Source organism: Caballeronia ptereochthonis (assembly GCF_001545075.1).
In the GTDB taxonomy this organism is placed as follows: Bacteria; Pseudomonadota; Gammaproteobacteria; order Burkholderiales; family Burkholderiaceae; genus Caballeronia; species Caballeronia ptereochthonis.
On the sequence record NZ_FCOB02000043.1, the window covers coordinates 1 to 57,303 of the forward strand.

Below are 57,303 nucleotides of genomic sequence, written 5' to 3' on the forward strand. Positions count from 1 at the left end.
ACGCTGCTGCACGAGATGCAGAAGCGCGATGCGAAGAAGGGTCTGGCGTCGCTGTGCATCGGCGGCGGCATGGGTGTCGCACTTGCTGTGGAACGTCCGTAATCAACAAGCGCAACGCAGAGCAGGATCGGGAAGGGCCAGCGGGCGGGCAAGGAGATCGTCCCCCGCATAACGAAAATGGAGTGAGGAATGACGAAGCGCATAGCGTATGTAACCGGCGGGATGGGCGGCATCGGCACCAGCATCTGCCAGCGCCTGCTCAAGGATGGCTTTACGGTCGTCGCGGGTTGCGGCCCGAACTCCCCGCGCCGGGTGAAATGGCTCGAAGACCAGAAGGCGCTCGGCTTCGACTTCATTGCCTCTGAAGGCAACGTCGGCGACTGGGAGTCGACCAAGAACGCGTTCGACAAGGTCAAGGCCGAAGTCGGCGAGGTCGACGTGCTGGTGAACAACGCGGGCATCACGCGCGATGTCGTGTTCCGCAAGATGACGCACGAAGACTGGACCGCGGTCATCGACACGAACCTGACGAGCCTCTTCAACGTCACGAAGCAGGTCATCGACGGCATGGTCGAGCGCGGCTGGGGCCGCATCATCAACATTTCGTCGGTGAACGGCCAGAAGGGTCAGTTCGGCCAGACGAACTACTCGACGGCCAAGGCGGGCATTCACGGCTTCACGATGTCGCTCGCGCAGGAAGTGGCGACCAAGGGCGTGACGGTCAACACGGTGTCGCCGGGCTATATCGGCACGGACATGGTGAAGGCGATTCGCCCCGAAGTGCTGGAGAAGATCGTCGCGACCATTCCGGTGCGGCGTCTGGGCACGCCCGACGAGATCGGCTCGATCGTCGCGTGGCTGGCGTCCGAAGAATCGGGATTCTCGACTGGCGCTGACTTCTCGCTGAACGGCGGCTTGCACATGGGCTGACGGGCGGAGGCTTTCCGGGAGGCGCGCGCCTTCCGGGCGAGCCGCCACTCGCCGGATTTATCAACGATGCGGCGAACACGCAGCAGCGCTTTTTTGCGATAACGCAAGACTTGCTTGCTGCCATCGCAGTAAAGTTTTGCGTTTAAAGGCGTTAAATGACCACTACTACTACTACAAAGAAATCCGCCGAACGACTCATCAAAAAATATCCAAACCGTCGGCTGTACGACACGGAAACGAGCACCTACATCACGTTGTCCGACGTGAAGCAGCTCGTGCTCGATCAGGAAGACTTCAAGGTGCTCGACGCGAAGTCCAACGACGACCTCACGCGCAGCATCCTTCTGCAGATCATTCTCGAGGAAGAGAGCGGCGGCCTGCCGATGTTTTCGTCGGTGATGCTTTCGCAGATCATCCGCTTCTACGGTCACGCGATGCAGGGCATGATGGGCACGTATCTGGAGAAGAACATCCAGGCGTTCATCGATATCCAGCAGAAGCTCACCGAGCAGAGCAAGGGCATCTACGACGGCAACGCGCTGAATCCGGAAGTCTGGTCGCAGTTCATGAACATGCAGGCACCGATGATGCAGGGCATGATGACGAGCTACATCGAGCAGTCGAAGAACATGTTCGTGCAGATGCAGGAGCAGATGCAGTCGCAGGCGAAGTCGATGTTCAATACGTTTCCGTTTCCGACGCCCACGCCACCTTCGACGGAAAAGAAGTAATCCATTTCGGCGGCGCGTTCGGACGTCGGGGTGTGTGCCTCGGCGGGGCGGACGCGTGCTCGCTGCCTGGTTACGCCTTTCGCTGGACCTTGTCCGCATGGCGTGATGTAATCCCGCCGATACGAAATCAGCCATAGTGCGCGATCGCCTGCACCTGCCGATGGCATCGCGCCAAGGTGCATCTCTCGCTGCGTGCGCGCCCGCGCATGGCCACGGCAAGTTCCGCGTTGTCAAACGATGTAAAACCCGCTCCCCTGGAGGGCCGAAAGCGCTAGACTGTGACGATTGCAGTAGTCCCGAAATGGGACTAAAATGGATTGCTATGCGGATCGTTGCCAAGAAAACGCTGCTCACCTTCATTCAGAAGCACGGCCAAGCCGAACAGGCGCTGCTGGCGTGGTACTCGGAAGCGGCCAAGGCAGTCTGGAGTACGCCTCAGGACATCAGGAATCAATATGCCTCCGCGAGCTTCATTGGGCGTAACCGCGTCGTGTTCAACATCAGGGGCAATGAATTCCGGCTCATCGTGGCAGTGGCTTATCAAGTCGGTGTCGCGTACATCAAGTTCGTCGGAACGCGCGCCGAATACGACAAGGTCGATGCAGCCACCGTCGAAATGGAGTAGGAGAATGGAAATTCACCCGATTCGAACCGAAGCGGACTATAGCGCCGCACTCGCGGCAGTATCCGCGCTCGTCGATGCCGATCCGGCTTCCGACACGCCCGAAGGTGAAACGCTGGACATCCTGTCGATTCTGATCGAGCGATATGAAGCGGAACATTTCCCGCTCAAGGCACCGAGTCCGATCGAGGCTATCAAGTTCCGCATGGAGCAGGCGGGCCTTACGGTGCCGGACATGCAGCCGTACATCGGCAATACGAATCGCGTGTATGAGGTGCTCGCGGGCAAGCGCGCGCTGAGTCTCGCGATGATCCGCCGCCTGCATGAAGGTTTGCGCATTCCCGCGGACGTTCTGATCGGCGCCACGTGATCACCGCATCGTGCGTCGACCAAGGCCGCCGACGCGAAGTGACGGCGCTGGCACGCGCCAAACCGCGCTGTCAACGCTCCGGGGTAAAATAGTGGATTCGCCTTGTCCGTCTCGCAAGGCGCCCACAACACCGTCTCTCCCCGTGAAAAATTCCTTGGAATCAACCGCCACGACGACTCCCGCGCCCAAGATCGGCATGGTTTCGCTTGGCTGCCCGAAGGCGCTCGTCGACTCCGAGCAGATCATGACCCAATTGCGCGCCGAAGGTTACGAAATCTCCGGCACCTACGACGGCGCGGATCTCGTCGTCGTCAACACCTGCGGCTTCATCGACGAAGCCGTGCAGGAAAGCCTCGACGCCATCGGCGAGGCGCTCTCCGAAAACGGCAAGGTCATCGTCACCGGCTGCCTCGGCGCGAAGAAGAGCGCGAGCGGCACGGGTCTCATCGAGGAAGTGCATCCGAAAGTGCTCGCCGTGACCGGCCCGCACGCGACCAACGAAGTGATGAACGCGGTGCACGCGCACCTGCCGAAGCCGCACGACCCGTTCGTCGATCTCGTGCCGCCCGCGGGCATCAAGCTCACGCCGCGCCACTACGCCTACCTGAAGATTTCCGAAGGCTGCAACCATCGCTGCACGTTCTGCATCATTCCCTCGATGCGCGGCGATCTCGTCTCCCGCCCCGTCGCCGAAGTCATGCTCGAGGCCGAGAACCTCTTCAAGTCCGGCGTGAAGGAACTGCTCGTCATCTCGCAGGACACGAGCGCGTACGGCATCGACGTGAAGTACCGGACCGGTTTCTGGAACGGCAAGCCGCTCAAGACGCGCATGACCGATCTCGTCGGCGCGCTCGGCGAGCTCGCCGCGCAATACGGCGCATGGGTGCGCCTGCACTATGTCTATCCGTATCCGAGCGTCGACGAGGTCATCCCGATGATGGCCGAGGGGCCGCTCAAGGGCCACGTCCTGCCGTATCTCGACGTGCCGTTCCAGCACGCGCACCCCGAAGTGCTCAAGCGCATGAAACGCCCGGCCAACGCCGAGAAAGTGCTCGAGCGCGTCAAGGCGTGGCGCGAGATCTGTCCGGATCTGACGATCCGCAGCACGTTCATCGCGGGCTTTCCGGGCGAGACGGAAGCGCAGTTCGAAACGCTGCTCGAGTTCATCCGGGAAGCCGATCTGGACCGCGTCGGCTGCTTCGCGTATTCGCCGGTCGAAGGCGCCACGGCGAACGAGCTCGACGGCGCGCTGCCCGACGACGTGCGCGAGGAACGCCGCGCGCGCTTCATGGAGCTGGCCGAGGACCTGTCGGCCAGGCGCATGAAGAAGAAGGTCGGAAAGACGCTCAAGGTGCTCGTCGACGAAGTGAGCACGGACGGCGGCGTCGGCCGCACGGCGGCAGATGCGCCGGAAATCGACGGCGTCGTGTACATCGCGCCGGCGACCAAGGCATCGAAGCGCTACAAGGCCGGCGACTTCGTTTCGGTGAAGATCACCGGCGCGGACGGCCACGATCTCTGGGGCGAGGTATAACGCATGCTGCAGACACCGCACGTTCTCGCGCTCGGCGAGGCCATGATCGAGTTCAATCAGTCGACGCGCGATCAGCCGAACTATCTGCAAGGCTTCGGCGGCGACGTCTCCAACTTCCTGATCGCGGCTTCGCGCCAGGGCGCGTCGACGGGCTTCGTGTCCGCGGTCGGCAACGATCACTTCGGGCATTTGCTGCTCGATCTGTGGCGCGCGGAAAACGTCGATACGTCCACCGTGCGCGTGGATCACGACGCGCCCACGGGCGTCTATTTCGTCTCGCACGGCGAGAACGGGCATCGCTTCGATTACCTGCGCGCGGGCTCGGCGGCGAGCCGCTACGCGCCGTCGCATCTGCCGCTCGATGCGATCGCCGCGGCCAAGGCCGTGCATCTGTCCGGCATCAGTCTCGCGATCGGCGTGTCGGCGTGCGATGCCGCGCTCGCCGCGATCGATCACGCGCGCACGCACGGCGTGAAGGTCAGCTTCGACACGAACCTGCGCCTCAAGCTGTGGCCGCTCGCGCGCGCACGAGCGGTGATGCTCGAGGCCATCCGCGCGACGGACATCTGTCTGCCGAGTTGGGACGACGTCACGCTGCTCACGGGGCACGAGGACAAGGACGCCATCGTCGACGCGCTGCTCGCGCTCGGTCCGGAGGTCGTCGCGTTGAAGCTCGGTAAGGAAGGCGCGTATATCGCGACGCCCGACGAGCGGCGCCTCGTGCCGGGCCGCGTCGTCAGGGCGGTCGACGCCACCGGCGCGGGCGACTGCTTCGGCGGCGCGTTCATCGCGCGCATCGTCGCGGGCGACGATCCTTTTGCCGCCGCGCGCTACGCGAACGTCGCGGCGGCGCTGTCGACGCAAGGCTTCGGCGCGGTCGCGCCGATTCCGGACAAGGCCACGGTCGAGCGCGCGCTCGCGGAATGACGCGCCGGCCGATCGAACGAACACCCGACGGAACACACGAACGAACACAACCTGCGGAGACGACAACATGCAACGTGAAGTGGTGGTGGTAAGCGGCGTGCGCACGGCAATCGGCGATTTTGGCGGCTCGCTCAAGGATTTCGCCCCGAGCGATCTCGGCGCGCGCGTCGTGCGCGAGGCGCTCTCTCGCGCCGGCGTCGCGGGCGACGAAGTCGGTCATGTCGTGCTCGGCAACGTGATCCAGACCGAGCCGCGCGACATGTATCTCGCCCGTGTCGCGGCGCTCGACGGCGGCGTGACGCAGGCGGCGCCCGCGCTCACCGTGAACCGCCTGTGCGGCTCGGGCCTCCAGGCGATCGTGTCGGCGTCGCAATCCATTCTGCTCGGCGATGCGGACGTCGCCATCGGCGGCGGCGCGGAAAGCATGAGCCGCGCGCCCTACATCATGCCCGCGGCGCGCTTCGGCCAGCGCATGGGCGATGCGCGCATCGTCGACATGATGGTCGGCGCGCTGAACGATCCGTTCGACAGGATTCACATGGGTGTGACGGCCGAGAACGTCGCGCAGAAGTTCGGCATCACGCGCGAGATGCAGGATGCGCTCGCGCTCGAATCGCATCGGCGCGCGGCGAAGGCGATCGAGGCCGGCTACTTCAAGGAACAGATCCTGCCGATCACGCTCGCATCGAAGAAGGGCGACACCGTGTTCGAGCGCGACGAGCACGTGCGCATGATCGCGACCGCCGACGACTTCGCCAAGCTCAAGCCCGTCTTCGCGAAGGAGAACGGCACGGTGACGGCGGGCAACGCGTCGGGCATCAACGACGCGGCGGCGGCCGTCGTGCTGATGGAGCGCGGCGTCGCGGAGAAACGCGGCGCGAAGCCGCTCGCGCGCCTCGTCGCCTACGCGCATGCCGGCGTCGATCCGAAGATCATGGGCATCGGCCCGGTTCCCGCGACGCAGAAGGTGCTGGAGCGCGCGGGCCTGACCGTTGCCGATCTCGACGTGATCGAAGCGAACGAGGCGTTCGCCGCGCAAGCGTGTGCCGTTTCGCAGGAACTGAAGCTCGATCCCGCGAAGGTCAACCCGAACGGCTCGGGCATTTCGCTCGGCCATCCGATCGGCGCGACCGGCGCGCTCATCACCGTGAAGGCGCTGTACGAGCTGCAACGGATCGGCGGGCGCTACGCGCTCGTGACGATGTGTATCGGCGGCGGGCAGGGCATCGCGGCGATCTTCGAGCGCATCTGAAGCCCGTATTCGAAGGAACGAAGGATGATCCACAGCACGAAGGGGCCGCGTCTCGCCGCGGCCTTGACGATCTCGACCGCGCTGCTCGCGCTCGCCGCCTGCAACTCGCCGATGCCGGCTCAAACGTCCGGCGTGATCCCGGCCAGCGAGCGCGAACCGGCCGGGAAAGACGCGCACGGCGCGGACGCGGCGATCAGGGAACTCGCGCTGCCGCCGAAGAAACCGCTTACGCCGAACCCGGAGTACGCGCGTTTTCCGCGCTATGTCGGCACGCTCGGCGACAAGCAGATCGAGATGAAGCTCGGCGCGAAGACCGACGAGCCTTCCGGCGTGCACGGAGAATATCGCTTCGTCGGCAGCGCCAGCGTGATTCTCGTCGCGGGCGATCGCGACGGCGACACGCTCGAGATCGAGGAATCGAACGACGGCACGCACATCACGGGCAACTGGGTCGGCAAGTTCGCGGCGGACGGCAGCGTGTCGGGCGAACGCATGGACCCGGACGATTCGAACGCGCAGCCGTTCGATCTGCATCCCGCGGTCGCGGGCGCGAAGCTGCCCCCGCTGCCTGCAACACCCGCTACGCCCGCCACGGGCACCGCGAAGGCGCCGCCCGCGCCGTCGCTGGAACCGGCGCCGCCTCAGCCGCCGCGCAACGCCGTCGGCGGCACGAGCAACGTCATCATCGGCGAATAGCCTGTCTCGCTCTGTCTTGCTTTCACGCCGCCGGGCGATCCGGCGGCGGCCTTCCCTTACCTCGATTCACTTCGACGCCATGACTGATTCCAACGACAACGTCCCCGAACGCGACCTGCAAACCCGCATCGTGCAGCCGGAGGATCGCATCACGCCCGGCTTCGAGTCGTTCTCGGTGCCGGTCGCGCGGGCATCGACGGTCGTCTTCCCCGATCTCGCGACGATGCGCTCGCTCGTCTGGAGCGACGATTCGAGATGGCGCTACGGCCTGCACGGCACGCCGACCACGATCGCGCTCGCGCAGCGTCTCGCCGCGATCGAAGGCGGCGAGCACGCGCTGCTGCAGCCGTCCGGGCTCGCGGCGATTTCCAACGTCTATTTCGGCATCGTCAAGGCGGGCGATCACGTCCTCGTGCCCGACAACGCCTATTCGCCGAACCGCGAGCATGCGGACTGGCTCGCCGCCGATTTCGGGCTCGAGGTGACTTACTACGATCCGATGATCGGCGCGGGCATCGCCGATTCGATCCGTCCGAACACGAAGCTCATCTGGCTCGAAGCGCCCGGCTCGGTCACGATGGAAATTCAGGACGTCCCGGCGATCGTGGCCGTCGCGCGTGCGAAGGGCATCGTCACCGCGATCGACAATACGTATTCCGCGGGACTCGCGTTCAAGCCGTTCGAGCATGGCGTGGACATCTCGGTGCAGGCGCTCACGAAATATCAATCCGGCGGCAGCGACATTCTGATGGGCGCGACCATCACGCGCGACATCGAGCTTCACAGGAAGCTGAAGCGCGCGCGCATGCGGCTGGGCATCGGCGTCTCGGCGGACGACGCTTCGCTCGTGCTGCGCAGCCTGCCGTCGATGAAGCTGCGCTACGAGGCGCACGACCGCGCGGCGTCCGCGCTCGCGCAGTGGCTCAAGACGCGTCCCGAAGTGGCGGCGGTGCTGCACCCGGCCCTGGAGGATTGTCCGGGCCACGCGATCTACGAGCGCGATTTCGAGGGCGGCGCGGGCGGCTTGTTCTCGATCGTGTTCGACGGCCGCTACAGCGCCGCGCAGGTCGATGCGTTCGTCGAAGCACTCGAACTGTTCTCGATCGGCTGGAGCTGGGGCGGCGCGCATAGCCTCGCGATGCCCTACAACGTGCGCTCGATGCGCACCGCGTCGCAATGGCCGCACGAGGGCGTGCTCGTGCGCTTTTACATCGGCCTGGAAGCGGAGACGGACTTGCGCGCGGATCTGGAAGCCGCGCTGGTCAAGGCGCTGGGCTGATCCGCACGCACCTGAAAATACGGCGCCGTGAGGCGCCGTTGTCGTATCAGAACAGCCGCAGCAGCCCGTCGAGCCCGACGGAGTTGAGCGCGACGCTCGCCGATTGCCGTACGACCGGCTTCGCGCGAAACGCCACCGACAAGCCGGCTTCGGCCATCATCTTGAGATCGTTCGAGCCGTCGCCCATCGCGATCGCGCGCGCCGGGTCGATGCCGATCTTCGCGCACGTCTCGACGAGCGTGCGCGCCTTCACGTCCGCGTTCACGATTTCCCCGACGACCTTGCCCGTCAGCTTGCCGTCGACGATTTCGAGCGTGTTCGCGCGCGCGTAGTCGAGGCCGAGACGCGCCTTCAGGCGCTCGGTGAAGAACGTGAAGCCGCCCGACACGAGCAGCGTCTTCAGGCCTGCGGCGCGCGCGCCTTCGAGCATGCGCTCCGCGCCCGGCGAGAGCTTCAGGCGTTCCTCGTAGACGCGCTCCAGCGCGCCCGCGTCGAGCCCCTTCAAAAGCGCGACGCGGCGCGTGAGGCTCTCGTTGAAGTCCTTGATCTCGCCGCGCATCGACGCTTCGGTGATCGCCGCGACTTCGGCCTTCAGCCCGCAGAAATCCGCGATCTCGTCGATGCATTCGATCGTGATGAGCGTCGAGTCCATGTCCATCGCGACGAGGCCGAAATCGGCGAGCTTCGCTCGCGGCTCGACATACGCGTAGTCGAGCGCGTGCGCGCCGCAGTACGCGTCGATATCGGGGCGCTGCAGCGGATCGCAGTCGACGAGACGCAGGAGCGTGTCGTCGACGCGCTGCGTCTCGCGCGAGCGGGCGAGCGCGGCGAGCGGCCGCAGGTGCGAATCGGAGATCGGGGCGAGGCTTTGAATGACTAGGTTCATCGGGGCGGAAGCGTAGGAAGGCGCGAAACCGCTATTGTACCGAGCGCGACCATCGGCCTAGCGCTGCACGCGCGCCGGGTCGACGTCCCAGTAAGGCGGCTCGCCGAACTGCGCCGCCAGGAACTCGATGAACGCGAGTGTCTTCGGCGGCACGAAGGCGCGGCTTGGATAGACGGCCCAGATCGCGACCGTCTGCGCCAGCGGGTAATCGTCGAGCACCGTGACGAGCTCGCCGCTCGCGAGCAGCGGCGCGACGCTCCATGTCGATTTCAAGCCGATGCCGATGCCCGCGGCGAGCGCATCGCGGATCACTTCGCCGTTGTCCGTCACGAGCCGGCCCGAGACGCGCACGTCGATCACGCCGGTCGGCGTGACGAAGCTCCAGTCGCGCTGATCGGCGAGGATCACGCATTCGTGCTGCGCGAGATCGGCGGGATGGCGCGGCGTGCCGTGTTCGGCGAGATACGCGGGCGACGCGCACAGCACGCGCCGGTTGCTCGCCAGCTTCTTCGCGACGAGCGTCGAATCCTTCAGCGCGCCAATGCGGATGGCGAGGTCGATGCCCTCGTCGACGAGATCGACGATCTGGTCCGTCATGCGCAGATCGACGGTCACGCCGGGATACTCGCGCAGGAACGCGGGAATCAGCGGCGAGATGTGCTGGCGGCCGAGCGAGGAGGGCATCGTCACACGCAGCCGGCCGTGCGGATGCTCGCGCGCACGCCCGACCGAGGCGCGCGCGGCTTCGGCGGCGTCGAGCAGCTGGCGCGCGCGCGCCGCGAAGATCTCGCCTTCCTGCGTGACCGAGACGCGCCGCGTCGTGCGATGCAGAAGCCGCGCGCCGAGCATGCGCTCCAGCGCCGCGATGCGCGCGCTCGCCACCGCCGGCGACAATCCGAACTCGCGCGCCGCCGACGACAGATTCGCGAGCGCCGCCGCGCGCACGAAAAGCCCGACATCGAGCAGATCGAGGCGCTCTCGCGTCGTCCCTTCCGCCAAAGGATCGCTGGCCATTTGATGGATTTCCCGAAAAATGTTTCAGCGATTATGAGGGTTTTCGAAGGGCGCAGCGCGCAATAAGATGAGCCCACATCGTTCAATCTTTCGCATCGAGGCGCCACTCATGAAAGCCATCGGCCTGACACGCTATCTTCCGATCTCCGATCCCGAATCGCTCATCGACATCGAGCTCGACAAGCCCGCGCCCGCCGGCCGCGACCTGCGCGTGAAAATCGAGGCGATCGCCGTCAATCCCGTCGACACGAAGGTGCGCGCACCGAAGAGCAAGGTCGAGGAAACGCCGCGCGTGCTCGGCTGGGACGCGGCGGGCATCGTCGAAGCGGTCGGTCCCGAGGTCACGCTCTTCAAGGTCGGCGATCCGGTCTACTACGCCGGCGACATCACGCGCCAGGGCGCGAACAGCGAGTTTCATCTGATCGACGAGCGCATTGTCGGAGCTGCGCCGAAATCGCTCGATTTCACCTGCGCCGCGGCGCTGCCGCTCACGACCATCACCGCGTGGGAAGCGCTCTTCGACCGGCTGCGCGTGTCGGCCGAAGGCAAGGACGCGGGCAAGTCGGTGCTGATCATCGGCGGGGCGGGCGGCGTCGGCTCCATCGGCATTCAGCTCGCCAAGCGTGTGGCGAAGCTTCAGGTGATCGCGACGGCGTCGCGGCCCGAATCGGCCAGATGGGCGGAAGACCTCGGCGCGGATCACATCGTCAATCACTTCGACGACATTCCGCAGCAGATGAAGGCGATCGGCTTCCCGCAAGTCGATTACGTGCTGATCTTCAACGACACCGACAAGCATTTTCCGGCCGCCGCCGAAGTCATCAGGCCGCAGGGCGGCATCTGCACGATCGTCGAGAACGCCAGACCGTTGCCGGTCGAATTGCTGAAATCGAAGAGCGCGGCGTTTCACTGGGAGTTCATGTTCACCCGCCCGATGTTCAAGACGCCCGACATGATCGAGCAGCACAAGCTGCTTTCGGAAGTGGCGCGGCTGATCGACGCAGGCACCCTTCGCACCACGCTCGGCAAGAATCTGGGCAGGATCGACGCGGCGAATCTGCGCGAGGCGCATCGCCTGCTGGAAGAAGGGCGCACGGTCGGCAAGCTCGTCCTGACCGGCTTTTGATGTCGCTTTGACGAACGTCATCGATGCGCCTACGCACTGGGGTTTTCCACTAGGATGACTCGGCATGCAGGGCGCTAGACTGAATCCGCCCTAAAGCAATCCGCGCGCATTGCCGCGCCGGACTTCCTCAAGCGCTTGATACGGAGGTGGCGGCATGAATCGTCGTTCGATCGTTCGTCGCATCGTTTCCGTCGCCGCGCTCGCGATGTTCGCTGCGACCGCCCAGGCGACGCCAGGCATCAAGGTTCTCTCCGAAGCGCCCAATGACGGCCCCATCAAGTACACCGTGAAGATGGTGTCGAAGAGCTTCGGCAACGAGCAGGAAACGCGCACGATCCGCTCGGGCCAGACCGACGACTTCACCTGGCAGGGCAGCGCGCCGAACGGGGCGCAGGCCGTGCCGGACGCGTGTCCGCAGGCGGCGTCGGTGCCGAAGAGTGCGGACGGCGCAGCGGTGCGGCAGGTGCAGATCCGCTTCGCGCCGGTCGTCGCCGACAATGGCGCGGCGAACGTGCAGATCAGCTTCCGCGCCTATGCGCCCAAGGGCACGAGCAAGGTGACGGTGGGCGGCAAGAGTCTGCAGTGTCCCGTCGACAACCGCTTCAGCCAGATCGTCCGCTTCTCGATGCCGACTTCGACGGGCTCGAAGAAAACCCTCACGCTCGACGACGGCACGCAGCTGACCGTCACGGCGAGCCGCAAATAGCGTTTATCCCCGACGCGGCGGCGCATCGCCGCGTTTTTCCTTCCCTTTTGCTCGCAACTAACGGTCTTTTTCATCAACGCCTTCCTGCCCTGAACCGCGTGTCGCGTATCGCTCAATTTCGCGCACGATCAGTAAAGCTTACAGATCGCCGGTCCGCCTTTGAGCACATCCGTCCAGACGCTACGCGCGCCGGCACGCCGAAACCTCTTGGCACGCTTCATGCGTTTCGTGTCGATGCGCGCAACATATAACCTATTCGTGTGAAGCACGCCTCGGCGCTTGCGCCGGGCGTATCCATCGATTCGATCCGACTGCGAAGGTGCCGCGATGCCGCACATGATCTGGAAAGGCGCGATCAGCTTCGGGCTGGTCCACGTGCCCGTGCAACTCTATCCGGCGACGCAGTCGGAGAAGGTCGGCTTCAACCTGCTCGACAAGCGCTCGATGGACCCGATCGGCTACAAGCAGATCAACAAGAACACGGGCAAGGAAGTCACGCGCGACAACATCGTGCGCGGCTTCGAGTACGAGAAGGGCAAGTATGTCGTGATGACCGACGCCGAGATCCGCGCGGCCAATCCCGAATCGACCCAGACGGTCGACATTCTCGCCTTCGTCGATGCGCCCGACATCTCCTTCCTCTCGCTCGACACGCCTTATTACCTCGCGCCCGACCGCAAGGGCGAAAAGGTCTACGCGCTTTTGCGCGATGCGCTGAAGGAAACCGGCAAGGTCGGCATCGCGAGCGTGGTGCTGCACAACAAGCAGCATCTGGCGGCGCTGATTCCGGTCGGTCCGGCGCTCGCGCTCGACACCTTGCGCTGGGGCGACGAAGTGCGCGACTTCAGCGAGTTCAAGTTCCCCGACGAAGACACGAAGAAGGCCGGCGTCACGCCGAAGGAACTGGAGATGGCCAAGCGCCTCATCGACGACATGAGCGACACGTGGGACCCGTCCAAGTATCACGACACCTTCCGCGACGACATCATGGCGCTCGTCGAGAAGAAGGTGAAGGAAGGCAAGGTCGCCGAAGTGATGAAGATCGAGGAGGGCGGCGAGCACAAGCCATCGGCGGATATTCTGGACCTGTCCGAGCTGCTCAAGCGCAGTCTGAAGAAAGGCGGTGCGACCAAACGCGGCGGCAAGGCGGCGCAATCCGCCGACGACGATACGGGCGACGACACCGATGAGGAAGCCACGCGTCCGGCCCGCAAGACGGCGCGCCGCAAGCGCGCATGAACCCATGAGCGCATGAGTCACGAATCAGACGACGATGGCTGGCAAACTCGAAACCTATCAGCGCAAGCGCACCTTCGACAAGACGCCGGAGCCATCCGGCGCCGCCAGGCGCAGCGCGCGCACGAAGAAATCGGCGAATCACGCGTTGTCCTTCGTGATTCAGGAGCACGACGCGCGGCGCCTGCACTACGACTTCCGGCTCGAGCTCGACGGCACGCTCAAGTCATGGGCGGTGCCTAAAGGCCCGAGCCTCGATCCGTCGGTGAAGCGGCTCGCCGTGCATGTCGAGGATCATCCGCTCGATTACGGCTCGTTCGAAGGCGAGATTCCCGAGGGCAACTACGGGGCGGGCAGCGTCATCGTGTGGGATCGCGGAACGTGGGCGCCGCAGTCGGGCAGCATCGAGGACGCGGAGCGCGACTACGAGAAGGGCAAGCTCAAGTTCACGCTCGACGGCGAAAAGCTGCACGGCGGATGGACGCTCGTGAAGAGCCACATGCGCGGCAGCGGCGACAAGGAACAGTGGCTGCTCATCAAGGAGCGCGACGACGAAGCCCGGCCCGAAGCCGACTACGACATCCTGCTGAAGAAGCCGGGCAGCGTCCTGTCGGATTCGCTCGGCGCGCGGGACAAGAACGGCGCGGTGCTCGAGCGCGGCGAACGCAAGGCTGGCGCGAAGAGGACCCCGGCGCGCAAAACGACGGCGAAGAAGGCGAACGGCCACGCGCATCCGGATATCGTCGCGAATCGCAGCGCCGAATCCTTGCGCACGTTGTCGCACGAGCCGGCGATAGAAGGCGCGGTGAAGGCCAGGCTGCCCGCGACCTTCAAGCCGCAGCTCGCGACGCTCGTCGACACCGCCCCACCCGGAGACGATTGGGTCTACGAAATCAAGTTCGATGGCTATCGCGTGCTTGCGCGCATCGAGACCGTCAAGGGCAAGCGCGAGATTCGCATCTATACGCGCAACGGTAACGACTGGAGCGCGAAGTTTTCGAAGCAGGTGAAGGCGCTCGAGCGGCTCGACATCGAAAGCGGCTGGCTCGACGGTGAAGCCGTCGTGCTCGATCATCGCGGCCTGCCCGACTTCCAGGCGCTGCAAAACGCATTCGATGCGGGTCGGCCGCAGGACATCGTCGTGTATTTCTTCGACGTGCCGTATCTGAACGGCTACGACCTGCGCAACGTGCCGCTGCTGCAGCGCCGCGCGATCCTGAAGGCGCTCGTCGAACCCATCGAGGATCCGGTGCTGCGCTATTCGCAGGACTTCGCCTTTCACGCGGACGACCTCCTCAAGAGCGCTTGCGACATGGCGCTCGAAGGGATCATCGGCAAGCGCATCGACGGCACGTATGTGTCCGGGCGCAGCACTTCGTGGATCAAGCTGAAGTGCCGTCGCAGGCAGGAGTTCGTGATCGGCGGCTATTCGGAGCCGTCGGGGAGCCGCGGGCAGTTCGGCGCGCTTCTGCTCGGCGTGTACGACACGCACGGCAAGCTGCAATACGCGGGGCGCGTGGGCAGCGGCTTCGATCACGCGACGCTCGTCGCGGTGAAGAAGGAGCTCGACAAGCTGGAGACCGCGCGCATGCCGTTCGCGAGCGAACCGCAGGAGCGCAGCCGCACCCCCGTGCATTGGGTCAAGCCCGAACTCGTGGCCGAATGCAATTTCGCGGAATGGACCAAGGAGCGCATCGTGCGACAAGCATCGTTCGTCGGTCTGCGTGAGGACAAGCCCGCGCGGCAGATCGTGAAGGAAGAGCCGGCATCGGCGAAGAAGGTGGCGAAGAAGGCTGCGGCAAAGACCACAGCAAGAACCGCAGAAAAAACCGCAGCGAAAGCGACGTCGAAAGCCAGATCCACTGCTGAAATCGACGGCGTGAAGATCAGCCATCCGGATCGCGTGATCGACAAGTCCACGGGCCTGCGCAAGATCGATGTCGTCGAGTACTACGCGTCGGTCGCCGACTGGATGCTGCCGCATCTGAAGGACCGCCCGGTGTCGCTCGTGCGCGCGCCGGAGGACATCGGCGGCGAGCTGTTCTTCCAGAAGCACAGCGCCAGGCTCGCGATTCCGCACATCACGCAGCATCCCGACGTCGATCCGGGGCATCCGCCGCTGCTCACAGTCGAGTCGGCGCAGGCGCTCGTCGGCACGGCGCAGATGGGCACGATCGAGCTGCATACGTGGAACGCGCTCGCCTCGAACATCGAGAAGCCGGATCGCATGGTGTTCGATCTCGATCCCGGCGAGGGCGTTGGCTGGGATCGCATGATCGAGGCCGCGCGACTCACGAAAGACCTGCTCGCGGAGCTGGGGCTCACGCCGTTCTGCAAGACGAGCGGCGGCAAGGGCTTCCATGTGGTCGTGCCGCTCACGAAGCAGGCGGGCTGGGACGAGGTGAAGGACTTCTCGCAGGCGGTCGCGCAGCACATGGCGAGCACGCTGCCCAAGCTCTTCTCCGCGAAGATGGGCATGCAGAACCGCAAGGGCAAGATCTTCATCGACTATCTGCGCAACAACCGCGGCTCGAGCACGGTCGCGGCGTTCTCGCTGCGTGCGCGTCCGGGACTCGGCGCATCGATGCCGGTGGCGTGGGATGAGCTCGACGACGTGAAGAGCGGCGACCAATGGAACATCGGCAATGTGCGTGAACGTCTCGACGCGTTGAAGGGCGATCCGTGGGCCGTCTACGACAAGGCGCGCAAGCGGCTCACGGCCGACATGAAAAAGCGGCTCGGGATGAACGGCTCGCGCAAGTGAGTTGTCCCGGCGCAAGACGCGGACAGGACAGGGAGGACGCAATGAAACGAGCGAACGAGGCGCCCGAGAGCGTGCCGGAGCGCGGACGCGAGATGTCGGGCAAGGACCGCGAGACGCAACCGCACGACGATGCCGCCAACGCGCCACTGCCTCACGAAGCGGACCAGAACGTCGAATCGCAGCACGAGCACGAGGCGCGCGACGTCGGCAAGCAGGCGCACGAGGATCTCGAACGCGGTCTCGTCGATACGGACCATCCACTGCGGGGATTTCCGCCGGGGCAACAGGACGGCGAAGACCGTCGACGCGACGACCATGCACAGGTGAAGCGCGGCGCGGGACGCACGCGCAAGCCATAGAGCGTCGTTTGAACCGGACGGTGAAACCAGTCTCGAAGCACGGGCGCCAAGCGGGCCGAATGGCAGCGCGCAGGCCGGTTGCGTAAAATGGTCAAGTGATCACGAACGGTCCAGGCGGCAACGTTTGTCGTGCTTTTTCTACCGATGCGCGCAACGCGCGAGAGGCTCGAATCGGTAAGCCCTTCCGGCGCTCGCATCATTCGGCCGCCTCGCCTCGGAGCCAATACCACGAAACATGCAACTCGACCTTCTGTCCCGTCTGAAAAACGAAACCGCCGCATGCCATGAACGGCTCGAGCATGCGCTCGACCTGATGCGGGACGATCTGCAGCGCGACGAATACATCGCGCTGCTCGAACGCTTCTATGGCTATGTCGCGCCCTGGGAGGATGCGGTGGCCGCGTGCATGCCGGCGTCGCTCGCGGGCTTCTTCGACGAGCGCCGCAAGGCGCCGCTGCTCGCCGTCGATCTCGCCGCGCTGACGGGCGAGCGCAGGCCCGCCGCTTCCGTGCCGCAGGCGGACGCTCGCTATGACCTGCCGCGCATGCATAACATCGGCGATGCGTTCGGCTCGATGTACGTGATGGAAGGCAGCACGCTCGGCGGCCGCTTCATCGCGCCGCATGTCGCGCGGCGTCTCGATCTCGCGCCGGGATTGGGCAATGCTTATTTCGACGGCTATGGCCCGCGCACCGGCAGCATGTGGAACGCGTTCCGCAAGACCGCGGCGGCATCCGTGCCGGAGATTCAATACGACGATGCCGTCAAGGCCGCCATCGCGACCTTCGAGAGCCTGCAGGCGTGGCTGTGTCCCGAGGCGGCCGATCTCGAACCCGCGCGGGCTGCGCCGGGGGCGGCTTCATGAGCGGATCCGAAAGCGACCCCACCGGCGCGCGGATGTTCGCGGACGGCGCCCACGGACCGCCCGATGCCGAAGCGCGCCGGCTCACGCTCGGCTCGGGCATCGCCGGCAAGGACTGCGATGCCGAGCCGATCCACATTCCCGGCGGCATCCAGCCGCACGGTTTCTTGCTGGTGCTTTCCGACGACCTGCGCATCGCGCAGGCGAGCGAGAACCTGTCGTCGCTGACGGGCGCGAGCGTCGAAACGCTGCTCGGCAAACCGCTCGATGCGGTTCTCGGCGAGTCGGCCGCGCAACGCGTCGAGCACGCGGCCGTCACGTCCGCCCTGGAGGATTCGCCGCTTCATGTCGGCCCGATCGACGTGATGCCGGCGCCGTCGGGCAACGGTACGCGCGCGGCCAAGCCGATGCATCTCGACGTGACCATGCATCGTCACGACGGCACGCTGATCGTCGAGATGGAAGCGGCCGCGGCGTCAGGCGACGCGTTCGCATCGATGTATCCGCTCGTGCGCACCTTCGCGCGCGGACTTCAGGACGCGGACGGCGTCGAGGAACTCGCCGCACTCGCGGTGCGCGAGGTGCGCGCGATCACGGGCTTCGGTCGCGTCATGCTTTACCGCTTCGACGACGAAGGCCGCAGCCACGTCATCGCGGAAGACCGCGACGAAAGCTATCCGTCGTTCCTGCATCAGTTTTTCCCGGCCTCCGACATTCCGCGGCAGGCGCGCGCGCTGTATCTCAGGAACCGCATTCGCCTCGTCGCGGACGTGAACTACAAGCCCGCGCGGCTCGTGCCCGGCGTGAATCCCGTCACGGGGCGTCCCACCGACCTCACGTACGCGACGCTGCGCAGCTTCTCGCCCGTGCATCTGGAGTACATGCGCAACATGGGCACGCATGCGTCGATGTCGATATCGATCGTCGTGCGCGGCCAGTTGTGGGGGCTCATCTCGTGCCACGATCGCGACGCGCGCATCGTGCCGTTCGACGTGCGCGTGGTCGTCGAGCATCTCGGGCACCTGCTGTCCTTGCAGATCGAGGCGAAGGAGGAGCGCGCCGAAAGCGAATACCTCGCCGCGCTGCGCCGCACGATGGGCCGTCTCATCAGCGCGATGGGCGAGCACGAGAACTTCGTCGGCGGACTGCAGGCGGTTTCCAAGGACGTGTTGAGCTTCGCGCGTTCGGCGGGCGCGGCGATCGTCTTCGACGATCAGATCACGCTGCTCGGCGCGACACCCGACGAAAAGACCGTGCACGCGCTGACGCACTGGCTCGCGGAGAACACCTCCGGCGTGTGGGCCACCGATTCGCTCGGGCGTGAGTGGCCGCCGGCGAAGGCGCACGAGGACACGGCGTGCGGCGTGCTCGCGGTGCCGGTTTCGCAGATCTTTCGCAACTATCTGCTATGGTTCAGGCCCGAAGTGATGCAGACCATCAAGTGGGCGGGCGAACCGGTGAAGATCGAAGCCGCCGACGGGGCGAGCGCGCCGCGCACGAACTTTTCACCCTGGCTCGAAACGGTGCGCGGGCATTCCGCCTCGTGGCGTCAGGGCGAAATCGAAATCGCCGGCGAATTGCGCGGCGCGCTGCTGAACATCGTGCTGCGCCGCGCGGAAGAGCGCGCGGAACTCGCGACCGAACTCGCGCGCGCGAACAAGGAACTGGAAGCGTTCTCGTATTCCGTGTCGCACGACCTGCGCGCGCCGCTGCGCCATATCGCCGGTTACGGCGACCTGCTGCGCGAGCAGGAAGGCGAGCGCATGTCGGAGAAGAGCAGGCGTTTCCTGAACAACATGCTGGAATCGGCGCGCTTTGCGGGCACGCTCGTCGACGATCTCCTGACCTTCTCGCAGATGGGCCGCGCGGCGCTGCGCCCGGCGCCTGTCGACCTCGGACAGCTCGTGCGCTCGGTCGTGCAGGAGTTCGAGGCGGAAGGGGCTGGGCGGCGCATCGAGTGGGAAATCGGCGATCTGCCGCGCGTCACCGGCGACGCCGCGTTTCTCCAGCTCGCGCTGCGCAACCTCATTTCGAACGCGGTGAAATATACGAGAACGCGGGAATCGGCGAAAATCGAGATATTCGCCGACAGGCGCGGCGACGAATACGTGATCGGCGTGCGCGACAACGGCGTCGGCTTCGACATGAAGTACGGCGCCAAGCTGTTCGGCGTGTTTCAGCGCCTGCATCGCGCGGAGGAGTTCGAGGGCACGGGCATCGGGCTCGCGAATGTGCGGCGCATCGTCGAGCGGCACGATGGACGCACCTGGGCCGAAGGGTGGCCGGACGAGGGCGCGGTATTCTATTTCTCGTTGCCGGTCGTGTTTCGCAGCGCCAGCCCGGCCGCGCCGGGCGCGTCAGCCACAAAGTCAAGAAGAGACCATGCTTAAGCCGATTTTGCTCGTCGAAGACAACCCGAACGACCTCGAACTCACCCTCGTCGCGCTCGACAAGAGCCAGCTCGCGAACGAGGTGATCGTCGCGCGGGACGGTCAGGAAGCCATCGACTATCTCACCTGTGAGGGCGAGTGGAAGGACCGCGCGCCAGGCAATCCGGCCGTCATCCTGCTCGATCTGAAGCTGCCGAAGATCGACGGTCTCGAAGTCCTCGACATGATCCGCTCGAACGCGGCGCTGAAGAGCATTCCGGTCGTCATGCTCACGTCCTCGCGCGAGGAGAAGGATCTCGTGCGCAGCTACGAGCTGGGCGTGAACGCTTACGTGGTGAAGCCGGTGGAATTCGCGGAGTTCGTCGAGGCGATCGGCGATCTCGGCGTGTTCTGGGCCGTCCTCAACGAGCCGCCGCCGGGCTCCGCGCGCTTTCTCCGTCCGCCGCCCGCGCAATGACCGCCGCGCCCATGTTCGCGCAATCGTTCGCGCATCCGTCCCGCGTCATGCGCGCGCGCGTGTCCTTTCGCGAGGGCGCATAGATCATGCAGCCCCTGCATTTGCTTCTCGTCGAAGACAACGCGCTCGATGCGGAGCTGACGATTGCGCAGCTGGAGCGCGCGGACTACGCGGTCGATGCGTCGATCGTCTTCGACTCGGCGTGCTTCACCGCCGAGCTCGAGAAAAAGCGCTTCGACGTGATCCTCGCCGACTTCGTGATGCCGACTTTCTCGGGCATCGAGGCGCTCACCATCGCGAGCGAGCGCTCCCCGGACACGCCGTTCATCTTCGTGTCGGGCTTGCTCGGCGAAGAGCACGCCGTCGACATGCTGAAGCGCGGCGCGACCGACTACGTCCTGAAGCAGCGCCTGCAACGCCTGCCCGCGGTCGTGCGCCGCGCCATGCGCGAGAGCGCCGAGCGCGCGCAACGCATCGCGGTCGAGCGGGCGCTGCGCGAGACGGAGACGCACTTTCGCCTGCTGATCGACGCGCTCAAGGACTACGCCGTCATCACGCTCGACCCCGAAGGACGCATCCGCACGTGGAACGCGGCCTCCGAACGCATTCTGGGCTTTCCCGCGCAGGACGTGCTCGGCCAGTCGGCGAGCATCTTCTACAACCAGGAGGACCGCGAGGCGGGCGTGTTCGAGGCCGAGCTGGAAACGGCGCGGCGCGAAGGCAGCGCGAGCGACGATCGCTGGCTCTGGCGCAAGGACGGCTATTCGTTCTTCGCCTCGGGCGTGACCACGGCGATTCGCAGCGAGCACGACGAGCTGATCGGCTTCTCGAAGATCGTGCGCGACGCAACCGACGCCCACATGGCCGCCGACGCGCTGCGTCTCGCCAAGGATCAGGCGGAATCGGCGAACCGCGCGAAGGACCATTTTCTGGCGGTGCTGTCGCACGAACTGCGCACCCCGCTCACGCCGATTCTCGCGGCGGTGCGCCTGCTCGAGATCAAGCATTCGCTGCCGCGCGAGGCGCATCCGACGCTCGACCTGATCCGCCGCAATGTCGAGCTGGAAGCGCGTCTCATCGACGATCTGCTCGACCTCACGAGCATCGCGCGCGGCAAGCTGTCGCTCAATTTCGCGAGCGTCGCCCTCGACACGCTGCTGACGAGCGCGCTCGACATGTCCGAGGCCGATCTGCGCGCGAAGGGCCTCACGCTGGAAACGTATTTCGATGCGAGGCAGTTCGTCGTGCCCGGCGATGCCGCGCGCTTGCAGCAGATCGTCTGGAACCTGATGAAGAACGCCGTGAAGTTCACGCCGGCGGGCGGGCGCATCGAAGTGCGAACCTGGAATCCGGACGCCATGACGATCTCGGTCTCGGTGACGGACAGCGGCATCGGCATCAGTGCGGAGGCGCTGCCGCGCATCTTCTCGGCGTTCGAGCAGGCCGACGACTCGATCACGCGCTCGTTCGGCGGCCTCGGCCTGGGGCTTGCGATCGCGAGCACGCTCGCGCAAAAGCACGGCGGCACGCTTTCGGCCTACAGCGAGGGCCGCGACACGGGCGCGCGCTTTACGCTCACGCTGCCGCTCGCGAAGGTCCAGCCCAAGCACGAGGACGAGCCGCGTGTCGAGGCAGCGCGTCTGGAGCACGGACGCGCGCTGAAAGTGCTGCTCGTGGAAGACAACGAGCAGACTTCGTCCGCGATGGCCGAAGTGCTCGAGATGCTCGGCCACGAGGTGACGGTCGCCATTACCGTGGCGGATGCGCTCGAGCGCGCGAAGAGCGGGCCGTTCGATCTGCTCGTCAGCGATATCGGCCTGCCGGACGGCAGCGGTCTCGATATCGCACGGGCCTGGCAGAGCCTGCAACCCGACAAGCCCTCGGTCGCGATCACGGGCTACGGCATGGACGAAGACATTCGCCGTTGCCGTGAAGCGGGTTTTCTGGACCATCTGACCAAGCCGGTCAATTTTTCGCGGCTGGAAGCCCTGATTCAATCACTGGCGGAGCAGTCTTCGAAATAAGCTATCGGATGGCTCCCCCGCATGCGCGAATTCGAAAAATTTTGTCTATCGCGTGCGTATTCATGTCGATTGACGGCCTTCTCGATCGTTGTAGGGTGTGAGAGCGGCGCCAGACCCTGGCGCGCCTCGTTCACTACACGGAGCCGATATGTCCAATTCCGCCGTTGATCGCATTCCCGCCGGTATGCATTCGCTGACGCCGCATCTCTGCTGCGCGGGCGCCGCCGATGCGATCGAGTTCTACAAGCGCGCGTTCAACGCCGTCGAACTGGGCCGCATGCCCGGGCCGGACGGCAAGCTCATGCATGCGATGGTGAAGATCGGCGATTCCATGCTGATGCTCGTCGACGAAAACCCCGACTTCGGCATGCTGGGCCCGAAGGCGATCAAGGGCTCGCCCGTCACCATCCACCTGTACGTCGAGGATGTCGACGCCACCGCGAAGCAGGCCATCGATGCCGGCGCGAAAGTGACGATGCCCGTCGCCGACATGTTCTGGGGCGACCGCTATGGCCGTCTGGAAGATCCGTTCGGTCATCAATGGTCCATCGCGACGCACGTGCGCGACGTCAGCCCGGAAGAGATGAAGGAAGCCATGACGAAGGGATGCGCGTAAACCGCGCGGTCGAATGAACGCACATGAAAACGGAGACTCGCATATGCAGAAGATATCGCCCTGTCTATGGTTCGACGGCAACGCCGAAGAGGCCACGAACTTTTATGTCGACACTTTCAGGAATGCGCGCATCCGGGAGATCATGCGCCACACCGATGCCAGCCCTGGACCGGCAGGCAGCGTGCTCGCCCTTCTCTTCGAGCTGGAAGGCGAGGAATTCATGGCGCTGAACGGCGGCTCGGAATTCAAGTTCACGCCGGCCATTTCGATGTTCGTCAAATGCGATACCCAGGACGAGATCGATCACTACTGGGACAAGCTGATGGACGGCGGCCAGTCGATGGCGTGCGGCTGGCTCACGGACCGCTTCGGCGTGACGTGGCAGATCGCGCCGCGGCGCCTGCCCACGATGCTGCAGGACCCGGATCCGGTAAAGGCGAACCGCACCATGAAGGCGATGATGGGGATGATCAAGCTGGATATCGCCGAGCTGGATCGGGCCTACAACGGCGCATGAGGCGTGTGCGCTACGCGGCGCGCTTTCCGGCTTTTCGCTCGACGAGCTTCGACGCCATGAAGCGGTGGTCGGGCGAAAACAGCCGCCGGTAGGTCATCACCACGGCGCCGACCACGCCCAGGCCCGACGCCGCCGCGATCAGAAACATGATGACGATCTGATAGCGCACCGCCTGCAACGGCGACTGCCCGGCGAGCACCTGGCCGGTCATCATGCCCGGCAGGCTGACGAGGCCGACCACCGCCATCTGGTTCAGAGTCGGAATCATGCCCGCGCGCACGGCCTGGCGCGCGGGCCCTTGCGCCGCTTCCCAGCGCGTGGCTCCAAGCGCGAGCGACATCTCCACCATCGCGCGTCCGGCAGTGAGCTCTTCCGTCATGCGCTCGATGCCGAGCGACACGCCCGTGAGCGTGTTGCCGAGGATCATGCCGAGAATCGGAATCGCATATTGCGGCTGGTACCACGGATGGATGCGGATCACGGCGAACAGTCCGAACGCGCCGATCAGCCACGAACTGCCCCAGATCGACAGGATGCTGTCGGCGCGCTGTCCGGCGTAGGTGCGCCGGCCGCGATCGGAGGCGGCGAGACCCGCGATGACGGTCATCAGCGCCATCAACGGCAGCACGACGTACCAGTGGTCGAACGCGAACACCCAACCGAGCACGTAGCCGATCAGGAGCAGTTGCACGACGGTGCGGATCGCGGCGACGAGCAGCCTGCGCTCGAGCCCGAGACGCAGCGCGACCGACAGCGCGCCGTTCACGACGATCAGCGCCGCCGCCATGCCGATATCGAAGAGACTGAGATTCTGGTAGCCGTTCATCGCGCGCCTCCTTCGAGCACGCCCGCGTTCATCGTCAGATGGCGGTCGGCGACGCGTCGCGCCTGCTCGGGATTGTGCGATACCCAGATGCACGCGCGTAGCGCATCGGCGCCGAACCAGGCGGACACCAGCGCCTCGATCGCGCGGGCCGAAGCCGGATCGAGCGATGCGGTGGGTTCGTCGAGCAGCAGCACCTCGGGCGCGAGTTGCAGCACGCGCACGAGCGCGGCGATCTGCGCCTCGCCGCCGGACAGATCGCTTGCGAGCTTGTCGAGAAAATCGGCGCCGCGTCCGGCGGCCTGCGCGAGCCGCGCGGCGGTATCGCGATCGAAATGCGCATCGCGATAGCTCCTCAGGGTGAACGGATAGCGCAGGTTGTCTTCCACGGTGCCGTCGAGCATCGCGGGACGCTGCGCGATATACGCGACGCGCCGCCGGTATGCCGGAACGCGCGCGCGGGCGATGCGCTCACCGCGCCACGAGACGTGACCGCCGTCGCAGGCATCGAGCAGGGCGAGCGTGCGCAGAAAGACGCTCTTGCCCGAGCCGGACGGCCCGGTAATCGCCGCGCGTTCGCCCGCGTGAAGTGTGAAATCGGTCGGATGCAAAAGCACCGCGCCGCGCACGGCGTCGCGGCGCATGACGCCGTGCGCGGCAACGAGCTCGATCGAAGGCGCGGAAGCGGGCGATGTCGCGTCGGGCATCGTTCTTGTGGGGTTGTATTCTTCGAGCGGATATCTTACGGAGATTCGACCTTCAGCGGAAAGATAACGGACGCGACGACGGCTCATGCGTGGGCACACTATGTGCTGCGCCATGGATAATCAGGAAAAGCGGATGGAGCCGTCATGGCGCAGGCTCGAACGACCGGAAAAATCGGAAGGATCGTCGCATGGTTTTTTGCCGTTCTGGCGGTTCTGATCGCAATACTCGTGGTTATCTTCCTGACCTTCGACTGGAACCGGCTGCGTCCGTGGGTGGACGACAAGGTGTCGGAAGCGATCGGGCGGCGCTTCGAAATCACCGGCGATCTGAAAGTCGGCTGGCATCGCCCGCCCAATGAAACGGGCTGGAAACGCTGGGTGCCGTGGCCGCGCTTCTCCGCTGAAAAGATCACCATCGCGAACCCGGACTGGACGCGCCAGAAATTCTTCGCGACGCTCGACGAGATCGATTTCCAGGTGGCCGTGCTGCCGCTGCTCGCGCACGACATCGTGATTCCGACGATCAATCTCGTGAACCCCTCGATCGACGTCGAGCGGCTCAAGGACAATCGCAACAACTGGACGTTCAAATTCAAGCAGTCGAGCGAGCCGTCCACATGGAATCTGAAGCTCGGCGACATCTCGCTCGCGAAAGGCACGGTCGACGTGCACGATGAAGTCACCAAGGCCGAGATGCAGGTCGTCGTCGATACGCTCGGTCAGCCCGTGCCGATCGGCGAGGTGATGAAGCAGCAGGAGGCGGCGTCCGCGAAATCGTCGGCGGAGATGGTCGGCAGGAGCGGCGCGGCGAAGCTCAACAAGCAGGCCGATGCGGCGGCGGCCTCGGAGGCGTCGGCGGCATCGGCTGCCTCCGCGGCCGCGGCGGCGAACGCGTCCGAAGCGAACCCGGCGAGCACGTCGGCTAATACCAGCATCACGACCAAGGAGGGGCCGAAGCCGCCCGTGCCTCCGTACGCGTTCGGCTGGACCGTGAAGGGCACGTACAACGAGGGCAAGGTGGCCGGCGACGGCAAGCTCGGCGGCGTGCTCGCCGTGCAGGACGCGAAGCGCCCGTTCCCCGTGCAGGCCGACGTGCGTCTGGGCGACACGCATATCGCGTTCGTCGGCACGGTGACCGATCCCGCGCATCTGGCGGCGCTCGATCTGCGCCTGTGGATTCAGGCGGTGAGCATGGCGCATCTCTATCCGTTCACCGGCGTGACGCTGCCCGAGACGCCGCCGTTCGCGACCGAAGGCCGCCTCACCGGCCAGTTCAGGGAAGACGGCAACGTCTTCCACTACGAGAACTTCACCGGGCGCGTGGGCGGCAGCGACATCAACGGCTCGCTCGTCTATGCGGGCAAGAAGCCGCGGCCCTTGCTGCAGGGCGAGCTCGTGTCGCATCTCCTGCAGTTCAAGGATCTCGCGCCGATCATCGGCGCCGACTCGAACGCGAGCAAGGCGAAACGCGGCGAGAAGGACAAGCAGCCGTCGGCGAAGGCGTTGCCGACCGAGGAGTTCAAGACCGACCGCTGGAAGTCCATCGATGCCAATGTGAAGTTCACGGGCGAGCGCATCATCAAGGATCCGGATCTGCCGATCACGAACCTGTACACGCACGTCGTGATGAACGACGGCGTGCTCTCGCTCGAGCCGCTCAAGTTCGGCGTGGCGGGCGGTTCGCTCGCATCGAACATCCATCTCGATGGCAGCGCCGCGCCGCTCAAGGGCCGCGTGTCGGCACAGGCGCGGCATCTGAAACTGAAGCAGCTCTTCCCGACCGTGAAGACGATGCAATCGGCGCTCGGCGAGGTCAACGGCGATGCCGCGCTGTCCGCGACCGGCAACTCGCCCGCGGCGCTCGCGGCGACCTCGAACGGGGAAGTGAAGGCGCTGATCACGCAGGGCACGGTGAGCCGCCTCTACATGGAGGCGGCGGGGCTGAACGTGGCGAACGTCGTGTACGAGAAGCTCTTCGGCAAGCGCGACGTGAACATCAATTGCGCGGCGGCGGATTTCGTCGTGACCGATGGCGTGCTCGATTCGCGCATCTTCGCGCTCGATACCGACGATGCCGTCATCAACGTCGACGGCACGATCAACATGAAGACCGAGGACATGGACCTGGGCATCCATCCGCATACGAAGGGCTTACGCGTGTTCTCGCTGCGCTCGCCGCTGTATGTGAAGGGCACGTTCAAGGACCCGAAGGTGGGCGTGAGCGTGGGTGCGCTGGCGGTGCGCGGCGGCGCGATGGTCGGCCTGGGTCTCGTCAATCCGTTCGCGGCGCTGATTCCGCTCATCGCGCCGAGCAACAACAAGCCGCTGCCTTGCCAGCAGATGCTCGCCGACATGAGCCGCGCCCCGACCGCGCCGCCGGCGGGACAGAAGCAGAATGCGAAGGCGGCGCCGGCTTATATGTCGTCGGGCGCGGCGGCGGCAGGGCCGGCGGACAAGGGTGCTGACAAGGGCGCAAAGCAGCCCGCGCCGGCGGCTCCGGCGAGCGCGGCGCAGTATCGCGGAAGCTGAGTTGCCAAACGGGCCGCATGCGGCATGAGGCGTTTCGCCTCGGGCCGGATGTCTGGAGGGCGAGCGACTGCAGCGATGTTTCTTGCCCCGCCACTTGCGGGGCTTTTTGCTGTGATTGGCCGATCAATTCCCGCTGGCCGCGAGCAAGATCTGCGGATCATTCTGTGCAGGCGAGACGAACACGGAAGACGCTGAGCTGTCTGCTCCATAGGCTGCCATAGCGGCAATCAGATTCTGCGTCTGCGGATCAGTAGCATACGTCGAAGAGCCTGACTCTCCGGTCTCACGAACAGCGTAGAGTGGCCTTACGTTGATCTGTGGCGTAGGTATGGGATAGACGTACACCCCGTTTGGGTCAAAACCCGAGCTCGGTCCCGTATAGCTCGGGAGAACGGGTACGGAAGGATAGTAGCCAGAGGGCAGTGTCGTTCTTTGGATGTATGAGCCATGAACGTTGTTGTAACCGCCATAAACCCCGTTACCACTTCCATGGAAATTTATTGTTACCGCCTCAGCCAAAACATTGTTTCTGGACCCCGTCACGACGATGGTGGTGTGAACGAAGTCTGAAACGGCGGAAGCGTCTATGTAGTTATCGTCGCCGTTAATGTAGATTATCTGATCCCGATTCACACTACTCAACATGATTCGACATCCTGAGGCATTGATCGTGTTGTTCACACCGTCGTTCACTAGGCTAGAGCCGGTCCCCATATTGATCGTGTTGCCGTTTCCTGCTACCGAAATGCCACAATTGCCGCCGACACCAAGCCAGTTTCCTGAGCCGGACAGCGCAAAGCTCGTATTGTCCCAAGTGTTGATTGTCGACCCTTGTGCATTGACTACGTAGTCTGAGCCGCCTCTCAGCGCAAGGGAGCTTCCCGTCCCCAAATTGACAGCATCATTGCCACCTGAAAGGTCGAATGCTGCACCGCTTATCGTGCTGATGTTATTGCCGCTGGCATTGACCGAAATACCCGTGCCACATATACCTATTGTATTGCCGCGTCCATTTACTGTTCCCTCGGAATTGCTGACGAAACTGACGGTAGCACCGCAATTGTCGACTACGTTGAAGGTATTGTTTATACCACTGATGGTGGTTCCAGAATTACCTGCCAGGTTGATAACATTCCGACTCCCGTGGATGTCTGTGGCAAAACCGCCCGACGAGAAATTGAACGTATTACCGGTCGCTGTCACATCGGTATGCGACGCAGTGATATAGATCCGATTACCTTCTCCGTAAACTGTTGCGTTTGCGTACTCGTTGACGAGCGCGATCATTGAATTCGACCAGGAAACGGAGTACACAACATTTCCATAACCAGAGAGCGCGAATGAAGTGTCCGCCATGGCATTGAAGTAGTTTCGGCTTGAATTGACGTAAATGCCGGAGCCGCAGATACCCACTGTATTACCATAACCGTTGACCGTTCCTCCAGCGTTGCTTGTGAAATCGATTTTGGCGCCGGAATCGTTAGCGGCGTTTAAAGTATTGTTGAAACCAAACAGAGTTGTTTTCGAATAGGCTGCGGCGTTGATGACGTTCCAGCTACCGTAAATATCGGTCGTAAGCCCAGGTATTGAGAAGTTGAAAGTATTTCCATCTGACCTGACGCCTTCTCCTGACGCACAGATGCCGATGGTATTGCCACCTCCGTAGATTTCGGTATATGAATTCGCGGTGAAGAGGTTGACTCGCGACCCTGAGTTCGACATCAGGTTTACCATGTTTCCGTAACCATAGATCTCGGTATAGGAGTGAGCCCCGGCGTTGACGATATTGTCGTTTCCGCAGACGCCGCTACTGAACCCATCATTCGAAGCCCAGAAGGTATTGCCCCAGCTATTGGCGACGACATTCGGCGCGTAGATGCCAACCGTATTGCCGACTCCAGTAATTGTGGTGCGAGCATCCCCGGTGAAGAGGTTGACTCGCGACCCTGAGTTCGACATCAGGTTCACCGTGTTTCCGTAACCATAGATTTCGGTGTATGAGTGAGAGCCAGCGTTGACGATATTGTCGTTTCCGGAAACGCTGCTGCTGAGCCAATCACCCGAAGCCCAGAAGGTATTGCCCCAGCTATTGACGACAATATTCGACGCACAGAGGCCAACCGTATTGCCCACTCCGTTGACTGTTGTGCGAGCATCCGCGGTGAAGAGGTTGACTCGTGAGCCCGAGGTCGACATCAGGTTCACCGTATTCCCGTAACCATAGATTTCGGTATAGGAGTGGGTCCCGGCGTTGACGATGTTGTCGTTTCCGCAGACGCCGCTGCGGAGCCACCCATCCGCTGCCCAGAAGGTGTTGCGCCAGCTATTGACGACGACATTCGACGCGTAGATGCCTACTGTGTTGCCGACCCCGTTCACGGTGGTCCTTGCGTTCGCGGTGTAGAGGTTCAGCCGCGAAACTGAATCTGAGACCAGATTTACAACATTCCCGAAACCATAGAGTCCGGTATAAGACTGACCTCCGGCGTTGATTGTGTTGTCGTTTCCGCTGATGGCCGCACTCGTAGTGGATGCCGTCGAAATCCGTGCAGCGTTCGCACTAGCCGCCGCCTGCTGCCCGGAGATGGTCAGATTTATTGCGCCATTGCCAGCGGTCGTTGTCACGACCTCATTCAGTAGTTTGCCGCCGGTATAGTTGATCAGGTCGTCTGTCTTGACTCCGTTGGTTACGGAGAAAGTGTCTGTCTGGGTGAACTGGTAGTTCGAGTTCGTGGCGCTGTACCATTTGCTTCCACTTATCAGATCGCTCAGGGTCATGTTGAACGATCCGTCTGGGTACACACTCGTACTTATAGTTTGGACCGTCTTGCCGGTGCTGGATTGAACGATGTTGAGCAGTGAACTGTTCTTCGGGTCGGTTTGAAGGTAATAGCCATTGTTCGACTGCAGAATGACCGGTGCGTTAGTGTTTGGATAGTAGCGGCCGTAGCCGGCGTTCTGCATAACCACCGCTACTGCTGCCTCACACGCAGTGGCAAGGCCGCACGTGGCCGCAATGTTTCCGACGACTTTGCTATCCGCCCTTAGATACTGCTCAATCACGGCATTCGCGTTCATGAATCCGGTAGCCCCAGTTTAAGGCATCGAGGTATCCTTGTTTGCTCGGAAGAGTTCTCCTCCAGCCGCAGAAACGTTCTGGGCATTCCTAACCAGGTTTATATCGGCTTCTGACATCAGTTTGTACGCGTTGATCTCCGCGCGTGCTTCGCCGATGACGCCGTTACCTGCCTCCAGACCGGGGTCAAAGGCGTGGCCAAGTTCATGAGCCAAGACCTGCGCAATGACATAACCTTGCGATTTCATAGACTCAGCTGGGAGATTTGGGATCGACAGCAATATTTCCTTTGATATGGGGTCAGTTCTGCCTGCCGCTGGGACGTCCACACCGTCGGCACCTGGAAGATTCAGTGACTCCTTCGACACCATGAGTCGAGCGATTCCTAAAAAGCTATCCAGTTGTTGCGCGTACGGCGGAGACGCGTTAATTATCTTGATGAAATCCTGGTAAGACGCGCTTGTGACTCCGCCGAGCGCGCTGGCAAGACTAGCCAAACGAGGGTCGTTTAGGTTGATGATCGTGGAAGCCATTTTTTTTCCTTATTAGGGCAAGCGAATAACTCGTTGAAAGAAAATATCGGCGACGCAGCCACTGGCGGCATACACGATACTCAGTTTGTTGCTGTTTACTTTGTCCGTAGCGTCTCCATACAGCTCACCGAAGATCGCACCTGCGAAGACACTTGCCTGCGGCTCTGGAGGAACCCAGCCGGGGACCATCGCGTAGACTTTCCCTCGGCCAAACACGCGGCGCACTTCCAACGCAGATAAACAGATACGATTCACATCCAATGTCATGGTCAATTTGATGATGCGGACTTTGTCAGTCCTCCCGTCGGAAAGAACTCTGTATTCGATGTTTTGTGCGACTTGGTATTTCCCGTCGGATATATCTGAGCGGTAGGCAGGTACAGGGGTGGTCGGAATGATGAGATCCAAACGATCCTTGACTGTGAATCCGAATAAGTGTGCGATCTTGGAAAAGTCCTCCAGCATCTCTAGATGCGACATAAAAGCTTGGAGATCTCTCCAGAATGCGGTTGCATTCGGCCCCATGTTCAGCTGCTCAACGATGGAGTCCCGCCCGAGAACTTGAACGACTGCTTCTGAATCACCCGCATTGGTGACGGGCTTGCCGTCTTTCGGCAAAGCTTCATCGGCCAAGCAGAGATTAGAGATAAAAAGAAAGCCTGCAAGACAAGCGATTATTTTGAAGCGTGTTGACATGAATTTATCGCAAGATAAAGTTGTTTGAATGTCTTAAATGGTCTTTGTTATTGCATATCCTCCCGTCCAAGTACGCCCAGTTTCGACACCAGATCGACCCGTGCGTCATTCCATTCCGCCAGCGCCTGAACCCGCCGTTGCTTCGCATTGAATGACCGGCTTGTCACGGCATCGGCGGTGACTGGAGGAACCTGCAACGATGTGCCCGGATCGAGATCCATGTCCGAGGCGAGCATGCCTAGCGCATTGCGCGCTTCGCTCTGAGCTTTCGTCAATGCGAAGAATGCGGTGGTCCCGGTAAAGGGCACCGAACTTCCCGTGTGCGCTCGGAAGAGCGCTCCTCCAGCCGCAGAAACGTTCTGGCCATTCTTAACCAAATTGATATCGGCTTCAGACATCAGTTTGTACGCGTTGGTCACCGCTCTTCAGCAGACTTTCTTCTGCCATGCAGCCATTCGCCAGAGCAAGAAAGCCTGCAAGACAAGCGATTCTTTTGAAGCGTGTTGACATGAATTCCTCACAACCTGCAGCGATGTGCCCGGATCGGGATTCATGCCCGAGGCGAGCATGCCTAGCGCATTCCACACTTCGCTCTGAGCTTTCGTCAACGCGAAGACCGCCTGCTCGTGCTGCGTCTGCGCCTGACGCGCGTCAGATCTTTGTCGGTGAAATGTCTCGCAACGGTTCCTGCCTGATGTTTCAACTGGGCGGCATCCGCCGCGATGCCGTGAAACCACGCGATGGCCACCGGGGATGCAAGCCCCGAATCGTCATACGACGCCGTACTGCGTTGTTTGTCTTCAGTCTTGCTGGATGTATATATGTAGGAATACTGATGCATAGCGGTCGAAAAAATCCCCGCAAGAAGCGGGGGGCCCGTGCCGTATCGAGACGGGCTGCCAAGCCCGTTTCTCTCACGAAACTGTGTTGAAATTGAAAGGGTACGTCAAATCATTGCAAGCAGGATTCCTGAATAGTCAAAGTTTGTGGCGCGTCAGACCGCGAACTTTGCCTGGACGGGACTCAAGAGCATTATCTGATTCGTCCGTCGCGGAACATGCAAAATGAGCCGCGGTCAGATTCTCGCGTTGCTGGTCGGTCAATGCCATGGCTTTGTTCTCCCGAAAGTCCCCTCGCGGTAGAGCGGCGGCGCACACCAACGTATCCACAGTTCCTGGGGAGCCCCTTGTTGAAAACCCGCCGAAAAGTCTGCTAAATGACTGACGCTGAAGATAAATTCACGAATGCTTCACGGCGCGTCAACGCGCGCTCGCTCTCGGCCGACTCTGCATAACTTATCCCCAGCGCACGGGGAAAGGGCTGTGGAAAACCCCTTGGCGACTCATCCAGTTTCTTGATTTCGCGCTGAAATCCTTCTGCGATGCGGATCGTGTCAGATTCATGTTCTTGGAAAGCGCTTCGAACCGACGGGCGACTTATCCACAATTTCTGTGGATAGCAGTGTTGAAAAGTCGCCCGTATCCGCGTTAAGTCGTTGATGAATAAAGATTCGTATGACGTGACCCGACGGTCGCCGGAGGACTGCGCAAAGACGCGCGCGGAATTGAGCGCCCGCGTGCATCCACCCTGCGTTTCGTTCGATCCGATCCGTCAGATCGAAAGCCCGGACGCCCCGTTGCTGCCGAGCAGTTGCTCGACCGAATTCGCGTCCGTGTAATCCTGCTCGGGCAGTCCGTCGAAGAGCGTGATGACGTCGTTGCTCACGCCTGCCTCGCGGGCCGCGTCGACGAGCGCGTCCTTGTTGGCAGGATATCTCGCGGTGCGCAGCACCTGGGCGATCTCGTCGTCGATCGGCTCATCGTTCAAGGCGTGTTTTGCGGGCGTCATTCGAGTTCCGGGATTGATCCAGTTGGATTCGCTTGGGAGGAGGGTGTCAGGTCTGCACCTGGACCGGTTGGCTCGCCATGCCGTGGCTCGGCGTGCGCGACTTCGGCAGCGGCACGTGGCGCCAGCGCGCGTGATCGAGGTCCTGCGCCGCGATTTCCGGTGCGGGCGGTGCCACGGGCGGCGCATTCACGCGCAACGCGGCGCGCATCGCGGCGGCGGCGGCGGTGGATTCGTCCGTCGAGCTCGTGTGCAGCGGCGCCGCATAGCACGAGACCGAAACCAGGGCCATCGACAACAACGTTGAGGTCTTCATCGGGCAACCCCTCCTCACGTAAGCGGCGAGAAAGCACCAGGCAAAATTCAAGCAAAGCCTATGCCGATGTGCATTTCACGCGCTCGCCGTGCGCGCAGACCGTTTGACCGGCTCGCACACGGGGCGCGACGAGTGGGCGTCGCGCGGACATACTTCGAGTGAATTGTGAAGTTGATCCGACCTGCGCGAAATGCACGCGCATGCTTCGCTGCGCGCCGCGAAATTGCACGGCCGCGCAGTTTCAGCGCGATGTCGGGTTCAAACGGAAGTATGCGTCCAGAAGGGAGGTTTTGTACACGACGCCGAGCAGCAGCGGCTGCGTCTTTTTCTCGATGACCGGAAGCCGCTCGCCCTGGAACGCGAGGAAGTGCTGCAGCGCCTCGGAGAGCGACATGTCGGGCGTGAGCACGTCGAATTGCGGCTGAAGATAGTCGGCGGCGGTCTTGATCGTCGTGTCGCGCTCGTCGAGCAGATCGGAGGTGATGTCCTTCAGCGCGACCACGCCGCGAAAGCGCTCGGCTTCATCGACGACGTACAGATACTTCACCGGATATTCGAGGAACACGCGCGTCATGTCCTTGATGTTCGCCGTGAGCGGCACGACGGTATCGGCGGGCTTGACGAGCTCGCGCATCTGCGTGGCGGCGAGGCGCAGGCGTTCCTTCTCCTCGCGATTGCGGCGCAGCGTGACTTCGTACATCGACGTCTGCTCCGAAGTGCGCGCGATGAAATACGCAATCACGCACGAGAGCATGAGCGGCAGCATGACCTGATACGAGAGCGTCATCTCGAAGATCATCAGGATCGCCATGAGCGGCGCGTGCGTGGCGGCGGCGAGGAAGGCGCCCATGCCGACCATCGCGTAGGCGAAGGGCGCGGAGGTCGAGTCTGGCCAGATCGAGTGGACGCCGATGCCGAACAGACACCCGAGCACGGCGCCGACGAAGAGCGTCGGCGTGAAGATGCCGCCCACGGCGCCGGAGCCCGCCGTGGCCGCCGTCGCGACGATCTTGAAGACGAGCACGGTCAGAAGCGCGGTCCATGTCCACGGCTCGTGCAGCAGCGAGTTCACGACTTCGTAGCCGTTGCCCCAGACCTCGGGCCACCAGATCGAGATCACGCCGACGATGAATCCCCCCAGCGCGAGGCGCGCGGGCAGGGGCAGCGGCAGCGTCGAGAAGCGTTTCTTCGATGCCGCGAGCAGCCGCAGGAAATGCGGCGCGAGCACGCCTGACAGCAACCCGAGCACGACGAAGAGCAGCACTTCGATGCCCGTCACGGGCGGGAACACGGGCATCTCGTAAGGCGGCCTGTAGCCGGCGAACTCGCGCATCGTGATGTTGGCGACGACGGAGGACACGACGATCGGCCCGAAGCTTTCCATCGCCATCGAGCCGAGCACCAGCTCGGTGACGAAGAACGCGCCCGCGATCGGCGCGTTGTACGCCGACGTGATACCGGCGGCCGCGCCGCACGCGACGAGCAGTCGCAGGCGCGGCGGATCGAAGTGCACCCAGCGCCCGATGAGCGAGGACACGAGCGCGGCGAGCTGGACCATCGAGCCTTCACGGCCGATGGAGCCGCCGCTGGAAATGGTGATGAGCGAGGACAGGCTGCGCCACACGCTCTGCCAGACGGGTACGACGCCGTCGCCGATGGTGACGGCTTCCATGTAATCCGTGGTCGAGTTCTTGCCGGCGCGCTTGCGGGCGATCAGCAGGCAGAAGCCCGCGATGAGGCCGCCCGCGGCAGGCAGCGCGACGCGCGCGGGCCACGGGAGGCTCTTCGCCAGCGCGACGAGCCCCTCGGAATGATTGCCGAGCAGGCGTTGCAATATCTCGATGCCTTCGCGAAACACCGCGGTCGCGAATGCTCCCGCCACACCGACGATGACCGCCCAGACGAGCATCGTATGCGAGTCCGACAGACGGAAAAACCGTTGGGCGCGTGTACGGAGCTTGAGCAGGAATGAGAGCACTTTTGCGAAATCGTGGAAAGCTTAGAAGGAAATGGAATAAGGGAGACGGAAGGATAGCATTGCGCGGCCGCTCTGCGGGCATCGGCGCGCGTCTCCGGGCGATTGCGCGAGGCGAAAAAAAACCCGGCATGCTCATGATGGCCGGGCCTTGCAGGAATATCGAGCCGCTCGTCATCGGCGCGCGCTTCTCACCACCGAGCTCACCATTTCGGCGCGAACGAGGGATTCGCATTGCGCCGGCCTTCGTCGAGCGCGTCGATCCTTGCGATGTCGTCGGCGTCGAGTTCGAGCTTCTGCGCATCCCAGTTGCTTTGCTGATGCTCGGGATTCGTCGACGCCGACAGCACCACGATATCGCGCGACAGCAGCCACGCGAACGTCACCTGCGCGGGCGTCGCGTCGTGCTTCGCGGCGATCGCCTTGAGCGTCGGGTCGTTGTGGGCGCGGCCTTCGCCGAGCGGCATGTACGCGGTCACCCTGACGCCGAGCTTCTGCGTCGCATCGACGAGCGCGCGGTTCGCGAGGAACGGACTCACTTCGAACTGATTCGTGACGATCTCCTTGCCGCCGGGCGCCTTCAGCGCTTCTTCGAGCAGCGGCGCCGTGAAGTTCGACACGCCGTAATGACGGATCAAGCCGAGTTTCCGTGCTTCCTGCATCGCCGCGAGCGTTTCGGCGATCGGCACCGCGCCGTTGGGCGAGGGCCAGTGCACGAGCGCGAGATCGATCGTGCCGATGTCGAGCTTCGCGTGGCTGTCCTTCAGGCTTGCAATGAGCGCGTCGCGCGAGAGCCGCTCCCACCAGACCTTCGTCGTGACCCAGATGTCGTCGCGCGGCACGCCGGACTCGCGCACGCCCTGGCCGACGGCGGCTTCGTTGTTGTAGTACTGCGCGGTGTCGATATGACGATAGCCGATCTTGAGCGCGCTCTTCACGGCGTTCGTGGTCTTGGCGGCATCGACGCGAAACGTGCCGAGACCGAAGGAAGGAATCGTTTCGACCATGTTGGCTCCTGGTTGAATCAGGGTTGATGGATGAATCGATGGATCAAGCGTCCTGATCGAGTTCGGGATAGTGCCTGAAAATGCCGGATTCGTTGAACGGAATACGCCGCTCCGAATCGACGTAAGCGGCGATGTTCGGACGTTGCAGCACCGCGTCGTGCAGCGCGGCGACGCGCGGGTACAGCTGCCCGAACTTCTTCATCGCGCGCGGAAAGGCGTAGTGCAGGCCTTCGACGATCTGGAAGATCGACAGGTCGACGTAGGTGGTTTTGTCGCCGACCATCTGCATCTCGCCCTGGGGATTCTGCTTGAGCACGCGCTCGAAGTACTTCATGAACTTCGGCACGCGCTTGTCGAGAAAATTCTGCGCGCGGATCTTCGCCGCGTCCTTCTGATCCTCGTAATAGAGATCGGTCGCGAGCGGATGATGCGTGTCGTGCACTTCGGTGACGAAGTCGGCGATGGTCAGTTGCAGCCCGTGCGCGACGTAGCGCAAGCCCTCGTCCTTCGGCGCGAGATGCAGCTTCGGCCCGAGGTACAGCAGGATGTTCGCGACATGCGGCACGATCAGCTCGCCGTCCTTCAGGAACGGCGGTGCGAAGGGAATGTGCGGCTCGGTCTTGCTGTTCAGGATTTTCATCATCGCGTCCATGCCGTAGCCGCTTTTCTTCGATTCGCGCGCCACGTCGATGTACTCCGCGCCGGCGTCTTCCAGCGCGAGCCGGACGAATTCGCCGCGGCCCTGCAAACCATCCCAGTAATAGAGTTCGTAAGCCATGAGAAAGGGCTCCTCGTCGGAGAATGCCGCGAATGCGGCCAGATGCGAGTGTGCGCGTTTTGGCGCTGCAGCGAAACGCGCGGACGAGGGAACAGGGAAGCAACACCCGTTCCCGCACAGCGTCTGCGCCATGAATCGCCGCGGATCAGGCAGAATCATGAGCTTGCGATGCGCCGGCAGCGCAATCAACGAATCGACTCGTAGCGGAGAAGGGATGGACAAGCAAGGCTTCACCACAGGCATCGTTCACGGCGACAGAAACACGGGCGTGGAGCACGGCGGCGTGCACCAGGCGATTCACACGTCGGTCCAGTACGGATTCGAGCGCGTGGAGGATCTGATCGGCGTGTTCCAGGGCACGAAGAAAGGCGGCTTCAACTACGCGCGCCAGGGCACGCCCACGACGGCCGCGCTCGAACGCAAGATCACGAGCCTCGAGCAGGGCGTCGGGTCGATCTGCTTCAGCACGGGCATGGCCGCGCTGTCGGCGGTTTTCCTGACCCTGCTGCGCGCGGGCGATCATCTCGTCTCGAGCCGCTACGTGTTCGGCAACACCAACAGTCTTTTCGGCACGCTGAAAACGCTCGGCGTCGAGGTGACGATGGTCGACGCCACATCCGCCGAGAACGTCGCGAACGCGATCAGGCCGAACACGCGCATGGTGTTCGTCGAGACGATCGCGAATCCGGGCACGCAGATTCCCGACCTGAAGGGCATCGGCGAGCTCTGTCGCGAGCGCGGCCTCGCGTATGTCGTCGACAACACCATCACGTCGCCCGCGCTCTTCGTGCCGAAGGCGGTGGGCGCGAGCCTCGTCGTCAATTCGCTCACGAAGACGATTGCCGGTCATGGCGCGGCGCTCGGCGGAGCCGTGACGGACACGGGCCTCTTCGACTGGAGCGCGTATCCGAACATCGCCGACGAGTACCGCCGCTCGGCGCCGAAGGAGCAAGGGCTTCTGCAGATCCGCAAGAAGGGCCTGCGCGACATGGGCGCGTCGCTTTCGTCGGAGCAGGCGCATTCGATCGCGATGGGCGCGGAAACGCTCGCCTTGCGCGTGGCGAAGTGCAGCGAGAACGCGCTTGCGCTGGCCCGGTTCCTGGAGCAGCACGAGGCCATCGGGAAGGTGTTCTATCCGGGGCTGAAGAGCCATCCGCAATACGAGACCGCGCAGGCGCTGTTCAAGGGCGCGTCGTGGCTGCTGTCCTTCGAGTTGCGCAATGCGGATCGCATGATCGAAGTCGTCAATGCGCTGCAACTGCCGATCAAGGCGACCGGCCTCGGCGACACGCGCACGCTGATCATCCCCGTCGCGCCGACGATCTTCTACGAAGCCGGGCCCGAAGTGCGCGAGTCGATGGGCATCTCCGACGGCATGCTGCGGCTTTCGGCCGGTATCGAGGACCTCGACGATCTGATCGCCGATTTCGATCAGGCGCTCAAGCTCGCGGTCTGAGGCGCAACGCGTGCCATGCGGCACGCGTTGCCGCGCGATTCAGGACGCCCGCGCGTAATAGATGTTCTGCGGATGCCGCGCTTCGGCGAAGAAGAACCAGCGCTCGGCGACCAGCCCCAGATATTGCGTGACCGACGCGGCGCAGAACAACGCGACCGATTGCGCGGCCATTCCCGCCAGCATCAGCACGAACGGCACGCCGAACGCGCCGGCGAGAAACGTCCACTTGACGCGCTTGATCGTGTCGGCCGTCTGCCCGTGAAAGAACTCGCGCAGATTGAACGCGCCCGCCGTGAAGCCGCGCGACTTCTGCACGACGTTCGGCTGCGTGATGCCCGTCGCGCTCTGCACGCTCGACTTCGGGCGCAGGCGCGCATTGCGCTTCAACGCGGCGACGCGCGTCGCGCAGCCCGCCAGCGTGAGCGTGCATGCGCACGCGGCGAGTCCGGCCGCGAGCGACGGCGCGAGCCACGCCGCGCATGCGGTCGCGAGCGTGAATCCCGACGCGCAGCCGAGCAGCACGAAGTTGACCATCGTGAGCGGCGTCGCCCATTCCTGGAGGAAGCGCAGGCACGCGTAGATCATCGCGGTGCAGACGAAGAGCGCGGCCGACGCGAGCACGCCGATCACGCCGATCGCAAGCGACCACGGCGCGCCGAGCCAATGAGCGATGCCGTAGAGCGCGCCGCACGCGAGAAACGCGGGCAGGCACAGACATTCGCGCGAGAGCCACGACGTGCGCCACATCGCGATGGCGCGCCACGCGCGCTCGGGATGCCCGAGGTGAAAGAACGAAGCGAGCAGCCCGAGGCCGCCCAGCACGACAGACAATGCCGCGCCGACGATGAAGAACGTCTGCGAAGGCGCGGTGATCAAGCCGAGCCTTGCGCAGACCTCGACGCCGACGAGCGCGATCAGCAAGCCTTGCGCGGCGCCGCTCAATGTCGTGAGAAACACGACGGAAAACGCGGGTTTCATGATGAGCTCCGATGAAAGGTCAGACGCGCGCGGCCATCGCCGCGAGATTCAGTTCGCCGTGCGCCTCCGGCGCATCCGCGCCCTCGGACTTGCAGCCGCACGAGCCGCCACTGCTGCATGAGTTCACCGGACGCCGGGGTAAATAATGATTCGCGGGCCGCGTCTCCCATTCGGGCATCAGCTGATATCCGCCGCGCTCCTGGATCGCTTTGGAGACGACCGACTCCGGATCGTGAATATCGCCGAAGAGCCGCGCCGAGGTCGGGCACGCGAGCACGCACGCGGGCTTGCGATCGCGTTCGGGCAGCGCCTCGTTATAGATGCGATCCGCGCACAGCGTGCATTTCGTCATCTCCTTGCGCTCTTCGTCGAGCTCGCGCGCGCCGTAGGGACACGCCCACGCGCAGTACTTGCAGCCGATGCACTTGTCGAAGTCGACGAGCACGAGCCCGTCCTCCTTGCGCTTGTAACTCGCGCCGGTCGGACAGACGGGCACGCACGGCGGGTCTTCGCAGTGCAGGCACGATTTCGGGAAGTGGATCGTATCGGCGAGCGGAAACTCGCCCGCTTCATAGGTCTGCACGCGGTTGAAGAAGGTGCCGGACGGATCGGCGTCGTACGGGCGCTGATCCGCGAGACTGCCTGCCTCGCCGGACGTGTTCCACTCCTTGCAGCTCGTCACGCACGCGTGGCATCCGACGCAGACGTTCAGATCGATGACGAGGGCCATTTGAGTCATGATGGTCTCCTTCAGTTGCTTGCGTTTCGCTTCACGGCATTGCGCAGACGCGCGGCGAACTCGCCGCGTCCGGCGAAGTACGTCTGCACCACGCGCTGGATCGTGCCGGTCATGCCGGGCGGCGGAGGCATCGGCGCGAATTGCGGCAGCGTGTGGCGCGCGTCGGCTTCGGCGGGATAGACGCGCACGCGCACGTCATACCAGGCGGCTTGCCCCGTGATCGGGTCCGAATTGGAGTAGCGCGCGCCGTCTCGCTCCGACCCCGGAAGCTCGTCCGTGATGAGGTGATTGAGCAGAAAGCCGCGCTGCGACTCGTTGGCATCGGGGCCGAGGCTCCACGCGCCCGCTGCCTTGCCGATCGCATTCCAGGTCCACACCGTTCCCGGTTCCACGGTCTCGCTATAGCGCGCCATGCAGCGCACCTTGCCCCACTGCGATTCGACGTAGATCCAGCCGCCGTCCTCGATGCCGTTTTCCTGCGCCATGCGCGGGTTCATGTACAGCATGTTCTCGCCGTGAATCTGCCGCAGCCAGGCGTTCTGCGAATCCCACGAGTGATACATCGCCATCGGGCGCTGCGTGACGGCGGCGAGCGGATACTGTTCGAGATCGGTCGTGTCGCTTTCGAGCGGCGCATACCAGAACGGCAGCGGATCGAAGTACTTCTCGATGCGCCCGCGCAGATGATCGGGCGGCTGTCTGCCGTTCGTGCGCCCCTGCGCGGCCAGGCGGAACTTCTGCATGACGTCGGAATAGAGCTGAATCAGGATCGGCGTGCCGAACTTGCGGAAGCCTTTTTCCATGGCCCATTGCAGGTACGGCCCGTTGCAGTTGCGCATGTACTGCAGCGTCTCGGGCAGCGTGTAGTGAAAGACGCAATCGTGCTTCGCGTACTCGTCCCACTGGTTCGGATTCGGCTCGCCGACGAGCGCATCCTTGCCGTCCTTGCCGCGCCAGCCGATCAGGAAGCCGACGCCCGAGCCGGGCGCCGTCTGATGATTGACGATGAAGTCCGGATAGTCGCGATACTTGCGCTGGCCTTCGGGCGTCGTGAACGCGGGCAGCTTCAGGCGGCTGCCGAGCTCGACCAGCACTTCCTGGAACGGACGGCATTCGCCGGTGCGCGGCACGACCGGCACGCGCACCGAATCGACGGGGCCGTCGAACTCGGAGATCGGGCGATCGAGCATCGACATCGCATCGTGCCGCTCGAGATAGGTCGTGTCGGGCAGGATGAGATCGGCGAACGCGGTCATCTCCGACTGGAACGCATCGCACACGACGATGAACGGAATCCTGTACTCGCCGTTCTCGTGCCTGTCGGCGAGCATCTTGCGCACTTCCATCGTGTTCATCGACGAGTTCCACGCCATGTTGGCCATGAAGATCATCAAGGTGTCGATGGGGTACGGGTCGCCGCGCCATGCATTGGTGATCACGCTGTGCATCACGCCGTGCACGGCGAGCGGATATTCCCACGAGAATGCCTTGTCGATGCGAACCGGCGTGCCGTCATCGTGAATGAACAGATCCTCGGGCGCGGCGGGCCAGCCGAGCGGGCCGTTCGCGAGCGGCGTGTTGGGCTTGACCTGATCGGGATGATTCGGCGGTTTCGCGGACGGCGGCACCGCGCGCGGAAACGGCGACTTGTGCCGGAAGCCGCCCGGGCGGTCGATCGTGCCGAGCAGCGACATCAGCACGGCGAGCGCGCGGATCGACTGGAAGCCGTTCGAATGCGCCGCGAGCCCGCGCATCGCGTGGAAGGCGACGGGGTTGCCCGTCACCGTTTCGTGCTTCCTGCCCCAGGCGTCGGTCCATTCGATGGGCAGCGTGATCTTGTGATCGCGGCTCACCTGGATCATTTCGGCGGCGAGGCGTTCGATCGTCGCGGCGGGAATGCCGGTGATCTCCGCGGCCCATTCGGGCGTGCACGACGCCACCTGCTCGCGCAACAACGCGAAGGAGGGCGCGACGGGCGTGCCGTCCTCGAGCGTGTAGCGGCCGTCGAGCGCGGGCTCGGCATCATCCGCGTGATGAGCCACCGCGCGATTCGTCTTCGTGTCCCACCACAGATGATTCTGCGGAAAGAGCCCGTTGACCTCGGCCGCGCCGCCATCCTGAACGAAGAGGCCGAACGTGTCGCTCGCCTCGTTCATGTCGAGCAGTTCGGCCGCGTTCGTATAGCGCGTGACGAACTCGTGATCCCAGGCATCGGCCGCGATCAGCTCGTGGATCAGCGCCATGAAAAGCGCGCCGTCGGTGCCCGGGCGGATCGGCACCCATTCGTCGGCGATCGCGGCGTAACCCGTGCGGATTGGATTGATCGCAATGAAGCGCCCGCCCGCGCGCTTGAACTTCGAAATCGCGATCTTGAGCGGATTCGAGTGATGATCCTCCGCCGTGCCGATCATGAAGAAGAGCTTTGCGCGATCGAGATCGGGGCCGCCGAATTCCCAGAACGAGCCGCCGATCGTGTAGATCATGCCGGCGGCCATGTTCGCCGAGCAGAAGCCGCCATGCGCCGCGTAGTTGGGCGTGCCGAAGTTCTTTGCGAAGAGGCCGGTCAGCGCCTGCATCTGGTCGCGGCCCGTGAACAGGGCGAACTTCTTCGGATCGGTGGCGCGCAGATGGGCGAGGCGCTTCTCCAGCGTGTCGAGCGCGACCTCCCACGACACCGGCTCGAACCGCGCTTCGCCACGCAGCGCATCGGCTTTGCGCATGAGCGGCTGGGTGAGACGCGCGGGCGAGTACTGCTTCATGATGCCCGACGCGCCCTTCGCGCAAATCACGCCTTGGTTGAGCGGATGGTTCGGATTGCCGTCGATGTATCGGACCTCGCCGTCGCGCAGATGCACGCGGATGCCGCAGCGGCATGCGCACATGTAGCACGTGGTGGTCTTGACATCGAGCTTCTCGTTCTGGGTGCGAGCGCCGTGTTCCATGTGTGCTCCTTCAAAAAGCGATGTCGCGCGAGGGGGGAGACTCGCGCGCTTCGTGACTTCAATGCATCGTCAGCCGAACAGACGCTCGACGCCGAGCGTGATTGCCAGGCCGCCGCCGATGAGCCATGCATACAGGATCGCGCCGGTGGCGAGCGCACGCGGGCCGGCCTGGCGGATCTGCGCGATGCGCGTCTCCATGCCGAGCGCGGTCATGGCCATCGTGAGGGCGAAGGTGTCGAGCATGTTGATCGTGGTGGTCGCCGTATCGGGCAGCACGTGCAGCGAGTTCACGACCACCAGCGCGAGAAAGCCGAGCGCGAACCAGGGCACCGCGACCTTGCCCTTGCCTTGCGCCGCGCCTTCCGCGCCGGCACTACGCGAGCGGCTGATCCAGAAGCCGATCACGAGCAGCACGGGAACCAGCAGCATCACGCGCGTCATCTTCACGATGGTCGCGATGTGCGTCGCTTCCGGGCTCACGTTGCTCGCCGCGCCGACGACTTGCGCCACTTCGTGGATCGTGCCGCCGAAGAACAGGCCCGCGCCGAGCGTATCGAGATGCAGCCAGCCGCCGTTGAGCGCGAGCGGATAGAGGAACATCGAGAGCGTGCCGAACAGCACGACGCTGCCGACCGCCATCGCGCTCTTGTGGGGCTTCGATTGCAGCGTCGATTCGAACGCGAGCACCGCGGCCGCGCCGCAGATCGCGCTGCCGGCCGCCGTGAGGAGGGCGGTGTCGCGATCGAGCTTCATCAGCTTCATGCCGGCCCAGGTGCCGATCACGAGCGTGCTCACGACCACCAGCACCGATACCGTGAATCCGGACACGCCCACCTGCGCGATTTCCTGAAGGCTCACGCGCAGGCCGAAGAAGGCGACGGCGATGCGCAGCAACTTGCGCGCGGAGAAGTTGACGCCGGCGGCCCAGCTTTCCGGCATGCCGTGGCGCAGCGCATTGCCGTACGCCGCGCCCGCGACGATGCCGACGATCAGCGGGCTGATTCCAAGCCCGGCGATGGCGGGCAGGGCTGCGAGGCGCGTGACGGCAGCGGCGAACAGCGCGACGAAGAGAATGCCGTTGAGCTGCCCGCGTGTGGAAGACGCGGCTGGCGCCAGGGACGAGGCGGACTGGACCGTGGACATTGAAGTTCTCGTTGGGAAAGAAGGAAAGGTCGATGGGCCAATCCTATTCTCGATATATGAATATGAAAAATCGTGATTTAGAATGTGAAGTATCGGTATATCTGATATTTAATAGAAATGACCCCGGAACAACTGATAACTTTTGCAACAGTCGCCGAGCATGGCAACATCAGCCGCGCGGCGGTGGCGCTGCATCTGTCGCAGCCCGCCGTGTCGGGCCAGTTGCGGCTCCTGCAGGAGGAATTCGGCGAGCCGCTCCATCAGCGGGACGGGCGCGGCGTGCGCTTGACGGCGGCCGGGGAGCAGTTGCTCGGCCACGCGGAGCGCCTGCGCGAGACGTTCCGCCAGGCGCACGCGCTGCGCGATGCGCTGCGCGGGCTCGAGCGCGGCACGCTGCGCGTCGGCGCGAGCACGACGCCGGCGAGCTATCTGCTGCCGTATCTGATCGCGGCGTTTCACAAGCGCTATCCGGAGGTCGTCGTGACCACCATCAACGGCAACACGGCGGATATCGTCGCGGCGCTGGGCGCGCTCGATATCGCGCTGGTGGAAGGTCCGACCGGCCACGATCTGCCGCTCGGCACGACGGTCACGTCATGGCGCGAGGATGAAATCGTCGCGATCGCGCCGAAAGGACATCCGCTCGCAGACGGACGCGAGGCCGTCGACCTCGACGACCTGAGCGCGCATCCGCTCGTGCTGCGCGAGCCGGGCTCCGGCGTGCGGCAGATCGTCGAGCGGGCGTTCGCGGATTGCGGCGCGCCGATGCGCGTCGCGCTGGAAATCGCGGGCGTGGAGGGCGTGAAGGAAGCGGTGCGCGCGGGCATGGGCATCGGCTTCGTCTCGGCGATGTCGATCCGGCACGAGGACAGCGCGCTGCAGCGCGTGCGTATCGCGCCGGAGCCGCTCACGCGGCGGTTTTCGATCCTGCTGCCGCATGCGGCGACGCCCTCGCGCGTCGCAACGCGTTTTCTGGCGTTGTGCGAGGAGCCCGGTCTGCTCGGCTAGGGAATTCCACTATGGCGCGTCGACGGCGGTCTGACGCACCATTCGTTCTCAACACGGGCGCTGCGGCGTCCTTTTTGAAAATCATTGATGGAACCGGTTCCATTGGGTTATTTGGGGCCGAAACCGACCGCGAGATGCCAGTGAGCCAGAAGCAGATATCCCCGATCGATGCAGCGCGTCCCGAAGTCGTGATCGTCGCGAGCGCGTTCGGGGCGGACATGATCCGGCGCGACGGCCACGCCGTCTGGGCGTCGGCTGCGGCGGGCGCGGGCGCGAGCGGCTTCGAGGTGCGCCGCGAGCTGTTCTTGAGCGATTCCGAGACGCAATCCGAAGCGCTCGCGCAACTGGGTGAACGGATCCGCGCGCAAGGATCGTGGGCGGTGTATTCGACGCCGGCAACGCTCTTTCGCGACGACGGCTCGCTCGATCCGGACGCGCTCGGTCTCGCCATCGACGAGGCAACGGCGCTCGGTGCGCGCATCGTCAAGCTGCAGCTGGGCGGCACGGAAACCGGCGTCGCGACCGATGCCGCGACGCTCGACCGGCTGATGACGGCGATCGCCGCGTCCCGCGCAAAGGTGGTCGTCGAGAACGGGCAACTGAAGGCGGGAGGCACGATCGGCGCGTTCGAGGCTTTTTTCGCCGCGCTGCCCGGCAACAGCGGCCTTGCGATGACCTTCGATACCGGCAACTGGCATTGGGCGGAACAAGACCCGCTCGACGCCGCGAAACGCCTCGCACCGCACGTCGCCTACGTGCATTGCAAGGCCGTGATGGGTGAGGGCGCGCGACGTTTCGCCGCCGCGCCGGCGAACGGCGACGCGCGTTTCGCGACGCTGCTCGCGCAACTGCCGGGCGATGTGCCCCGCGGCATCGAATATCCGTTCGCTCCGGACGCGGGCGCTTCGCTCGACGCCGACGCGGCGCGGCAAGTCGCCCGCATCGCGGCATTCTGAATTACGCATTTTGCATTCCGCATTCATTTGCAAAGGACCCGACATGCAAGCAAAGCCCGAAGCCCTCGACGTCGTCACGTACGGTGAAGCGATGACGATGTTCGTCGCAGCCGAAACCGGTGATCTCGCGAAGGTCGGCCAGTTCACGAAGCGCGTCGCGGGCGCGGACCTGAACGTCGCGATCGGTCTCTCGCGGCTCGGCTTCAACGTAGGCTGGATGAGCCGCGTCGGCAACGACTCGTTCGGGCGCTACGTGCTCGATGTGCTTGCGGCCGAGGGCATCGATGCGCGCCGCGTGACCATCGACGAGCGCTATCCGACGGGTTTCCAGCTGAAGGGCAAGTGTGACGACGGGAGCGATCCGGCGGTCGAGTACTTCCGTCGGGGCTCGGCGGCGAGCCATCTCTCGATCGACGATTACGCCGCGGATTACGTGCTTGGCGCGCGCCATCTGCATCTGACGGGCGTCGCTCCGGCCATTTCCGCGACCTCGCGCGACCTCGCGTTCCACATGGCCCGCGAAATGCGTGCCGCTGGCAAGACGATCTCCTTCGATCCGAACCTGCGCCCGACGCTCTGGCCGTCGCGCGAGGCGATGGCGGAGGCGCTCAACGCGCTCGCCGCGCTTGCCGACTGGGTGCTGCCGGGCGTCTCCGAGGGCCTGACGCTCACGGGTTATACGAAGCCGGAGGACATCGCCGCGTTCTATCTCGACCAGGGTGCGAAGGGCGTGGTCGTGAAGCTGGGCGCGCACGGCGCGTACTTCCGTACGGCGGGGGGCGAGCAGGGCATCGTGCCGGCGATGCCGGTCGCGAATGTGGTCGATACGGTCGGCGCGGGTGACGGCTTCGCGGTCGGGGTGGTGAGCGCGCTGCTCGAGGGGCGCGATGTGCGTCACGCGATCGGGCGCGGCAACCGCATCGGCGCGCTGGCGATCCAGGTGATCGGCGATAGCGAAGGGCTGCCGACGCGTGCCGCGCTGGACCTGCTCGAGAAAGAAGATTCCAACGACAAGACGGCCAAAGCCGCGTTCGATCTGGCCTGAGGCCATCCACCGAGAGACTCAACCGAATTGCATTCGGAGACAACCATGCATTCCTCAACTCCCAAGCTTGCGGTGCGCCGCTGGTGGGCGATCATGCCGATCGTTTTCATCACGTACAGCCTCGCGTACCTCGACCGCGCCAACTACGGCTTTGCCGCGGCCGCGGGCATCAATCAGGATCTCGGCATCAGCAAGGGACTGTCGTCGCTGATCGGCGCGCTCTTTTTCCTCGGCTACTTCTTCTTCCAGATTCCGGGCGCGATCTACGCCGAGCGCCGCAGCGTGAAGAAGCTCGTGTTCTGGAGCCTGGTTCTGTGGGGCGGATGCGCGACGCTCACGGGCATGGTGAGCAACATTCCTTCGCTGATGGCGATCCGTTTCGTGCTCGGCGTCGTCGAGGCGGCGGTGATGCCTGCGATGCTCGTTTTCATCGCGAACTGGTTTACGAAGTCCGAGCGTTCGCGCGCGAACACGTTCCTCATTCTGGGCAATCCGGTGACGGTGCTGTGGATGTCGGTCGTGTCGGGCTATCTGGTGAACTCGTTTGGCTGGCGTCACATGTTCATCGCCGAGGGGTTGCCCGCGGTGGTCTGGGCGGTAATCTGGTGGTTCATCGTGAAGGACAAGCCTGCGCAGGTGAGCTGGCTCACGGAACAGGAAAAGGGCGACCTCGATGCGACGCTGCGCGCCGAGCAGGCGGCGATCAAGCCGGTGAAGAACTATCGCGAGGCGTTCAAGTCGCCGGCGGTGATCAAGCTGTGCGCGCAGTATTTCTGCTGGAGCATCGGCGTGTATGGTTTCGTGCTGTGGCTGCCGTCGATTTTGAAGAGCGGGTCGACGCTTGGCATGGTCGAGACGGGGTGGCTTTCGGCGGTGCCGTATCTTGCTGCGACCATCGCGATGCTGCTGGCATCGTGGGCTTCGGACAAGCTGCAGGCGCGCAAGGCGTTTGTGTGGCCGTTCCTGCTGATCGGCGCTCTGGCGTTTGCGGGATCGTATTTGCTCGGTTCGACGAACTTCTGGGCTTCTTATGCGCTGCTCGTGATCGCGGGTGCGGCGATGTATGCGCCTTATGGGCCGTTTTTTGCGATCGTGCCTGAGCTTCTGCCGAAGAACGTGGCGGGCGGGGCGATGGCGCTCATCAACAGCATGGGGGCGCTTGGATCGTTCGTCGGGTCTTATTTCGTCGGATATCTGAATGGGGCGACCGGGTCGCCGGCTGCTTCTTACGTGTTCATGAGTGCGGCGTTGTTGCTTTCGGTCTGGCTCACGTTGGCGGTCAAGCCGCAAGCGGCGATTCGGGGTGGGGTGGTTGCCAGCAGGTCTTGAGGTTTTGTTCTTCGGGAAACTTGCTTGCGCGTCGGTCTATCAGCGTTGCCCCTGTGCGGGGCGGCAGTCACTTTCTTTGCAGCAGCAAAGAAAGTGACCCCCGCCCCGGGGAGGGGCAGTGCCAATAGACCGACGCGAATTCAGGATTTCACGAAACGCCCAAGCACCGACCTCTCCAACGCGATAGCAAAAAACCAACCCCACCATGACCCGAAAGATCGTAGCCTACAAAGCGTTACCCCCCGACGTCGAAGACTACCTCCGCAACCACGCGGAAGTACAAAACGTCGATCCGAAAGATGAAGCCGCATTCGTCGCGGCACTGAAGACCGCCGACGGCGCCATCGGCGCGAGCGTGAAAATAACCCCCGACATGATCGAAGGCGCAACGCGCCTCAAAGCCCTCTCGACCATTTCAGTCGGCTTCGACCAGTTCGACGTCGCCGATCTCACGCGCCGCGGCATCGTGCTCACGCACACGCCCGACGTGCTGACGGAATCCACCGCCGACACCGTCTTCGCCCTGATCCTCGCAAGCGCGCGCCGCGTCGTCGAACTCGCAGAATGGGTGAAGGAAGGAAACTGGAAGGCGAGCATCGGCGAGGCATGCTTCGGCGTCGACGTGCAGGGCAAGACGCTCGGCATCGTCGGTCTCGGACGCATCGGCGGGGCAGTCGCGCGCCGCGCGGCGCTCGGCTTTCGCATGAACGTGCTCTACACCAACCGCAGCCCGAACGAGCAGGCGGAAAAAGAGTACGGCGCGAAGCGCGTCGAGCTCGACGAACTGCTCGCGCAGTCCGACTTCGTGTGCCTGCAAGTGCCGCTCACGCCCGAGACGCGCGGCCTGATCGGCGCAAACGAGCTGAAGAAGATGAAGAAGAGCGCGATCCTGATCAACGCGTCGCGCGGGCCGACCGTCGACGAAACCGCGCTCATCGAAGCGCTCGGGAACGGCACGATCCGCGGCGCGGGCCTCGACGTGTTCGAGAACGAGCCGCTGCCCGCCGATTCGCCGCTGCTCGCGATGAAGAACGTCGTCGCGCTGCCGCACGTCGGCTCGGCCACGTACGAGACGCGCCACGCGATGGCGCGCAACGCCGCCGAGAATCTCGTCGGCGCGCTGGACGGCACGCTCACGCAGAACATCGTCAATCGCGAAGTGCTCGCGCGCTGAGCGCGAAGGGATCGGGCCCGCGCATGCGCTAACATGCGCGATGCGAGGAGAACGATAATGACGGCATCGCGTCTCGCCATCACGGCGAAGGGCGAGCCCACGACCACTATGTCCGACGATCCCACTCTGACAAACCGCATGGCCGCGTTCGGCGCGCGCCGCGCGACGATCACCGATGTCGCCCGCGAAGCCGGCACCGGCAAGACCAGCATCTCGCGCTATCTGAACGGCGAGATGGGCGTGCTGTCGCCCGATCTGCGCGAGCGCATCGAGGCGGCCATCGCCAAGCTCGACTATCGCCCGAATCAGATGGCGCGCGGCCTGAAGCGCGGCCGCAACCGCCTGATCGGCATGTTGCTCGCCGACCTCACCAATCCCTATTCCGTCGAAGTGCTGCAAGGCGTCGAGGCGGCGTGCCATGCGCTCGGCTACATGCCGCTCATCTGTCACGCAGCCAACGAGATCGACATGGAGCGGCGCTATCTGCAACTGCTCACGACATATCGCGTCGAAGGCGTGATCGTCAATGCACTGGGCGTGAAGGAAGAGCTATTGCAGGGTTTCGCGCAAGGCGGCATCCCGGTCGTGCTGGTGGATCGCTCGGTGGAAGGCATCGTCACCGATATGGTCGGGCTCGACAATCCCGCCGCCGTGCAGCTCGCGACGCGTCATCTCGTCGAAGAAGGCTTCGACGAACTGCTTTTCATCGTGCAGCCCGTCACGCACGTGAGCTCGCGGCGCCTGCGCGAGGCCGCGTTCCGCGAGACCGTCGCCGCGCTGCATGCGAGCGGCTCGACGCTCGTGATCGATCTCGCCGATGCCTCTCCGGCGCTCGCCGAGCTCGACGCGCGCGTCGCGGCGGCGAAGGCGGCGGGCAAGCGCGTGGCGCTCTTCGCGGCGAACGGGCCGGTGGCGCTGCGCGTCGCCGTGCATCTGAAAGAGCATCATGGCGCGGATTGGCAGACGAGCGTCGCGTTGATGTCGATCGACGATTCCGAGTGGGCGCAACTCGCCGGCATGACGACGGTGCGCCAGCCGACGTACGATATCGGCCGGCGCGCGGTCGAATTTCTCCACGAGCGGCTCGGCGGCGCCGCGATGCCCGCGCGTGAATGCCTGCTGCCGGGCGAACTCGTCGTGCGCGCATCGACGTCACGAGACAAACGACAAGCATCACAAGGAACTTGAATGGTCAGTGTTTCGACCTTGCTGAGCCTCGCGCTCGCGACGCTCATCATCGCCGCGATGCCCATCGTGCTGTACCGGAAGCTGCGGCCGCGCTTCGCCATCGTGCCGCGCGAGGCAATACTCGGCATCGCCGTGTTCGCGCTCTTCGCCATGGTGATCGAGCGTGCGCTGCACGGCTTCATGCTCGGCAACCCCGCGACTTCGGCTTGGCTCGCCTATCCTGCGATATTCGTGATTTATGGCGCGATCGCGGCGGGCCTGTGCGAGGAGGTCGGGCGTTTTCTCGCGATGAAATGGCTCATCTCGCGCGAGCCGGCCGCGCTCGATCGCCACGGTCCGGGGCTCGGCTACGGCATCGGGCACGGCGGGGCGGAAGCGTGGATCGTCGGCGTGCTCGTGCAGGTGCAATGGATCGTCTATGCGGTCCTCGCCAATCGCGGCACGCTCGATTCGCATTTCGAGAGCGCGCCGCTCGAAGCCGTGGCGCGCATTCACTGGGTGCTGATGACGCTGTCGCCGGTGTCGGCGGGCATTTTTCTCGTCGAGCGCGTGAGCGCCTTCGTGCTGCAGCTCGGCTTTTCCACGCTGATGTGGCTGATGCTGCGCAAACGCTCGCGCCACGCGCTTGGCGTGCTCATCGCCACACACGCGCTCGCCGGATTGCCCGCAGCGCTGTTTCAGGCGGGGCTCTTGCCGCTCATCGTCGCCGATGCCGTGTATCTCGTGCTCGGCGTGATCGTCGCCGTGGCGCTCGTGCGCTACTATCGGCGCGCCGCCGCGACGGGCGCCTGAGCGCGCGTTTCGCCGGGCTGCGGCTTCAACCGGATTTCGACATCGAATGGACGACTACCAATACGACTGTCCGAGCGCGGACATCGACATGCTCGCGCACGTGATCAGCGATCTCTTTCCCGAGCAGACGCAGTTCGCCGAACGCAAGGACGACGCGGGCCGCACCTCGCTCGTGATTCACTACGTGGCGATGCGCTTCGGCTCGAGCGCGCGGCGCATCACGATCGACGTGCGCTTCGATCCGGCCGCGCTCGCGCGTTACCGCGCGATGCCGGCGCGCATGCACGCGCGCAGCTATGCGGTGCTGCGCGCGTATGTCGAAGCGATGCTCGGATCGCTCGAAGAAAGCTACGCGAACGGCGAGGCCGTGCCGCGCGAAGTGGAAATCGAAATGGGCGAGGACTTCGCTTAAAGCTCGCGATAGACCTTCGCGAAGCGCGCTGCCTTCACGACGCCGTAATCGCCCGGGGCATATTGCGTCACCCAGTCGCCGGCCTCGCCGGTGAGGATGTCGCCCGCGGCGGATCGCGCGATGGAGAAGGGCTCGTGCATCTCCTTGGCGAGCACGACGCTCGGCTTGTTGCGATACGTGCCCGGCTCGCCGTGTGCGATGCCGCCTTCGGGCACGTACTTCGCATCGAAGCGCTCGCGCGACACGACCCAGCGTTCGCCGCCGCTGCCGGTGACGATCGCGTCGCCGCTCGCGTAGTGATTCGGGCCTTCGAGGCTCATCAGCTCGCCGGCGGCGGCCGCGAATTCGACGGCCACGGCTTCGTCCTTCACGACGCGGCGCGCGGCGGGGTCTGTTGCGAGATCGAGTTGGGACAGATGGAGCATGGTGCGATCACGAATGGCGGTTGCGGTGCGGGATCGTAACGGCATTCGCGCCATTTTGCACCCGGTGGACGAAAAAAAGCCCGCATCGCGGGATGCGGGCTGACGTGTGCTTGCAGCGTCGGGCTTGCGCGCAGGGCCTCAGGGTTTGGTTGCCGATGCCGCATCGGCGCCCGCCGCATGCGGACGGCGATGCGCGCGATCGTGACGCGCCTTGCCGTGCTCTTCGCGGAAGCTGCTATCGGCGAGCTTCTTCTGCTCGGGCGACAGGCTCGTGTAAAGCGGTTCGAAAGCTTCGACGAGGCGCTTCGTGCCGTCCGCGTTCGCCTGGGTGATCTGCTCGTACTGCTTCATGTCATCGAGCGCGGACATCGTGTCGCGCTGCGCGATGCGCTGGCGGTACAGGTCGGCCATGGTGCGGCCGTTTTCGCGCATCACGTCGGCGAACTTCGACCATTGCTCTTCCTGCTGCGGGGTGATTTTGAGGCTCGAATGCAACTGCGCGATACGCTCCTCGACACGGGCCTCGCGCTTCGCCACGGCCGGTGCGGATGCGGCGGATTGCACGGCGGGGGCCGAAGCCGCTGCGGGCGCGGACGATTGTGCGAAGACCGGGCTCAAGGCGCAGAAAGCGGCCAATGCGACGAGTGTTCTTTTCATTCGGTTACCTTCGATCGATGTGGAAAGCGGCGTGCTTCGTAAGCGGCTGAAAGAAAAGGCGATGAGCACGCCAACGGCGGATATTAGTATCACGATTGCATGCGGATTCGCTCGCATTGCCACATCTGCTTACATTCGATACGACTCTGGAAAATAAGCGCAGTGGATACCTTGTTGAGCATGCGGGTTTTCGTGGCCATCGTCGAGGCGGGCAGCCTGAGCGCGGCAGCCGAGCGCTTTGCCATCTCCGCGCCGATGGCCGGCAAGCATCTTCAGGCGCTGGAAGCGCGCCTCGGTGCGCGTCTCATCGTTCGTACCACACGCCGGCAGAGCCTGACCGAGATCGGCCGCGAATATTACGAACGCTGCCGCCGCATTCTCGCGGACGTGGACGCCGCCGACGCGCTCGCCGAAGCGATGAGCGCGACGCCGCGCGGCCTGCTGCGCGTCACCGTGCCGCTGACCTACGGCGTTCAGTTCGTCACGCCCGCCGTGACCGAGTTCCTCGCGGCGTTTCCGCAGATCGCCGTCGAGCTCGATCTCACCAACCGCATGGTCGATATCGTCGAGGAGCGGTTCGACGCGGCCGTGCGCATCGGCGCGCTTGCCGATTCGAGCTTCGTCGCGCGCCCGCTCAAGCCGTACGCGATGACCGTGTGCGCGTCGCCCGCGTATCTCGCACGCGCCGGCACGCCCGCGACGCCCGCCGATCTCGCGAGCCACGAGTGCCTGGGCTTCGTGCATCAGGGCCGCGAGGCGGGCTGGCGGCTCCACGGCGAGGACGATGCGACGCACGCAAGCCGCACGCAGTCCGCGCGCTTTCGCGCGAACAACGGACAGGCGCTCAGAAAGGCCGCGCTCGCGGGCTTCGGCCTCGTGCTTCAGCCGCATGCGCTCGTCGAGGACGAACTGAAGAGCGGCGCGCTCGTCGCGGTTCTTCAGGACTTTCTGCCGAAGCCTTCGCCCGCGCATCTCGTCTATCCCCGCGATACACGGGCGACGCTCAAGCTCGCGAGCTTCGTCGACTTCATGGTGGCGCGGCTGGGCATCTGAGCGGCGTTCATGTCGGCGATAATGCAAAACGCAAAATACCGAATGCCGGATTGCATTCAAAACACATAACGCAAAAGGCAAAACGCCAGGGACGACGCCTACATGAGACCGCCGCGCCTAGATCAGCTCGACGACATCGATCGCAATCTCGTCGCGCTCCTGCAGATGAACGCGCGGGAGAGCGTCGCCAATCTCGCGCGGCAACTGGGCGTCGCGCGCACGACGGTGATCGCGCGCATCGCGAGGCTGGAGAAGAACAACGTGATCGCGGGCTACGGCGTGCGGCTCGGGCAGGATGTGCTCGATGCGAGCATCCAGGCGTATGTCGGCATCAAGCTCATGCCGAAGTACGGCCGCGACTTGCAGAAGCGCTTCGCGCGCATGCCGGAGATTCAGCTGCTCTGCGCGGTGAGCGGCGAGTTCGATTACGTCGCGTGGCTGCGCGCCGATTCGCCCGACCGCCTGAACGACCTGCTCGACGAGATAGGCGCGCTGGAAGGCGTCGAGCGGACCACGACCTCCATCATCCTCGCGCGCAAGATCGATCGCGTGGGTTGAGCCAAACGATGCAAATCGTAGGTTGGGATCGTCGAAATGACGAAATTCGTCGTCGAAGCGCATCATTTTGTGTCTAGGATCAATATTCGCGCGCTCCTAAACTGTGTGAAGAAGGCATAGGCCCAAACCCGCACACATAAAGGAGATGAATATGAAAGTGGCCCTCGTCGGCGCCGGATTGATCGGCCAGAGCATTGCCCATTTGCTGCGTGAAACGGGGGACTTCGAGGTCGTCGCATTCGATCGCGACGAGCAGACGCTCGCGCTCCTCGATGCGCAAGGCATTCCGACGCGCCGCGTCGATTCCGCCGATACGCCCGCGTTGCGCCAGGCATTGAACGGCTTCGATGCGCTCGTCAACGCGCTGCCGTATTACCTCGCGATCAGCGTCGCGTCTGCGGCGAAGGCGGCGGGCGTGCATTACTTCGACCTCACCGAGGACGTACGCGCGACGCACGCGATTCGCGCCATCGCCGAGGATTCCGAGCTCGCCTTCATGCCGCAATGCGGTCTCGCGCCGGGCTTCATCGGCATCGTCGCGCACGATCTCGCGAAGCGCCTCGACGATGTGCGCGAAGTCAAGATGCGCGTCGGCGCGTTGCCCGAGTTTCCGACCAACGCGCTCAAATACAACCTCACATGGAGCATCGACGGCCTCATCAACGAGTATTGCCAGCCGTGCGAGGCGATCCGCGAAGGCCGCACGCAATGGGTGCAGCCGCTCGAAGGCGTCGAGCATTTCTCGCTCGACGGCATCGAGTACGAGGCGTTCAACACGTCGGGCGGCCTGGGCACGCTATGCGAGACGCTCGCGGGCAAGGTCGAGACGCTCGACTACAAGTCGGTGCGCTATCCGGGTCACCGCGACCTGATGAAGTTCCTGCTCGACGATCTGCGCATGTCCACCGACCGCGACGGCCTGAAGACGATGCTCAAGCGCGCGGTGCCCTCGACTGCGCAGGACGTCGTGCTGATCTTCGTCACCGTGACGGGCATGCGCCGCGGACAGCTCGTGCAGGACGTGTTCACGCGCAAGATCTTCGCGAAGGACGTGTGCGGCACGCCGATGAGCGCGATCCAGATCACGACCGCCGGCGCGATCTGCGCGGAGATCGATCTGTTCCGCGAGGGGGTGTTGCCGCAAAGCGGTTTCGTGCGGCAGGAGCAGGTTCCGCTCGCCGCGTTCCTCAGCAACCGCTTCGGCAAGCTGTACGAAGGCGCGAACGCGGTAGCCACGGCGCGGCAACTGGCGGCCGCGTAACGTCGCGCCTCACGGCCGGCGCGTCTGGATCAGGCGCGCGAGCAAGGCGTCGCGCGCATCGTCCGAAGGCGCGGTGTTGTCGAACATCACGAGCGTTCGCGCGAGCGCTTCGTCGGGCACGAAGCGCCGCTGTCGATATTCTTCCCAGTGCGCGAGCTTGTACGCATCGTTCGGATCGCCGCGAGCGACGATGCGCTCGCGCGCCACGTTCTCCTCCACATGCACCCACACGACGCGAATGGCGACATCATCGCCGATGCCGAGCCACGCGTGATCGAACAGGCGTCCGCTGCGCACTTCGCGCGTGAGCGGCGCGACCACCACGACGTTCACGCCGAGCGCGAGATTCTCGGCAGCGGTATCGAGGAGCGAGCGATACTCCGGATCGCGAAAATGCTCGATGAAAAGCGGACTGTCGCGGTCGTGCGGATCGCCCGTCAGCGCGCCGATCGCCGCGGCGCTATACGCGCCGTAGAGCGTGTCCTTGTCGAGCAGGCAGAAGGGTTGGCCGATCGCGCGCATGAGCGGCGCGAAGAGCTGCTTGGCGAGCGTGGTCTTGCCGGTGCCCGCGTGGCCGCAGAAGAAGAGCAGATGCTTCACGCCT

At 64.0% G+C, this 57,303-nt stretch carries 54 protein-coding genes; 34 read left to right on the forward strand and 20 right to left on the reverse strand.

What is annotated here, in order from left to right; genetic code table 11:
• The 10 genes from AWB83_RS31360 to AWB83_RS31405 form a co-directional block, all read left to right on the forward strand.
• Positions 1–102 (forward strand): hypothetical protein (locus tag AWB83_RS31360; protein WP_143750135.1); only part of this gene is annotated, 102 nt, incomplete at its 5' end.
• A gap of 87 nt (positions 103–189) precedes the next feature.
• Entirely contained in the window at positions 190–930 is a 741-nt protein-coding gene (locus tag AWB83_RS31365; RefSeq protein ID WP_087049516.1) for a 3-ketoacyl-ACP reductase, read from the forward strand.
• Positions 931–1,085: 155 nt separating this feature from the next.
• Complete coding sequence (phaR, locus tag AWB83_RS31370) at positions 1,086–1,661, forward strand: polyhydroxyalkanoate synthesis repressor PhaR (RefSeq protein WP_087049517.1); 576 nt, start codon at positions 1,086–1,088, stop codon at positions 1,659–1,661.
• Between the two features lie 322 nt (positions 1,662–1,983).
• Positions 1,984–2,286, forward strand: a complete 303-nt coding sequence (locus AWB83_RS31375; RefSeq protein ID WP_087049518.1) for a type II toxin-antitoxin system HigB family toxin — start codon at positions 1,984–1,986, stop codon at positions 2,284–2,286.
• A gap of 4 nt (positions 2,287–2,290) precedes the next feature.
• Positions 2,291–2,653 carry a helix-turn-helix domain-containing protein gene (locus AWB83_RS31380; RefSeq protein WP_087049519.1) on the forward strand — a complete coding sequence of 121 codons (363 nt, stop codon included), beginning with the start codon at positions 2,291–2,293 and terminating at the stop codon, positions 2,651–2,653.
• Positions 2,654–2,795: 142 nt separating this feature from the next.
• On the forward strand, positions 2,796–4,187 hold the full coding sequence (gene rimO / locus AWB83_RS31385) for a 30S ribosomal protein S12 methylthiotransferase RimO (protein WP_087049520.1): 1,392 nt from the start codon (positions 2,796–2,798) through the stop codon (positions 4,185–4,187).
• Between the two features lie 3 nt (positions 4,188–4,190).
• Complete coding sequence (locus tag AWB83_RS31390) at positions 4,191–5,114, forward strand: sugar kinase (RefSeq protein WP_087049521.1); 924 nt, start codon at positions 4,191–4,193, stop codon at positions 5,112–5,114.
• Between the two features lie 67 nt (positions 5,115–5,181).
• On the forward strand, positions 5,182–6,366 hold the full coding sequence (bktB, locus tag AWB83_RS31395; RefSeq protein WP_087049522.1) for a beta-ketothiolase BktB: 1,185 nt from the start codon (positions 5,182–5,184) through the stop codon (positions 6,364–6,366).
• Positions 6,367–6,390: 24 nt separating this feature from the next.
• Entirely contained in the window at positions 6,391–7,062 is a 672-nt protein-coding gene (locus tag AWB83_RS31400; protein WP_087049523.1) for a hypothetical protein, read from the forward strand.
• 79 nt (positions 7,063–7,141) lie between these two features.
• On the forward strand, positions 7,142–8,341 hold the full coding sequence (locus AWB83_RS31405) for a cystathionine beta-lyase (protein ID WP_087049524.1): 1,200 nt from the start codon (positions 7,142–7,144) through the stop codon (positions 8,339–8,341).
• Between the two features lie 46 nt (positions 8,342–8,387).
• Here the strand turns inward: AWB83_RS31405 and serB are convergent, their stop codons facing one another.
• On the reverse strand, positions 8,388–9,227 hold the full coding sequence (serB, locus tag AWB83_RS31410; RefSeq protein WP_087049525.1) for a phosphoserine phosphatase SerB: 840 nt from the start codon (positions 9,225–9,227) through the stop codon (positions 8,388–8,390).
• A 57-nt stretch (positions 9,228–9,284) separates the two neighbouring features.
• A complete protein-coding gene (locus AWB83_RS31415; protein ID WP_087049526.1) occupies positions 9,285–10,241 on the reverse strand; it encodes a LysR family transcriptional regulator in 957 nt (318 codons plus the stop codon).
• Between the two features lie 109 nt (positions 10,242–10,350).
• Here AWB83_RS31415 and AWB83_RS31420 point away from each other — a divergent pair, with 109 nt between their 5' ends.
• From AWB83_RS31420 to AWB83_RS31470, 11 genes are all read left to right on the forward strand, one after another.
• On the forward strand, positions 10,351–11,367 hold the full coding sequence (locus AWB83_RS31420) for a zinc-binding alcohol dehydrogenase family protein (RefSeq protein ID WP_087049527.1): 1,017 nt from the start codon (positions 10,351–10,353) through the stop codon (positions 11,365–11,367).
• A gap of 154 nt (positions 11,368–11,521) precedes the next feature.
• Positions 11,522–12,073 carry a DUF6013 family protein gene (locus AWB83_RS31425; RefSeq protein ID WP_087049528.1) on the forward strand — a complete coding sequence of 184 codons (552 nt, stop codon included), beginning with the start codon at positions 11,522–11,524 and terminating at the stop codon, positions 12,071–12,073.
• 327 nt (positions 12,074–12,400) lie between these two features.
• Positions 12,401–13,312: a non-homologous end joining protein Ku gene (ku, locus tag AWB83_RS31430; protein ID WP_087049529.1), complete on the forward strand. Its 912-nt coding sequence runs from the start codon at positions 12,401–12,403 to the stop codon at positions 13,310–13,312.
• A 34-nt stretch (positions 13,313–13,346) separates the two neighbouring features.
• The gene (gene ligD, locus AWB83_RS31435; protein ID WP_087049530.1) at positions 13,347–16,073 is read left to right on the forward strand and encodes a DNA ligase D; all 2,727 of its coding nucleotides are present in this window, start codon (positions 13,347–13,349) and stop codon (positions 16,071–16,073) included.
• 41 nt (positions 16,074–16,114) lie between these two features.
• On the forward strand, positions 16,115–16,432 hold the full coding sequence (locus tag AWB83_RS31440; RefSeq protein WP_096059405.1) for a hypothetical protein: 318 nt from the start codon (positions 16,115–16,117) through the stop codon (positions 16,430–16,432).
• 235 nt (positions 16,433–16,667) lie between these two features.
• Positions 16,668–17,297 (forward strand): biliverdin-producing heme oxygenase, encoded by a 630-nt coding sequence (locus AWB83_RS31445; protein WP_087049531.1) that lies wholly within the window; start codon positions 16,668–16,670, stop codon positions 17,295–17,297.
• Complete coding sequence (locus AWB83_RS31450) at positions 17,294–19,684, forward strand: ATP-binding protein (RefSeq protein WP_087049532.1); 2,391 nt, start codon at positions 17,294–17,296, stop codon at positions 19,682–19,684. Before AWB83_RS31445 ends, AWB83_RS31450 begins: the two co-directional genes overlap by 4 nt.
• The gene (locus AWB83_RS31455) at positions 19,677–20,141 is read left to right on the forward strand and encodes a response regulator (RefSeq protein ID WP_087049533.1); all 465 of its coding nucleotides are present in this window, start codon (positions 19,677–19,679) and stop codon (positions 20,139–20,141) included. Before AWB83_RS31450 ends, AWB83_RS31455 begins: the two co-directional genes overlap by 8 nt.
• An 86-nt stretch (positions 20,142–20,227) precedes the next feature.
• The gene (locus AWB83_RS31460; RefSeq protein WP_087049534.1) at positions 20,228–22,165 is read left to right on the forward strand and encodes a hybrid sensor histidine kinase/response regulator; all 1,938 of its coding nucleotides are present in this window, start codon (positions 20,228–20,230) and stop codon (positions 22,163–22,165) included.
• Positions 22,166–22,313: 148 nt separating this feature from the next.
• Complete coding sequence (locus AWB83_RS31465) at positions 22,314–22,781, forward strand: VOC family protein (protein ID WP_087049535.1); 468 nt, start codon at positions 22,314–22,316, stop codon at positions 22,779–22,781.
• Between the two features lie 43 nt (positions 22,782–22,824).
• Positions 22,825–23,298 carry a VOC family protein gene (locus AWB83_RS31470; protein WP_087049536.1) on the forward strand — a complete coding sequence of 158 codons (474 nt, stop codon included), beginning with the start codon at positions 22,825–22,827 and terminating at the stop codon, positions 23,296–23,298.
• Positions 23,299–23,308: 10 nt separating this feature from the next.
• Here AWB83_RS31470 and AWB83_RS31475 read toward each other — a convergent pair whose 3' ends face one another.
• Both AWB83_RS31475 and AWB83_RS31480 read right to left on the reverse strand, forming a co-directional pair.
• The gene (locus AWB83_RS31475) at positions 23,309–24,124 is read right to left on the reverse strand and encodes an ABC transporter permease (protein ID WP_087049537.1); all 816 of its coding nucleotides are present in this window, start codon (positions 24,122–24,124) and stop codon (positions 23,309–23,311) included.
• Entirely contained in the window at positions 24,121–24,828 is a 708-nt protein-coding gene (locus AWB83_RS31480; protein ID WP_087049538.1) for an ABC transporter ATP-binding protein, read from the reverse strand. The genes AWB83_RS31475 and AWB83_RS31480 overlap by 4 nt, the downstream gene beginning before the upstream one ends.
• A 144-nt stretch (positions 24,829–24,972) precedes the next feature.
• On the opposite strand from AWB83_RS31480, the gene AWB83_RS31485 reads away from it, so the two are divergent.
• Positions 24,973–27,357 (forward strand): AsmA family protein, encoded by a 2,385-nt coding sequence (locus AWB83_RS31485; protein WP_087049539.1) that lies wholly within the window; start codon positions 24,973–24,975, stop codon positions 27,355–27,357.
• 123 nt (positions 27,358–27,480) lie between these two features.
• Here AWB83_RS31485 and AWB83_RS31490 read toward each other — a convergent pair whose 3' ends face one another.
• The 9 genes from AWB83_RS31490 to AWB83_RS31530 all read right to left on the reverse strand — a co-directional run bounded on the left by AWB83_RS31490 (position 27,481) and on the right by AWB83_RS31530 (position 37,583).
• On the reverse strand, positions 27,481–30,435 hold the full coding sequence (locus tag AWB83_RS31490) for a beta strand repeat-containing protein (protein WP_087049540.1): 2,955 nt from the start codon (positions 30,433–30,435) through the stop codon (positions 27,481–27,483).
• 18 nt (positions 30,436–30,453) lie between these two features.
• The gene (locus AWB83_RS31495; protein WP_087049541.1) at positions 30,454–30,966 is read right to left on the reverse strand and encodes a zinc metalloprotease; all 513 of its coding nucleotides are present in this window, start codon (positions 30,964–30,966) and stop codon (positions 30,454–30,456) included.
• Positions 30,967–30,978: 12 nt separating this feature from the next.
• Entirely contained in the window at positions 30,979–31,662 is a 684-nt protein-coding gene (locus AWB83_RS31500; RefSeq protein WP_087049542.1) for a hypothetical protein, read from the reverse strand.
• 47 nt (positions 31,663–31,709) lie between these two features.
• The gene (locus AWB83_RS31505) at positions 31,710–32,060 is read right to left on the reverse strand and encodes a hypothetical protein (RefSeq protein ID WP_087049543.1); all 351 of its coding nucleotides are present in this window, start codon (positions 32,058–32,060) and stop codon (positions 31,710–31,712) included.
• Between the two features lie 1,213 nt (positions 32,061–33,273).
• Complete coding sequence (locus AWB83_RS31510; RefSeq protein ID WP_087049544.1) at positions 33,274–33,510, reverse strand: DUF2795 domain-containing protein; 237 nt, start codon at positions 33,508–33,510, stop codon at positions 33,274–33,276.
• Positions 33,511–33,556: 46 nt separating this feature from the next.
• Complete coding sequence (locus AWB83_RS31515) at positions 33,557–33,823, reverse strand: hypothetical protein (protein ID WP_087049545.1); 267 nt, start codon at positions 33,821–33,823, stop codon at positions 33,557–33,559.
• A 241-nt stretch (positions 33,824–34,064) separates the two neighbouring features.
• Positions 34,065–35,801 (reverse strand): ClcB-like voltage-gated chloride channel protein, encoded by a 1,737-nt coding sequence (locus tag AWB83_RS31520; RefSeq protein ID WP_087049546.1) that lies wholly within the window; start codon positions 35,799–35,801, stop codon positions 34,065–34,067.
• 200 nt (positions 35,802–36,001) lie between these two features.
• Complete coding sequence (locus AWB83_RS31525; RefSeq protein ID WP_087049547.1) at positions 36,002–36,805, reverse strand: aldo/keto reductase; 804 nt, start codon at positions 36,803–36,805, stop codon at positions 36,002–36,004.
• 43 nt (positions 36,806–36,848) lie between these two features.
• Positions 36,849–37,583: a glutathione S-transferase gene (locus AWB83_RS31530; protein ID WP_087049567.1), complete on the reverse strand. Its 735-nt coding sequence runs from the start codon at positions 37,581–37,583 to the stop codon at positions 36,849–36,851.
• Positions 37,584–37,797: 214 nt separating this feature from the next.
• Here AWB83_RS31530 and AWB83_RS31535 point away from each other — a divergent pair, with 214 nt between their 5' ends.
• Entirely contained in the window at positions 37,798–39,039 is a 1,242-nt protein-coding gene (locus AWB83_RS31535) for a cystathionine gamma-synthase family protein (protein ID WP_087049548.1), read from the forward strand.
• Positions 39,040–39,078: 39 nt separating this feature from the next.
• Here AWB83_RS31535 and AWB83_RS31540 read toward each other — a convergent pair whose 3' ends face one another.
• The 4 genes from AWB83_RS31540 to AWB83_RS31555 all read right to left on the reverse strand — a co-directional run bounded on the left by AWB83_RS31540 (position 39,079) and on the right by AWB83_RS31555 (position 44,841).
• Positions 39,079–40,017: a dimethyl sulfoxide reductase anchor subunit family protein gene (locus AWB83_RS31540; RefSeq protein WP_087049549.1), complete on the reverse strand. Its 939-nt coding sequence runs from the start codon at positions 40,015–40,017 to the stop codon at positions 39,079–39,081.
• 19 nt (positions 40,018–40,036) lie between these two features.
• Positions 40,037–40,756: a 4Fe-4S dicluster domain-containing protein gene (locus AWB83_RS31545; RefSeq protein ID WP_087049550.1), complete on the reverse strand. Its 720-nt coding sequence runs from the start codon at positions 40,754–40,756 to the stop codon at positions 40,037–40,039.
• An 11-nt stretch (positions 40,757–40,767) separates the two neighbouring features.
• Positions 40,768–43,698, reverse strand: coding sequence for a molybdopterin oxidoreductase family protein (locus tag AWB83_RS31550; protein ID WP_087049551.1), 2,931 nt, complete (start codon positions 43,696–43,698; stop codon positions 40,768–40,770).
• Between the two features lie 69 nt (positions 43,699–43,767).
• Positions 43,768–44,841, reverse strand: a complete 1,074-nt coding sequence (locus AWB83_RS31555; RefSeq protein WP_087049552.1) for a YeiH family protein — start codon at positions 44,839–44,841, stop codon at positions 43,768–43,770.
• A gap of 117 nt (positions 44,842–44,958) precedes the next feature.
• Here AWB83_RS31555 and AWB83_RS31560 point away from each other — a divergent pair, with 117 nt between their 5' ends.
• From AWB83_RS31560 to AWB83_RS31595, 8 genes are all read left to right on the forward strand, one after another.
• Positions 44,959–45,849: a LysR family transcriptional regulator gene (locus tag AWB83_RS31560; protein ID WP_087049553.1), complete on the forward strand. Its 891-nt coding sequence runs from the start codon at positions 44,959–44,961 to the stop codon at positions 45,847–45,849.
• Between the two features lie 134 nt (positions 45,850–45,983).
• Complete coding sequence (locus AWB83_RS31565) at positions 45,984–46,805, forward strand: sugar phosphate isomerase/epimerase family protein (protein WP_087049554.1); 822 nt, start codon at positions 45,984–45,986, stop codon at positions 46,803–46,805.
• Between the two features lie 43 nt (positions 46,806–46,848).
• Positions 46,849–47,850 carry a sugar kinase gene (locus tag AWB83_RS31570; protein WP_087049555.1) on the forward strand — a complete coding sequence of 334 codons (1,002 nt, stop codon included), beginning with the start codon at positions 46,849–46,851 and terminating at the stop codon, positions 47,848–47,850.
• 45 nt (positions 47,851–47,895) lie between these two features.
• The gene (locus tag AWB83_RS31575; RefSeq protein ID WP_087049556.1) at positions 47,896–49,179 is read left to right on the forward strand and encodes an MFS transporter; all 1,284 of its coding nucleotides are present in this window, start codon (positions 47,896–47,898) and stop codon (positions 49,177–49,179) included.
• Between the two features lie 205 nt (positions 49,180–49,384).
• Positions 49,385–50,353: a 2-hydroxyacid dehydrogenase gene (locus AWB83_RS31580; RefSeq protein WP_087049557.1), complete on the forward strand. Its 969-nt coding sequence runs from the start codon at positions 49,385–49,387 to the stop codon at positions 50,351–50,353.
• Positions 50,354–50,461: 108 nt separating this feature from the next.
• On the forward strand, positions 50,462–51,541 hold the full coding sequence (locus AWB83_RS31585) for a LacI family DNA-binding transcriptional regulator (RefSeq protein ID WP_087049568.1): 1,080 nt from the start codon (positions 50,462–50,464) through the stop codon (positions 51,539–51,541).
• Positions 51,542–52,333 carry a YhfC family glutamic-type intramembrane protease gene (locus AWB83_RS31590; RefSeq protein WP_087049558.1) on the forward strand — a complete coding sequence of 264 codons (792 nt, stop codon included), beginning with the start codon at positions 51,542–51,544 and terminating at the stop codon, positions 52,331–52,333.
• Between the two features lie 46 nt (positions 52,334–52,379).
• Complete coding sequence (locus AWB83_RS31595; protein ID WP_087049559.1) at positions 52,380–52,745, forward strand: DUF3022 domain-containing protein; 366 nt, start codon at positions 52,380–52,382, stop codon at positions 52,743–52,745.
• Here the strand turns inward: AWB83_RS31595 and AWB83_RS31600 are convergent.
• Positions 52,742–53,170 (reverse strand): PGDYG domain-containing protein, encoded by a 429-nt coding sequence (locus AWB83_RS31600; RefSeq protein ID WP_087049560.1) that lies wholly within the window; start codon positions 53,168–53,170, stop codon positions 52,742–52,744. The genes AWB83_RS31595 and AWB83_RS31600 overlap by 4 nt on opposite strands.
• 138 nt (positions 53,171–53,308) lie before the next feature.
• On the reverse strand, positions 53,309–53,827 hold the full coding sequence (locus tag AWB83_RS31605; RefSeq protein ID WP_087049561.1) for a Spy/CpxP family protein refolding chaperone: 519 nt from the start codon (positions 53,825–53,827) through the stop codon (positions 53,309–53,311).
• Positions 53,828–53,989: 162 nt separating this feature from the next.
• On the opposite strand from AWB83_RS31605, the gene AWB83_RS31610 reads away from it, so the two are divergent.
• From AWB83_RS31610 to AWB83_RS31620, 3 genes are all read left to right on the forward strand, one after another.
• A complete protein-coding gene (locus AWB83_RS31610; protein WP_087049562.1) occupies positions 53,990–54,880 on the forward strand; it encodes a LysR family transcriptional regulator in 891 nt (296 codons plus the stop codon).
• Between the two features lie 102 nt (positions 54,881–54,982).
• Positions 54,983–55,438, forward strand: a complete 456-nt coding sequence (locus AWB83_RS31615; protein ID WP_087049563.1) for an Lrp/AsnC family transcriptional regulator — start codon at positions 54,983–54,985, stop codon at positions 55,436–55,438.
• A gap of 151 nt (positions 55,439–55,589) precedes the next feature.
• Positions 55,590–56,699, forward strand: a complete 1,110-nt coding sequence (locus AWB83_RS31620; protein WP_087049569.1) for a saccharopine dehydrogenase family protein — start codon at positions 55,590–55,592, stop codon at positions 56,697–56,699.
• A 9-nt stretch (positions 56,700–56,708) separates the two neighbouring features.
• Here the strand turns inward: AWB83_RS31620 and AWB83_RS31625 are convergent, their stop codons facing one another.
• A complete protein-coding gene (locus tag AWB83_RS31625) occupies positions 56,709–57,299 on the reverse strand; it encodes a P-loop nucleotide/nucleoside kinase family protein (protein ID WP_087049564.1) in 591 nt (196 codons plus the stop codon).
• Positions 57,300–57,303: the final 4 nt, after the last annotated feature.

Coding starts and splice junctions, on each gene's coding strand:
- AWB83_RS31545 (WP_087049550.1), bottom strand. CDS start 40,756: ATGACTCAAATGGCCCTCGTCATCGATCTGAACGTCTGCGTCGGATGC.
- AWB83_RS31575 (WP_087049556.1), top strand. CDS start 47,896: ATGCATTCCTCAACTCCCAAGCTTGCGGTGCGCCGCTGGTGGGCGATC.
- AWB83_RS31475 (WP_087049537.1), bottom strand. CDS start 24,124: ATGAACGGCTACCAGAATCTCAGTCTCTTCGATATCGGCATGGCGGCG.
- AWB83_RS31415 (WP_087049526.1), bottom strand. CDS start 10,241: ATGGCCAGCGATCCTTTGGCGGAAGGGACGACGCGAGAGCGCCTCGAT.
- AWB83_RS31505 (WP_087049543.1), bottom strand. CDS start 32,060: ATGTCTGAAGCCGATATCAATTTGGTTAAGAATGGCCAGAACGTTTCT.
- AWB83_RS31615 (WP_087049563.1), top strand. CDS start 54,983: ATGAGACCGCCGCGCCTAGATCAGCTCGACGACATCGATCGCAATCTC.
- serB (WP_087049525.1), bottom strand. CDS start 9,227: ATGAACCTAGTCATTCAAAGCCTCGCCCCGATCTCCGATTCGCACCTG.
- AWB83_RS31535 (WP_087049548.1), top strand. CDS start 37,798: ATGGACAAGCAAGGCTTCACCACAGGCATCGTTCACGGCGACAGAAAC.
- AWB83_RS31540 (WP_087049549.1), bottom strand. CDS start 40,017: ATGAAACCCGCGTTTTCCGTCGTGTTTCTCACGACATTGAGCGGCGCC.
- AWB83_RS31445 (WP_087049531.1), top strand. CDS start 16,668: ATGCAACTCGACCTTCTGTCCCGTCTGAAAAACGAAACCGCCGCATGC.
- AWB83_RS31555 (WP_087049552.1), bottom strand. CDS start 44,841: ATGTCCACGGTCCAGTCCGCCTCGTCCCTGGCGCCAGCCGCGTCTTCC.
- AWB83_RS31580 (WP_087049557.1), top strand. CDS start 49,385: ATGACCCGAAAGATCGTAGCCTACAAAGCGTTACCCCCCGACGTCGAA.
- AWB83_RS31460 (WP_087049534.1), top strand. CDS start 20,228: ATGCAGCCCCTGCATTTGCTTCTCGTCGAAGACAACGCGCTCGATGCG.
- AWB83_RS31405 (WP_087049524.1), top strand. CDS start 7,142: ATGACTGATTCCAACGACAACGTCCCCGAACGCGACCTGCAAACCCGC.
- AWB83_RS31450 (WP_087049532.1), top strand. CDS start 17,294: ATGAGCGGATCCGAAAGCGACCCCACCGGCGCGCGGATGTTCGCGGAC.
- AWB83_RS31425 (WP_087049528.1), top strand. CDS start 11,522: ATGAATCGTCGTTCGATCGTTCGTCGCATCGTTTCCGTCGCCGCGCTC.
- AWB83_RS31510 (WP_087049544.1), bottom strand. CDS start 33,510: ATGACGCCCGCAAAACACGCCTTGAACGATGAGCCGATCGACGACGAG.
- AWB83_RS31495 (WP_087049541.1), bottom strand. CDS start 30,966: ATGGCTTCCACGATCATCAACCTAAACGACCCTCGTTTGGCTAGTCTT.
- AWB83_RS31565 (WP_087049554.1), top strand. CDS start 45,984: ATGCCAGTGAGCCAGAAGCAGATATCCCCGATCGATGCAGCGCGTCCC.
- AWB83_RS31525 (WP_087049547.1), bottom strand. CDS start 36,805: ATGGTCGAAACGATTCCTTCCTTCGGTCTCGGCACGTTTCGCGTCGAT.
- AWB83_RS31375 (WP_087049518.1), top strand. CDS start 1,984: ATGCGGATCGTTGCCAAGAAAACGCTGCTCACCTTCATTCAGAAGCAC.
- AWB83_RS31595 (WP_087049559.1), top strand. CDS start 52,380: ATGGACGACTACCAATACGACTGTCCGAGCGCGGACATCGACATGCTC.
- AWB83_RS31480 (WP_087049538.1), bottom strand. CDS start 24,828: ATGCCCGACGCGACATCGCCCGCTTCCGCGCCTTCGATCGAGCTCGTT.
- AWB83_RS31550 (WP_087049551.1), bottom strand. CDS start 43,698: ATGGAACACGGCGCTCGCACCCAGAACGAGAAGCTCGATGTCAAGACC.
- AWB83_RS31590 (WP_087049558.1), top strand. CDS start 51,542: ATGGTCAGTGTTTCGACCTTGCTGAGCCTCGCGCTCGCGACGCTCATC.
- AWB83_RS31620 (WP_087049569.1), top strand. CDS start 55,590: ATGAAAGTGGCCCTCGTCGGCGCCGGATTGATCGGCCAGAGCATTGCC.
- AWB83_RS31400 (WP_087049523.1), top strand. CDS start 6,391: ATGATCCACAGCACGAAGGGGCCGCGTCTCGCCGCGGCCTTGACGATC.
- AWB83_RS31500 (WP_087049542.1), bottom strand. CDS start 31,662: ATGTCAACACGCTTCAAAATAATCGCTTGTCTTGCAGGCTTTCTTTTT.
- AWB83_RS31390 (WP_087049521.1), top strand. CDS start 4,191: ATGCTGCAGACACCGCACGTTCTCGCGCTCGGCGAGGCCATGATCGAG.
- AWB83_RS31605 (WP_087049561.1), bottom strand. CDS start 53,827: ATGAAAAGAACACTCGTCGCATTGGCCGCTTTCTGCGCCTTGAGCCCG.
- AWB83_RS31560 (WP_087049553.1), top strand. CDS start 44,959: ATGACCCCGGAACAACTGATAACTTTTGCAACAGTCGCCGAGCATGGC.
- AWB83_RS31530 (WP_087049567.1), bottom strand. CDS start 37,583: ATGGCTTACGAACTCTATTACTGGGATGGTTTGCAGGGCCGCGGCGAA.
- AWB83_RS31585 (WP_087049568.1), top strand. CDS start 50,462: ATGTCCGACGATCCCACTCTGACAAACCGCATGGCCGCGTTCGGCGCG.
- AWB83_RS31365 (WP_087049516.1), top strand. CDS start 190: ATGACGAAGCGCATAGCGTATGTAACCGGCGGGATGGGCGGCATCGGC.
- AWB83_RS31455 (WP_087049533.1), top strand. CDS start 19,677: ATGCTTAAGCCGATTTTGCTCGTCGAAGACAACCCGAACGACCTCGAA.
- ligD (WP_087049530.1), top strand. CDS start 13,347: ATGGCTGGCAAACTCGAAACCTATCAGCGCAAGCGCACCTTCGACAAG.
- phaR (WP_087049517.1), top strand. CDS start 1,086: ATGACCACTACTACTACTACAAAGAAATCCGCCGAACGACTCATCAAA.
- AWB83_RS31485 (WP_087049539.1), top strand. CDS start 24,973: ATGGCGCAGGCTCGAACGACCGGAAAAATCGGAAGGATCGTCGCATGG.
- AWB83_RS31570 (WP_087049555.1), top strand. CDS start 46,849: ATGCAAGCAAAGCCCGAAGCCCTCGACGTCGTCACGTACGGTGAAGCG.
- bktB (WP_087049522.1), top strand. CDS start 5,182: ATGCAACGTGAAGTGGTGGTGGTAAGCGGCGTGCGCACGGCAATCGGC.
- AWB83_RS31440 (WP_096059405.1), top strand. CDS start 16,115: ATGAAACGAGCGAACGAGGCGCCCGAGAGCGTGCCGGAGCGCGGACGC.
- AWB83_RS31490 (WP_087049540.1), bottom strand. CDS start 30,435: ATGAACGCGAATGCCGTGATTGAGCAGTATCTAAGGGCGGATAGCAAA.
- AWB83_RS31470 (WP_087049536.1), top strand. CDS start 22,825: ATGCAGAAGATATCGCCCTGTCTATGGTTCGACGGCAACGCCGAAGAG.
- ku (WP_087049529.1), top strand. CDS start 12,401: ATGCCGCACATGATCTGGAAAGGCGCGATCAGCTTCGGGCTGGTCCAC.
- AWB83_RS31515 (WP_087049545.1), bottom strand. CDS start 33,823: ATGAAGACCTCAACGTTGTTGTCGATGGCCCTGGTTTCGGTCTCGTGC.
- AWB83_RS31420 (WP_087049527.1), top strand. CDS start 10,351: ATGAAAGCCATCGGCCTGACACGCTATCTTCCGATCTCCGATCCCGAA.
- AWB83_RS31465 (WP_087049535.1), top strand. CDS start 22,314: ATGTCCAATTCCGCCGTTGATCGCATTCCCGCCGGTATGCATTCGCTG.
- AWB83_RS31600 (WP_087049560.1), bottom strand. CDS start 53,170: ATGCTCCATCTGTCCCAACTCGATCTCGCAACAGACCCCGCCGCGCGC.
- AWB83_RS31380 (WP_087049519.1), top strand. CDS start 2,291: ATGGAAATTCACCCGATTCGAACCGAAGCGGACTATAGCGCCGCACTC.